The sequence below is a fragment of the Streptomyces kunmingensis genome (assembly GCF_039533535.1).
GTDB lineage: Bacteria > Actinomycetota > Actinomycetes > Streptomycetales > Streptomycetaceae > Streptomyces > Streptomyces kunmingensis.
Window position 1 is genome coordinate 543132 of record NZ_BAAATS010000002.1, and the last position, 53853, is coordinate 596984.

A 53853-nucleotide genomic window follows, 5' to 3' on the forward strand; every position below is an offset into this window, starting at 1 on the left:
CGTGCGGGGCCCCATCTGCGTACGGGAGGGGTGGGCGGGTCAGCCGAGGAGGCCGCCGACCAGCTTGCTGCCGCCGCCTCCGCTGCCGTCCTCGGAGCCGCCGCCGTCGCTGCCGCCGGAGGAGGTGCCGCCCGAGGAGGTCTCGGCGCCTCCGGTGGTGCCGCCGGAGGCCGGTCCGCCGGCGCTGGTGGCCGGCGGGGGCTTCGGTGCGGTCTGCTGGGGCGGGGCCTGGCCGGCCGTGGAGCCCTGCGTCGGTGTCGACGTGGTGCCGCTGACGCTGCCGGTCTCGCGGGCGGCGCCGGGTGAGCTGGCCGCGCCGGAAGGGCTGGCGGTGGTGCCCTGTGTCGGTGAGTTCGAGGCCGACGGGCTCTGCGAGTGGCGCTGCTTGTGGCCGGGGGCGGAGGGCAGCGGGGAGCCGGGCAGTTCGTTGCGCGGGGCGTCGCCGGGGCCGGGCGCGGTGACACGGTCGGCGTCGCGGACGGCGCCGCCGAGCAGCGAGCCGATGAGCAGCGTGGAGCCGATGACGAGGGTGGCGATGACGGTGCCGCGGCGCAGTACGTAGCGGCGCAGGTCCCACAGGGCGGTGCGCGGTCCGAGCCGTCGCCAGGCGCCGCCGGCGAGGCGTCCGTCGATGGAGTAGACGGGGGCGCCCGCGATGATCAGCGGTGACCAGGCGGCCAGGTAGATGATGTCGGGCGCGTCGTAGGCGGGGACGGTCTTCCAGCTGACGGTGAGCAGGAGCGCGGCCGAGAGCAGTGCTCCGAAGACGGCGGCGATCCGCTGCCACAGGCCGAGGACGGTGAGGACACCGACGATGACCTGGAGGAAGGCGATGACGAGTCCGGCGCCGACGGGGTGCTGGAGCGCCCAGTCGCGCATGGGTTCGGCGAGTGCCCAGGGGTGCAGCGAGTTCAGCCACTTGACCATGGAGCCGCGCTCGCCGCCGTCGAAGTAGACGGGGTCGCAGAGCTTGCCCATGCCGGCGTAGATGGAGATGAAGCCGAGGAAGACGCGGAGCGGGAGGAGTACGACGCCGAGGTTCATTCGGCGGCCGGGATAGTAGGCGTGCCGGACGGGTCCGTAGCGCCGGGCCGCGGTGGTCTCTTCCGCCCGCTCGTCGTCGAAGCCGTCGGGGTCGTCGAACTCCCCGTCGCGGTACGTGACTTGGTCGAATTCGCCGGTCTCCTCGAAGGCGCTGCCGGACTGTCGCATCTGCGGCAGGATCCGGGTGCCGGGGCTGTCTCCGCCGTGCCGGGGGCCGATGACGACGGACGTCTCGTCCGTCGGCTCTCCCTCGTACGGCTCGTCGGAGAGGTCCCGGTCGAGGTCGACACGCGGGATGACCTGCGTGACACCGCCGTCACCGCCCTCATCGGGCTGGCCCACGCGGCGCGCGGACTGCAGCAGGCCGCTGGCGGCGAGGTCACCGGCTCCGCTCATGACGACGGGGCGGCGGCGCGCGCCGGGCGTGCCGGCGGCCGTGATGACCGGGACACGGGTGGTCGCCGCGTCGGCTCCGGGCAGGCCCATGGCGCTCAAGTGCCGTGCGATGCGCGGGAGTTGCGTCTGTTGCGCCCTGGGAAGCTGAACGCGAAACGTCGCGTGATTGACGATGACCTGCGCCGGGTCGCACGGAACCTTCACCATGCTCAGCGCGGGAGCGTCGTCGTATCCCGACGAGCGGTCCCCCGAGGGTGTGCGGGGTGTTCTGGTGTCCACACTCATCTAACCGAGTGATGTGTGTTTAGGACACTGCCTTGACCACACCGAAATGTCCGGGCCCCGTCAAGGTCGTGGGGCCCGGACCGAACGGGCTCGTCAGGCGCGGCGGCGCGCCGCCTCGTACAGCACAACTCCCGCCGCCACACCGGCGTTCAGCGACTCGGCGCCGCCCGGCATGGGGATGCGGACGCGGTGGTCGCAGGTCTCGCCGACCAGCCGCGACAGGCCCTTGCCCTCGCTGCCGACGACGATGACGACCGGTCCGGCGAGTGCGGCGAGGTCGCCGATCTCCTTCTCGCCGTCGGCGGCCAGGCCGACGATGGTGACGCCGGCCTTCTTGTACTGCTCGAGGGCGCGCGTCAGGTTCGTCGCGCGGGCGACGGGGGTGCGGGCGGCGGTGCCGGCCGAGGTCTTCCACGCGCCGGCGGTCATGCCGGCGGCGCGGCGCTCGGGCACGACCACGCCGTGGCCGCCGAATGCGGAGACGGAGCGGACGACCGCGCCGAGGTTGCGCGGGTCGGTGACGCCGTCGAGGGCGACGATCAGCGGGTCCTCGCCCTGGTCGAAGGCGGCGGCGACGAGGTCCTCCGGGTGCGCGTACTCGTACGGCGGGACCTGGAGGACGAGGCCCTGGTGGTTGAGGCCGTTGGTCATGCGGTCGAGCTCGGGGCGGGGGGCTTCCATGAGGTGGATGCCGCCGCGCTCACCGGCGAGCTGGAGCGCCTCGCGGACGCGCTCGTCGTTGTCGATGAACTGCTGGACGTAGAGCGTGATGGCGGGGACGCCCTCGCGCAGCGCCTCGACGACGGGGTTGCGGCCGACGACCATCTCGGAGGTGGCCTTGCCGCGCGGGCCGCCGGTGCGGCTGGTGGGGCGGCGGGCGGCCTGCTTGGCCGCGGCGTTGGCGACGCGGTTCTTCTTGTGGCCCTTGCGGTCGGCGGCGGGCGGGGTGGGGCCCTTGCCCTCCAGGCCCTTGCGCCGCTGGCCGCCACTGCCGACCTGCGCGCCCTTCTTGCCGGACATGCGACGGTTGCTATTGGCGGCCATGACTTACCTGTCTCTGTGTCTACGTCTATGTGTGTGCGGGTCTACGTGTGTACGGGTGTACGTCTATGAAGTGTGCCGCCCGACGGCGCGGGCGGCACATTCGGGGGCTCAGCGGGGGCCGAGGCTCCAGCGTGGGCCGCTCGGGCCGTCCTCGATGACGAGCCCGGACTGGCCGAGCTGGTCGCGGATGGCGTCGGCGGTGGCCCAGTCCTTGCGGGCGCGGGCGGATTCGCGCTGGTCGAGCACGAGCCGTACGAGGGTGTCGACGACGCCGTGCAGGTCGTCGCCGCGGTCGCTCTCGCCGGCCCAGTGCGGGTCGAGCGGGTCGAGGCCGAGGACGCCGAGCATGGCGCGGACCTCGGCGAGCCGGGCGACGGCCGCTTCCTTGTCGTCGGCGGCCAGCGCGCTGTTCCCCTGGCGGACGGTGGTGTGCACGATGGCGAGGGCCCCCGGCACGCCCAGGTCGTCGTCCATCGCCTCGGCGAACGCGGGCGGCACCTCGTCGGCGGCTTCCACGACGCCGCCGGCCTTCTCGGCGACGCGCTGGATGAAGCCTTCGATGCGGGCGAACGCGGACTCGGCCTCGCGCAGCGCGTCCTCGCTGTACTCGATGGTGGAGCGGTAGTGCGGGGTGCCCAGGTAGTAGCGCAGGACGATCGGGCGCCAGTGCTTGACCATCTCACTCACGAGGACGCTGTTCCCCAGCGACTTGGACATCTTCTCGCCGGACATGGTGACCCAGAAGTTGTGCACCCAGTACGTGGCGAAGTCGTCGCCGAAGGCCTTGGCCTGCGCGATCTCGTTCTCGTGGTGCGGGAAGATCAGGTCGATGCCGCCGCCGTGGATGTCGAAGGCGGTGCCGAGGTACTTGTGGGCCATGGCCGAGCACTCCAGGTGCCAGCCGGGCCGGCCGCGGCCCCAGGGGGTCTCCCAGCTGGGCTCCCCTTCCTTGGCGGCCTTCCACATGGCGAAGTCGCGCGGGTCGCGCTTGCCGGTCTCGCCCTCGCCGGACGGCTGGCGCAGCTCGTCCAGGTCCTGGTTGGAGAGCTCCAGGTAGCCGGGGAAGGAGCGCACGTCGAAGTAGACGTTCCCGTCCGCCTCGTAGGCGTGGCCGCGCTCGATGAGGCCGCGCATCATCTCGACCATCTCGGTGACGTGGCCGGTGGCGCGCGGCTCGTACGTCGGCGGGAGGCAACCGAGGGCGCTGTAGGCGTCGTTGAACGCCCGCTCGTTCTCGTACCCGATCGACCACCACGGCCGGTTCTGCTCCGCGGACTTCCTGATGATCTTGTCGTCGATGTCCGTCACGTTCCGCACGAACGTCACGTCGTAGCCGCGGTACGTGAACCAGCGGCGCATGATGTCGAAATTGAGCCCCGACCGGATGTGCCCGATGTGCGGGGCCGCCTGGACGGTAGCGCCACAGAGGTAGATCGAGACACAGCCCGGAACGAGCGGGGTGAAGTCACGCGTCTGCCGGGCGCTGGTGTCGTACAGGCGAATAGTCACCCCTCCAGGGTAGTGGGCCCGGAGGGGTGCCATGGGCCGGTGGGCGGCACCCGGAATCTGTCAAGGACGGTCCGGCGTTCGCATCGCGGGGAAATGGACTTCTCGCCCTTCGGGGCGGACATCGCCGATGCCTGATTCTGTTCCGCCGGGAGTGTCCGGTCCCGCTCCTGGCGGAGAGGCGGAGAGCCTGAAAACGAACACCCGCACGCAGCTGCCTCCGACGGAGTGAACGGGTGAGCGAAAGGGGAGCAGGTGTACGTCAGCGACGTTTACGGTCCCGTGTCATGGCGACAGCGGCGGAGCCCGACCAGGGCCGGAAATCCGGGGTGGCGGGGTACGCCCGGTTCACGTTCCGGTTACGTGTGTCGTCCACCGCTCGCGCGGCCCTGCTGACGGAATGGGACCGCTGCCGCTGGGTGTGGAACGAGTGCGTCGCCAAGTCGGTGCAGACCCACGAGGCGAATCGGACCCGGCACGAAGAGGCCGACAGGCAGACGTGCGGCCCTGCGGAGCTGGACCGGATGCTGACCGAAGCGCGGAAGAGGACCGGGTGGCTGCGGGAGGGGGCCTCGGTTCCCCAGCAGCGGGTGATCCGGGACTTCGGTCGATCCAGAGCCAAGGCCCACAAGGACATCCTGGAGCGGCTGCCGGTGCCGCAGCGGGCCGGGATGCCTCGGTACAAGAAGAAGCACGAGGCGTCGGCGAGTCTGAACTACACCACGCGTGGCTTTCGTCTCAAGGACGGCCGCCTGCACCTGGCAGGCGGCATCGTTGTGCGGCCGGTGTGGTCGCGCGCCCTGCACCGCGTGCGGAGCCGAGTCCCCACGGGACAAGAACTCCGCACGCGTGATGCTCGTCCGGGCTGGTTTCCACCCGGCTGGCGTTGATCGCGTAAGCCCCGGCCGGGCAGTGTGAGCCAGGAATCCCCTTGCTTCAGCTGGGGGAGGACTCAAAGCCTGCCTACGACCTTCCGGGCCCTGATCCGGACCACGACGCGCTCCGCGTCCTCACCCGAGGTGGGGTTGAACTCGGCGTACTTCTTGCCGGTGTACTTGAGGGACAGCTCGTCGATGAGTTCCTGGCCGCCTTCGGTGGTGAGGTCGGCGGTGCCGCGGATCTCGGCGTACGCGTACGGGTTGTCGGCGGGCTGGACCAGCACGGTCACGCGCGGGTCGCGGCGCAGGTTCTTCTCCTTGCGGCGGCCCATGGTCGTGGAGAACAGGACGTCGTCGCCGTCGCGCTTCACCCAGACCGGGGAGACCTGGGGGCTGCCGTCGGGCTGGATGGTGGCGACGTTGATGAAGACCTTGCTGTCGAGCAGTGCCTTGAGCTCGTCGGACAGGTGGGCGGTCATGGCCTCACTCCTTCTCGGAGGGTGTACGAGGGATCGGTCGACGCGTACCCGATCCTGCGGGAACACCGGGGTGCCCCGCGGCATTTCCCGGCTGCTCGTGCCCGGGTGTCACGCAGCGGGCCAGTCCCGCGGCGGCCAGCGGCACGGCGGCGAGCGCCGTCCACAGGGCGGGGGCGGGCAGCGTGAGCAGCGCGCCCGTGGCGGCGCTGCCGGCGAGGACGGCGAGTCCGGAGACGGAGGAGAGCGCGCCGGTGGCGAGGCCGAGGTGCCGGTCGTCGACGAGGTCGGGGACGAGGCCGCGGGCCGCGGGGACCAGGAGCATCTGCCCGAGGGTGAGGAGGAGGACGAGGGCGCCGAGGGGGACGTATACGTACGGGCCGTGGTGCGGAAGGCAGGCCGCGCCCACCGCGACCGCGGCGAATCCGGTGGCGACCAGGACGAGCCCGGCGGTCAGCGCGGTGCGCGGGGCGAGTCTGGTCGCGGACCAGCGGGTGACGGGCAGCTGGGCGCCGACGACGAGGAGGGAGGAGAGCGCGAACAGCGGGCCGACGGCGTCCTGGGAGCCGGTGGCGCGGGTGAGCTCGGCGGGCAGGGCCAGGTAGAGCTGGTTGTACGCGATCAGGTAGCCGCTGTAGGCGAGGCAGAGCGCGAGGAAGCGGGGGCGGGTGAAGACCGCGCGGAGGGCGCCGCCGCTCGGCACGGCCGCCGGCCGGGTCCGGGCGGGTTCGCGGCGGGGCATGAGGCGGGCGTGTCCGGCGAGGACGGCGACGAAGACCAGGGCGCCCGCCAGGCAGGCGGCGCGGAACCCGGCGAAGAGCAGGGCGGTGCCGAGCAGCGGGCCGAGGAAGGCGCCCGCCTGTCCGGCGGCGGAGAACAGGCCGAGGACCTGGGCGCGCGGGGTGCCGGTGGCGCGTTCGTGGCGGACGGCTTCGCGGGCCGTCTCGGATTCGACGGCCGGGGAGAACAGGGCGGCGGCGAACCCGACGAGGACGACGGCCGCGACGACGGTGGCCGTGCTGTCGGCGAAGGCGAGCCAGCAGAATCCGGCGATGCGCAGGACGCACCCGGCGAGGACGACGGGCCGCGGCCCGTACCGGTCGGTGAGCGCACCGCCGACCACGAACAGCCCCTGCTGACTGAAGGTACGCACCCCCAGAACCAGCCCGACGGCCCACCCGGCGAGGGCGAGGCTGTCGGTGAGGTGGCTGGCGAGATAGGGCAGGACGGCGTAGAAGCCGATATTGAAGGCGAGCTGGGTGACGGTGAGCATCCGCAGGTAGGGCGGGAGGTCGCGGAGCCGGAGTCGGCGCGGCTGAGCCGGGTTCATGGAGGGCTTCACTCTCGGGTGCGGCGCCGTCGTGGCCGGGCGCGCAGTTCCCCGCGCCCCTGCGGGGTCGATGCGAGGGCCAGGAATGCGCCTACGCAGGCCAGCGCTGCCGCGGGCGCCAAGACGGACCACGGCGCCCGCTCCGCGTACGGAAGGTTCTCCATGAGAAGCCGCCCCCACTCAGGAGAGGGCGGCTGCGTACCGAGCCCGAGAAAACTGAGGGACGCGAGCGCCAGCGTCGTAGGCGCAAGGCGGAGAAGGGCATGCCGGCCGACAGAGGGCAGCACCCCGCCCAGAACATGCCGCCGCAAAATGTGCCACCGCCCGGCCCCGTGCACGACGGCGGCCTCCACATGCCCCGAGGCCCGCTCCGCCTCCGCGAGCGCAGCGGTATGCGCGGCGAGCGGCGCCCAGCCGACCGCGGCGACGGCGACCGCGGCCCCGGCCAGGCCCGCGCCGAACAGGCCGGTGACGAGGAGCCCGGCGAGGATCGCGGGCAGGGCGTTGGCGACCTCGGTGAGTCCGGTGGTCCAGCGGGCCAGGCCGAGGGCGACGCCGACGACGAAGCAGGCGGCGCAGACGGCCGCCGCGACGGCCAGGGTGCGCAGGGCGCCGTGGCCGAGCCGGGCGAGCACGTCGCGGCCGAGCGCGTCCGTGCCGAAGGGGTGGGCGGCGGAGGGCGGGGCGAGGCGGGCGGCGAGGTCGACGTGGAGGGCGTCGCGGGTGAGGCCCCAGATGATCACGGCGAGGAGTGCGGCGGCCAAGGCCCCGGCCGCGTAGAACCGGGCGGGTCCGGCGCCAGGGGTGCGGGCCAGGCCCGGGAGCGCGCCCGCTTCGAGAGCCGGGCCGAGCAGCCGTCGTCGTAGGAGTCCGACAGAGACGGCGGCCGCGACGCCGAGGGCGAGCAGCACTAGGAGGCAGCCTTGGAGGAGCGGCAGGTCCAGGTCGAGGGCGGCGGCGACGGCGGTGCCGCCGAGTCCGGGGATCGCGAAGACGGCTTCGACGGCGGCCGCGGCTCCGGTCAGGCCGACGACGGTGAGCCCGGCCTGTGGCAGTACGGCGGGCAGGGCGCGCCGGGCGGCGTGCCGGGCGATGCGGGCGCGGGTCAGGCCGCTCGCGCGCCAGGTCCGGACCCAGGGTTCGGCGAAGGCGGCGGGCAGTGCGTCCTGGCCGAGCCGGCCGAGGACGGCTCCGGCGGGGATGCCGAGGGCGAGGGCGGGCAGTACGGCGGAGGCGGGTGACTGCCAGCCCTGGGCGGGGAACCAGCCGAGCCGGACGGCGAACAGTGTCGCGAGGACGGAGGCGAGCAGGAACTCGGGGAGCGCGGCGAGGGTCCCGGCGCCGACCCCGCCCGGCGGTCGGGTGGTGCCGCGCCGCAGCGCCGGCAGGCACAGCGCGACGGCCACGACGACGGCGACGGCGACGGCCATCGCGTACGCCATCAGCGACAGGGACACCCCGAAGGCGGCGGAGACGTCCGCGCCGACGTCGGCGCCGGTCACCCAGGAGGCGCCCAGGTCGCCGTGGAACAGGCCGCGCACCCACTGCCCCACGAACGTGAACGGGCCTTCGCTCAGGCCGAGTTGCTCGCGTACGTCGGCGAGCTGGTCCGGGGTCGTGGGGGCGTCGCCGTAGCGGGCGTGCAGGACGGTCAGGGCCGGGTCGGTGCGGGTCAGCCAGGGCAGCAGGGCGGTGAGCGCGAGCAGCCCGCCGGCGGCTGCCACCCGGCCGGCGACGACCTTCGCGTTCTTCATCGGGCGCGGGTCTCCAGTCCGACGAACTGTCGCTCGTAGGGGTCGAGGACGACCCCGCGCACTCCGGCGCCGACGCCCTGCAAGTGTTCCTCGTGGACGATCGGTACGGCCGCGTCGGTGCGCAGGATCGCGGCTTCGGCGGCGAGTACGGCGTGCTGCCGTTCGGTGTGGTCGAGTCCGGCGGCCTTGCGCACGGCGGCGTCGACGGTCTTGTCGCGCAGCTGGGAGATGTTGAAGCTGCCGCCGCTGGTGAAGTCGGAGGCGAGGTAGGAGACGGGGTCGCCGGTGTCGAGCGCGGTGGAGCGTGACATCAGGAACGCGTCGTACTCGCCGTCGAGTGCCCCGGTCTCCAGACGTGCGTAGTCCTTGACGACGAGCTTGACCTTGAATCCGGCCCGCTCGAGCTGCTGTTGCAGGGCGGCGGCGACTTCGGGCAGTTCGGCCCGGTTGGTGTACGTGGCGAGGGTGAGGCGCTGTCCGTGCGGTGTGGCGGCCTTCGTGCGGCCGGTGACCGGGAGCTGCTGTCCGTCGGCCCAGGCGAATCCGGGGCCGAGGAGGCCTGTGGCGTGCTCGGCGTATCCCTCGTAGACGCTCTTGGCGAGCGCGGACGTGTCGGTGTTCTCGCGTACGGCGGCCCGCAGTGCGGGGTCGGCGAGCGGCCCGGTCCGTGTGTTCAGGTACAGGGTGGTGGTGCGTACGGTGGCGACCTTGCGGGCCCGGTCGCCGAGGACGAGTGCCTGGGCGGCGGGGACGAACTCGGCGAGTTCGATCTGGCCCGAACGCAGCGCGTTGGCGCGGGCGTTGTTGTCGGCGACGAACGTCACGTCGACGCCGCGGGCCGCCGCCTTTCCGGCCCAGTGTCCGTCGAACCGGTCGAGCGTCGCGGACACCGCACCGTTCAGCTTCGTCAGGGCGAAGGGCCCGGTGGCGGTCCCGACGGGATCGACCGCGCCGCCCTTCTTCCCGTACGCGGCCGGGGAGAAGATCGCGAGGGAGGGGTTGGCGAGGCGGGCGGGCAGCAGCGGGTCGGCGGTCCCGGTCGTGATCCGCACGGTCCGCTCCCCCGCCGCCCGGACGGTGAGCCGCACGTCGCTGAGGACCCGCGGCGTGACCTCGGCCCGCCCGGCGGCGCGCAGCGCGCCCACGACGGCGTCCGCGGTGACGGCGCCACCGTCCTGGAACCGCGCGTCCCGCAGCGTGAACTCCCAGGTGGTGTCGTTCGTACGGGTCCACTCGGCGGCCAGCGCCGGATGGACGACGCCGTCGGTGTCCATCCGGGTGAGCCCGTCGACGACGGCGAGCCGGCTGAGCAGCAGTCCGTCGTCGCCGTACGGGGACAGGCCCTGGGTCGGTGCGAAGGCGAGGTCGACGGCGATCCGGCCGCCGCCCGCGGTGCCGGTGAAGGAGCCGCAGGCGCTGGTGAGCCCGATCCCGGCCGCCGCCAGCAGAAAGCCGCGGCGGCGCATCACCGGGCGGGTACGGCGACGGGCACGGCCGGAGGGACCGGCACGGGAACCGGTGCGGGCAGCGGCAGTTCGAAGTGGATGATGCCCTGTCCGCCGCCGGGCAGCGTGCGCTCGTCGCAGACCTCGTGGGCGAGCGAGCGCCAGAACGGTTCGGCGCCGGGCACGGCCGGGTCGGTGTGCAGGTAGAGCCGCTCGTAGCCGCCGGCCGCCGCGGCGAAGCCGGTCAGTTCGCGTACGAGGGTGCGGGCGAGGCCGTGCCGGCGGTGCTCGGGGCGGACGTAGATCCGGCAGAGCTGGGCGGTGGTGCCGGAGGGGAAGCGGTCGGCGACCCACTGCGGGTTGGGCGGCGCGGCGGGCCCGCGGTCGCGGACCGCGCCGGTGGCGACGATCTCCCCGCTCGGCACGTGTTCGGCGACGAGCAGGGTGCAGCGCTCGGGGTGCAGGTAGGCGGCGGCCGGGTCGATGATGTCGGCGTGCCAGCGCGGCACGTACCCGGACCTCAGATCGCGGTACACGGTGTCCAGCATGACGGCACGGGCTCCGTCCACGTCGCCGTGACCGGCCTCGCGGATTGCGTACTCACCCATTGCCTGACACTGCCTTCACCGACCACGACCGGACACTTGCCAGCCCACTCTAACTGCAACCGATGTGCAGTAAGCCGCCGGTGCCGTCATCGCCGCCGGTCAGAAGCCGCGCCGGGTCCTTGAGGCCCTCTAGGTACGCACCACCAGGGCGGTCGCGATCGCCATCAGGCCCTCGTCGCGCCCGGGGAAGCCGAGCCCGTCGGTGGTGGCCCCGGATACGGACACCGGCGCCCCGGCGGCCTCGGAGAGCACCTTCTGTGCCTCGTCGCGCCGCTTGCCGATCTTGGGGCGGGGGCCGACGACCTGCACGGCGACGTTCCCGATGGCGAAACCCGCCTCGCGCACGATGCGGGCGGCCTCGGCGAGCAGCGTCAGACCACTGGCGCCGGACCACTCGGGGCGACCGGTGCCGAAGTGCTGCCCGAGGTCACCGAGCCCGGCGGCCGAGAACAGGGCGTTGCAGGCGGCGTGGGCGACGACATCGGCGTCCGAGTGCCCGGCGAGTCCGGGGCCCTCGTAGTCGGGCGCCTCCCATTTCAGTCCGGCGCACCACATCTCCCGCCCCTCTTCGAAGGCGTGGATGTCGGTCCCGATGCCGACCTGCGGAAGCACGGGCAGAGGGGGCGCTTGCGGCTCAGTACCCATCGTTGGCCCTCCTGCGGGCGAGGACGGCCTCGGCGAGCACGAGGTCCAGCGGCCGGGTCACCTTGAAGGCCTCTTCGTGCCCGGGCACGAGCACGACCTGGAGGCCGAGCTTCTCGACCATCCCGGCGCAGTCGGTCACCTCGTCGGTGACGGTCCCGTGGGCGCGTACGAGCGTCTCGCGCTCGAAGCCCTGCGGGGTCTGGACGGCGCGCAGCCGGGCCCGCGGGGGTGTCGCGACGACGGGCTCCGGCGATCCGTCGGACGTCGGCACGACCTCCTTCACCGTGTCGGCGAGCGGCAGCGCCGGCACGACGGCCGGTGCTCCGTCGCGTACGGCCTCGATGACCGCGTCGACGGTGTCCACGGGGACGAGCGGCCGGGCCGCGTCGTGCACGAGCACGATGTCGATGCCGGGCGGCAGCGCGTCGAGCCCGAGCTTCACGGACTCCTGGCGTGATTCGCCGCCGGGCACGACGACGAAGTCGGTCCGCTCGGGGAGCGCGTGATCGGCGAGCAGCGACTTGACCTCGGGGGCGCCGTCCGGCGGTGCGACGACCACGACGAGGGAGACGGAGCGGGACGCCGCCATGGCGCGGACGGCGTGGATCAGCATCGGGGTGCCGCCCAGCGCACGGAGCGCTTTGGGGGCGCCGGGACCGAGGCGTACGCCCCGTCCGGCGGCCGGAATCACGGCCGCGGTGCGGGCGCCACCAGCAACGGGACGCGTTTCGTCAGACATCGGTTCCGTTCAGGTTTGTGCGCTCGGGGGTGGTGGGTATGGCCACATCGTGCCGGGCGCGACTTCTTGACCGGACCCTTCCGTGACACTGGTCGAGCCAGCTCTCCGGGCCCGGCACACCCGGTTCGGGCGTGTTTTCCGGCAGGAAATGCGTAGGGGTACGAACATGCCGCAGCGCCCGGCGACACCATAAGGGTCAGCGGGCGCCACGGCATTTGTTTCTACGCGGCAGCAGCGCGTATCAGGACGCGAGAACCTCGTCGAGCAGGGCCTCGGCCTTGTCCTCGTTCGTGTTCTCCGCGAGAGCAAGCTCGCTCACCAGGATCTGGCGAGCCTTGGCGAGCATGCGCTTCTCACCCGCGGACAGTCCGCGCTCGCGCTCCCGACGCCACAGGTCACGGACAACTTCCGCGACCTTGATGACATCGCCGGAGGCCAGCTTCTCCAGGTTTGCCTTGTACCGGCGCGACCAGTTCGTGGGCTCTTCGGCGTACGGCGCGCGCAGTACCTCGAAGACCCGGTCGAGCCCGTCCTGACCGACCACATCACGCACGCCGACGAACTCCGCATTGTCCGCTGGCACACGTACCGTCAGATCGCCCTGGGCGACCTTCAGCACCAAGTAGGTCTTGTCCACGCCTTTGATCTGGCGAGTTTCGATAGCCTCGATCAGCGCGGCCCCGTGATGGGGATAGACCACGGTGTCGCCAACCTTGAACGTCATGTGACAGGTACCCCTTCCGTGGCTATCCAGGGTAACACGGAAACTGCGGGTTCTGAATGGCGTTTTCGCAGGTCAGGGCATATCTCGGGGCTTGACAACAACAACAGGAACGTGCTGCGGAGGGGTAGCGGAGCACGGTATTCGCAGGTCGGAGCCGCTGTCCGGCAGGCCCGAAACACCTGCGTCACAGACGCCCGAAGGGGCCTTCGAGGGGATGAACGTCCTGGTTTGCGTAGTTCGGAGCGCCGAACTTCCGGTACTCCGTTCGAGAGCACCGATGCCCGTTCGAGACGAATCCATAATTGATCACCGCGATTCCCGGCACCGGGCGATGCGCCACATGATCGACCGGCGATCGGTCGGATGATCGTTTTTCTGGACCGCCATGCATTCCTTACCGGAAATCCCCACACGCCGGTGGACCGCGGTTATGTGAATGGTGAACGGCGGTCCATTGGTGACAGTGGGGAGCGTGGGGCGCACGGGGTGTACGGCCCGCGGGAAGCAGGAGTCCGGGAGCTGTGACAGGCCCTAGAGGCGGGTCGGGTGCGATGACGTGGGAACGGCTCGGTAGCCTAAGGCCGCTGACAGTCCCTTAGGACGGCTTTACAACCTGTCGGCACGAGTGTCGGCATCACCTGTCGGCGCGACCTGCCGATGCCGTCCGCTCCGCCCACGTTCAAGGAGATGCCGCCGCCGTGAGCAGCAGCCTTCGACGCGGCGCCCTCGCCGCCGCCGCCATCGCGTTCTCGATCGCCTCGCTCGCCGCGTGCGGTGCCGGCAACAACGCCCAGACACTCGAGGTCAAGCCGGACAACGCCGCGACCTCGGTCGGCGACCTCAAGGTCCAGAACGCCACCGTCATCACGCAGCCGGACCGCAAGTCCGACGGCCCGGCCGTGGTCACGGCGACGATCTTCAACAACGGCAGCACCGCCCAGACCCTCGACTCGATCACGGTCGAGGGCGTCGGCGAGGAAGCGAAGCTGACGGGCGCCAAGGGCGGCTCGAAGGTCACGGTCCCGGCCGGCGGGTCGATCGTCCTCGGCGGCAAGGGCAACGCCACCGCTGAGCTCCCCAACGGCCGCACCGCGGTCCTCGACGGGAACGCGCAGCCGATCACCTTCGGCTTCAGCAAGACCGGTGACGTGAAGATGCGGGCGTTCGTGGTCCCGGCCGAGAGCTACTTCGAGAAGTGGGGACCGAGCGAGGTCCCGTCGACGCCGAACGAGGGCGCCGAGCCTTCCACGTCCGCGTCCGCGAACACGGACACGACGCCGGAGGCGGGCAGCTCCGCGGAGACCGGTACGTCGGAGACCGGCACGTCCATGGAGACCGGCACGTCGGACACGACGTCCCCGTCGCACTCGGCGTCGGGCGACACCGCGGGTCACTGAGCCGCACGCAGACAGACGCCTGAGGGCGGACCCCGCGGTCATGGGGTCCGCCCTCAGGCGTTTCACGGCTGCCGGGCGGCGGCCTACGGCTCGAACTTGTAGCCCAGGCCGCGGACCGTCACCAGGTAGCGCGGCGCCCCCGGGTCCGGCTCGATCTTGGCGCGCAGGCGCTTCACGTGGACGTCCAGGGTCTTGGTGTCGCCGACGTAGTCCGCGCCCCAGACCCGGTCGATGAGCTGCATACGGGTCAGCACGCGGCCCGCGTTGCGCAGCAGCATCTCCAGGAGGTCGAACTCCTTGAGCGGCAGGTCGACCTTGGAGCCGGAGACCGTGACGACGTGACGGTCCACGTCCATGCGGACCGGGCCCGCCTCCAGTGCCTGCGGGGCGACCTCCTCGGGCTCGCCGCGGCGGCGCAGGACGGCCCGGATGCGGGCGACCAGTTCGCGGGAGGAGAAGGGCTTGGTGACGTAGTCGTCGGCCCCTATCTCCAGGCCGACGACCTTGTCGATCTCGCTGTCCTTGGCGGTCACCATGATGACCGGGACGTTCGAACGGCCGCGCAGCTGACGGCAGACCTCGGTGCCGGGCAGGCCCGGCAGCATCAGGTCGAGGAGCACGAGGTCGGCGCCGTTGCGCTCGAACTCGTCCAGGCCGTCGGGCCCGGTTGCCGCGATGGCGACCTCGAAGCCCTCCTTGCGGAGCATGTAGGACAGGGCATCGGAGAAGGACTCCTCGTCCTCTACGACAAGCACTCGGGTCACGGAAGGACCTCCGGGGCGGCAGGAATGGATTCGTATGCGGTGGAGCGGTCGGGCCCGTGTGCGTCGTCTTCGTCGCGTACGTCTCCGGGGCCAGAGGCTTGGGGGGTCTTGGGGACACGGTTCGCGGCGGCCTCGGGCAGCCGCAGCGTGAACGTGGAGCCCTGTCCCTCGGAGCTCCACACGGTGACCTCCCCGCCGTGCGAGGCGGCCACGTGCTTGACGATGGCGAGGCCGAGGCCGGTGCCGCCGGTGGCCCGGGAGCGGGCCGGGTCGACGCGGTAGAAGCGCTCGAAGATGCGCTCCTTGTCCTTGTCGGAGATGCCGATGCCCTGGTCGGTGACGGCCACCTCTATGAGGTCGCCGCCCGGCGCGTTCACCCGGCGGGCGGCGATGCCGACGCGGGTGCGGGCGGGTGAGTAGTTGACCGCGTTCTCCACCAGGTTGCCCAGGGCGGCGGCGAGCTGGCCGCGGTTGCCCCAGATCTGCAGGTCGGCGGTGCCGCCGGCGGCCATGGTGATCTGCTTGGTGGCGGCGGGCTGACGGCAGCGGTCGATGGCCTCGGCGACGAGTTCGTCGACGCGGACCGGTTCGGCGTCCTCCAGCGGGTCGTCGTTCTGCACCCGGGAGAGGTCGATGAGTTCCTGTACGAGGCTGGTCAGGCGGGTCGCCTCGATCTGCATGCGGCCCGCGAACCGCTCGACGGCCTCGGGGTCGTCGGAGGCGTCCATGACAGCCTCCGACAGCAGCGACAGCGCACCCACCGGGGTCTTCAGTTCATGGCTCACATTGGCGACGAAGTCGCGTCGTACGGCCTCGATGCGCCGGGCCTCGGTCAGGTCCTCGACCAGGAGCAGCACCAGGCGGGAGCCGAGCGGGGCGACGCGGGCGGAGACCGCGAGGGCGTCGCCGCGGCCGGTGCCGCGCCGGGGCAGGTCCAGCTCGACCTGGCGTATCTCGCCGTCGCGCCGGGTGTCGCGGGCCATCTGCAGCATCGGTTCGACGGCGAGTTTCCCGCCGCGTACGAGACCGAGGGCGTACGCCGCCGAGCTGGCCTTGACCACGCTGTCGCCCTCGTCGAGGACGACGGCGGAGGAGCGCAGGACCGAAAGGACCGTGTCGACGCCGGGCGGAAGGACCGGGTCCGTGTGCAGGGAGGTGCGGGTGGGGCGTTTCTGGTCGCGTTCGCTCCAGCGAAACGCCAGCATGGCGATGACACCGGTACACACTCCGGCGATCGCTGCCGCTGCGGCGACCGCCGCGTTCACGTCCATGTCTTCAACGATATGCGGCTCGGCCGGGTCCTCCACAGCCGTCCGGGTGGTAGCTCGAACACTCGTCGCCCAGAGTTCACCTTGGATACGGGGTCGGTTCACTTGAGGTGCCGGATCCGGACGCGTACAGGGCCGAACGTGGGACCGTGAGGCTGACCCGGGCTCACGACAGAGAGAGGGAACGTTCGTATGCGTGACGCGTACCACGAGGAACTTGACTCGATCGGCGAGGGCCTGGTCGAGATGGCCCGCCTTGTCGGGTCGGCGATCGGGCGCGCCACCACGGCCATGCTCGATGCCGACCTGAAGCTCGCCGAGAGCGTGATCGCCGCCGATCAGAAGGTCGACGATCTGCAGCACGACCTGGAGGCGCGGGCCATCGCCCTGCTGGCCCGGCAGCAGCCGGTGGCGACCGATCTGCGGATCGTGGTCACCTCGCTGCGGATGAGCGCTGACCTGGAGCGCAGCGGCGACCTCGCCCAGCACGTCGCCAAGCTGGCCCGGCTGCGCTTCCCCGAGCGCGCGGTGCCGCACGATCTGCACGCGACCATCCTGGAGATGGGGCAGCTGGCGCAGCGGCTGATGGCGAAGGCCGCCGAGGTCATCATCACCAAGGACGTCGATCTGGCGATGCAGCTGGAGCAGGACGACGACGAGATGGACCAGCTGCACCGCACGCTCTTCCAGCACCTGATGGACGAGAAGTGGAAGCACGGCATCGAGACGGCCGTGGACGTGACGCTGCTGGGCCGCTACTACGAGCGGTTCGCCGACCATGCCGTGTCGGTCGCGAAGCGGGTGGTGTACCTGGTGACGGGTGAGCACGCGGACGATGTCCAGGCCGCGTCGGCGCAGTCGGTTCCGGCGGTCGAGACGGCCTGAGGGCCTGAGGGCCTGAGGGCCTGAGGGCCTGAGGGTTGTCGCCCCGGCTCTGTGGATCCAGCGGGCCCCGCACTCGTGACTGGTGCGGGGCCCGCTGTGTCCTTCGCCGGCAGGTCAGCCGCTAGCCGCTAGCCGCTGCAGCCACCGCACTGGCAGGGCGCGCCGGACTGGCAGCCACAGCCGCAGCCCGCGCCGCAGCCGCAGGCGCCGAGCAGCACCAGCTCCGGGACGGGACGGCTCACTTCAACGGGAGATTCAGGCGTCTGGTCGGGCCTGGTGGACTCGGCAGCCATGGGTTCCCTCCTCGGTGGGCCTCCGCGGCGGAGTGCCTCCTCCATTGCATGCCCGGTGGGGTGGGCGCATCAACGGCGCATACGCGCGCGGCGACGCGCGGTGACGCGCAGTAATCCGCTGGCTCGTGCGCCGACTTCGCTCTACGGTGCGACGGTGACCCAGGTGATCGTGCTCAACGGCGGCTCCAGCTCCGGCAAGTCGGGTATCGCCCGCTGCCTCCAGTCCCTGCTCCCCGAGCCCTGGCTGACGCTCGGCACGGACACGCTCGTCGCGGCCATGCCGGCGTCCGGGGCGGGGATCGACTTCGGGGCGGACGGTTCGGTGACGGTCGGCCCCGCGTTCCGGGCGCTGGAGGAGGCGTGGATCGCGGGCGTCGCGGCGATGGCGGCGGCCGGGGCCCGGGTCGTCGTGGACGAGGTGTTCCTGGGCGGCGCCCGGTCGCAGGACCGCTGGCGTACGGCGCTACGTGACCTGGACGTGCTGTGGGTGGGGGTGCGCTGCGACGCCGACGTCGCGGCGGGCCGCGAGCTGGCGCGGGGCGACCGGGTCGCCGGGATGGCGGCGTCGCAGGCGGAGTTGGTGCACGAGGGCGTGACGTACGACGTGGTCGTGGACTCGGCGCGGGCCGAAGCGATCGAGTGCGCGCGGCAGATCGCGGCGCACGTCGACTGACGGCGTCCTCTTCGGTCTCCTGGCAGCCGGGGTCAGTCCTGGTGGACGACGTTCGTGCCGGGGCCGCCGGAGAGGGTGTCCCGGCCGGGGCCGCCGTACAGCGCGTCGTTGCCGCTGTTCCCGTACAGGGTGTCGTCGCCGCTGTTCCCGTAGAGGATGTCGTCGCCCTTGCCGCCGTACAGCCAGTCGTTGCCGGTCCCGCCGTGGATACGGTCGTTGCCGTCGTCGCCGGAGAGGTTCTGGTCGTCGGCGCCGCCGTGGATCACGTCGTTGCCCGGGCCGCCCGACACGGAACTCCCGTCTCCGTCGGCGTCGATCGTGTCGTTGCCGATCCCGCCCTGCACGACGGCTCCACCGCCGGTGGCGCGCACCGTGTCGGCGCCGTCGTCGCCCAGGACCACGGCGGCGGCCCCCACGCTGATGGTGTCGTCACCGGTGCCGCCGCGCACGGAGTTGCCGTCGACGTCGCCGCTGTCGGTCAGCTCGTCGACGCCGTCGCCCAGGTCGATCGAGGCGAAGTTGTAGGTCTGCCCGGTGGCGTTGTCGTACCGAACGACATCGTCGCCGTCCCCAAGGCCCAACTTCAGTGTGGCGTACGGGTCCTGGGTCTCCAGGGTGGTGACGGTGCAGGTGACCTTGGTGCGGTCAGCGGTGTCGGGGTACGTGCATCCGTCCCCGGCGTCGACCGGGACGACGTCGTCGATGACGTAGGTGATGTCGGCGGACCCCTCGGCCTTCGACGCGACGACGGCCACCTCGTTCACCTGGCCGGGGGCGGCCGTGTACAGGGCGAAGTGTCCGCTGGAGTCGAGCGCGGCGGTGGCGGCGGGTGTCGCGGCGGTGGCGGTCCCGGCCAGCGCGATCGGTGCGGCGGCGAGCGCGAGCGTCAGGGCCGAGGCGGTTACTAATACCCGGCGATTGATGAGGTGAGAGCGCATTACTGAACCTCCGTGGGGAGTATGTGATTCTCGCTTCCGATCACAAGTGACTCCGCGCGAATGCCATTGGTTGCACCCCGCATATACGTCTCCGTTGCCTCCCCCCATGCCACCCTGCCTGCATAGATGAGGGCCTGGACGGCAGTAGTACAGGTACCCGTCAGACACGCTTCGACGAAAGTTCACGCATTGCCGTGCAGGCCGGTCGATGGGGTTGCCGCACTTCCCTGCCGTACAGCAACCTGGCACCTGGCTGCACGAGTTGCACGAGTTGGTTGAGCCTTGGGGGATGTATGGGGCTGCGCATCAACAGGTCGTTCGGGGTCGCGCCCGGGGTTCGAAGACGAGCCGCTGATTCACCGGCGGCCATCCGCGCGGAGGCTTCCCTCGGCCCACTCATCGCACCCCGCCGGAACATCGCCGACGGATGGATAGCAGCCGACGAACACGGCCTCGTCCTGCACCGAGACCAGTGGGACGCCGTCCGGATCCCCCTGCCCCATCTCCTCACCGTGGAACTGAACGGCAAGGAACTGACCCTGAAGACGTCGGCCCCGCACACCTACCGCCTGAGGCTCACGACGCTTTCCGCCGCGCGGGATCTCCGTTTCGTGGAAATCCTGGCTCGTGCTGCGCGGCTGCCCAGGGTTGAGGTCGAGTGAATCCGCTGGCCACTGAGGCTCACGCCTCGAAGTCGTACTCCAGGATGTAGGAGGCGGCGTCCAGCGTCATTTCGTTGATCTCGACGGGGCGGCCACCTTCCGTGTACGCGGTCCGGCAGATGAGAAAAACCGGGGTCCCTGTGGACATGCTCAACTGTGTCGCCTCGTCCTTCGAAGGCATTCGTGAGCGGATCTCCTCGCGGAAGTGCACCGGCGGGTAGCCGAGTTCGGCGAGTCTGGCGTACGCCCCGCCCGGCCCGGTGTCCTCCTGGGTGATCGCGGTTCCGGTCACCAGGGACATGGGGAGATAGCTCGTCGCGAGCAGGACGGACTTCCCGTCCAGTACGAAGCGCCGGCGCCTCACGCACACCGTCTCCTCGGCGGCCAGGTCCAGGACGGCCCCGACGCGGTCGGGCGCGCTCTCCTCCACCACGGTGACTTGGTCGACCACCAGATTGCGGTCCTCGATGTCCGCCGACCAGATGGAGCGGCCGTTGCCCCACTGCTCTTGGGCAAGGCGCTGGATGCCTCGGCGCCGAAGCGGGCGGTACTCCCGAACAAACACTCCGGCACCCTTGCGCGCCTCGGCAACGCCTTCGTCCCGAAGGACGCCCAGGGCCTGACGTGCCGTCATGCGGGCCACGCCATATGTGGCCATGAGGTCGTTCTCCCCTGGAAGCCGATCACCAGGACCGTACTCGCCCGCCTGAATCGCCTCGCGCAGAGAGTCCGCGATCCGCTGGTACTTGGGCCGACGGTCGTTGTCGGTGTTGGCCATCCCGTAGGCCTCCTCTCATCTCTAGACACCTTAGGCCACGGGTTGACCGGTTGCTGGCTGCCCGTAGCCACGCTGACTGATGCCACAGATCCACTTGACCTCTCTAGAGACGTACACCACAGTGAGACGTGTCTAGAGAGGCTGCGCTGTGGCCTCCGAGTGAGGGACAGGTGCTTTGCATGACGTCGTTCGGGATCGATCCTCTCTCTGCGGAATCACCGGAGTCGCCGTGCCTCGGCGCGATGGCCTTGCACCCCGTCGCGGAGTCCGTGCCTCGGGCCCGGCGCTGGTTCCGTAAGTTCATCGCCCCCTACGACCAGGGGTGCCCGGTCGAGGATTGCGTTCTTCTGATCTCGGAACTGGTGACCAACGCCATCGTCCACGGCAAGTCGGACGAGCCCTGGATCGTCCGTGTGCGGTGGTTCCGCGTGGGCGCTTCCCTCCGCGTCGAGGTGCACAACCCGGGACTGCCGGAGAACGTGCGGCTCCGATGCCCCGAGGCCGACGACTCGCACGGGCGCGGGCTACTCCTGGTCGACTTCATCGCCGACTCATGGCACACCGGAGCCAGCCGCTTCGGCGGAACGGTGGTTTCCTCCGAGATCGCAGGCGTTTGGCAGTGAACCCAGCTGCGTACCTCCCCCGGGTTCTCGAAGGAGTACCGTTTTTCGTGGGTTGATCCGTGCCACGCCACACAGGAGACGCCTTCCACCCGTCGCCGAAGGAAGAGCCCTTATGACGACTGCTCCCAGCGGCTCCAGGGACGTTGTCCCCATGCCCGACAGGACACCAAAAGCACTCCGCGTTGCGATCGCCCAGCACGCGCCTCAGCTCCTGGTCGACTTCGACCGGCACTGGCGCCGTGACATCGCCGACGCCTACGACCTTGCGCCGGTGCCTGCCTTCATGGCGCGCTGGTGGGGGGAGTTCGCGCTTGCGCGCGACCCTCAGCTCGAAGCCAGGGTGCACGGCCTGGAGGATGCGGCCGACCAAGAACCTGATTACGCCCGCGCCAAAGCCTTGATCGAGGAAGCCGGCCGACTACGCCGCCAGGCTGCGAAGAGTGAGCCAGGCCAGTGACCGACGGATTCATGGGTCCCCCTTGGCAGGCTGACTGGACCAAGCAGGCGGAGGAGGATCGGGACGCTCTCCCTGACGCGGCGAGGTCCCTGGTCCTCGCCGCCCGCGCCGAACTCGTCACCACCGATGATCCCTATTTCCGGGGTGTCGACGCCGATCGTGACCTTCCGACCGGGATGAGCGTCGAGCCTGCCCAGTCCACCCGGCCCGGTGGCCAGCATGTTCTGTACTTCGACCACGGTAGGGGCTGGCTGCGCTACCAGTTCAGCAGGCGGAGTGCTGATCCGCAGATCGTGATCGAGGAGTGCTTCTGGCAGTGAGCCAGGGCCCATCTGGTTCGACGCGGCGTCGTCTTCGGCATTCAAGTCCGCCGCTATAGCCGCCGCATCTGACGCCCCGGAGCCGGCCCAACGGCAACGAGAAGCCCCCCACCAACGGAAAGTCGTAGGCAGGGGGCCCAAAAACGTGCGGGCTACTTCTTCTTGCCCTGGTTTTTGACCGCCTCGATCGCCGCCGCGGCCGCGTCCGGGTCCAGGTACGTGCCGCCCGGCTTCACCGGGGTGAAGTCCGCGTCGAGCTCGTAGGCGAGCGGGATGCCCGTGGGGATGTTCAGGCCCGCGATGTCGGCGTCGGAAATGCCGTCGAGGTGCTTGACGAGGGCGCGCAGCGAGTTGCCGTGGGCCGCGACCAGGACCGTCTTGCCCGTCAGGAGGTCGGGGACGATGCCGTCGAACCAGTACGGGAGCATGCGGACGACGACGTCCTTCAGGCACTCCGTCTGCGGGCGCAGCTCCGGCGGGAGCGTCGCGTAGCGCGGGTCGGAGAACTGGGAGTACTCGGCGTCGCGGTCGAGCGCCGGCGGCGGGGTGTCGTAGGAGCGGCGCCACAGCATGAACTGCTCCTCGCCGAACTCGGCGAGGGTCTGGGCCTTGTCCTTGCCCTGGAGGGCGCCGTAGTGGCGCTCGTTCAGGCGCCACGAGCGGTGGACGGGGATCCAGTGCCGGTCGGCGGACTCGAGGGCGAGCTGCGCGGTGCGGATCGCGCGCTTCTGGAGCGAGGTGTGGACCACGTCCGGGAGCAGGCCGGCGTCCTTCAGCAGCTCACCGCCGCGGACCGCCTCCTTCTCGCCCTTCTCGTTGAGGTTGACGTCCACCCAACCGGTGAACAGGTTCTTCGCGTTCCATTCGCTCTCGCCGTGGCGGAGGAGGATCAGCTTGTACGGTGCGTCGGCCATGGGCCAAGACTAATCGGCCCGCTCCGGGCATGCCGATCGAGTGCCCATCGAGTGCCGATCGAGATCCGATTGACGGTCGGCGTCAATTGAATGGCACGCGCGCGTACCCGGGTCGTAAGTTACGAAAACCTGCCGCGCCGCTTACATCACCCCCGGGGGACGCACCCATGTCAGTCACCGCGCTCAGACGTGCCGCCAGGGAGTCCGTCGCCGGGCTCCCCCGCGAGTTCTGGTGGTTGTGGACCAGCACTCTGGTGAACCGGCTCGGGGGCTTCGTCCTTACCTTCCTCGCGCTCTACCTGACCGCCCAGCGCGGGTTCTCGGCCGCGTACGCCGGTCTCGTCGCCTCGCTGATCGGGCTCGGCGGGGTCATCGCGTCGGTGCTCGGCGGGGTGCTCGCCGACCGGCTCGGGCGCCGGCCGACGCTGCTCGGCGCGCAGCTCGCGACGGCCGCGACCGTCGCGGTCCTCGCCTTCGTGCGCGACCCCGTCGGCATCGCCGTCACGGGCATCGCGCTCGGCCTCGCCTCGAACGCGTCGCGGCCCGCGATCCAGGCGATGATGGCCGACATCGTGCGCCCGGAGGACCGGGTGCGGGCCTTCTCGTTGAACTACTGGGCGATCAACCTCGGGTTCGCGGTCTCGTCCGTGTACGCCGGGTTCCTCGTCGCACAGAGCTATACGCTCGGCTTCCTCGTCGAGGCCGGGATGACGCTCGCCTGCGCCTGCGTCGTCTTCGTGAAGGTGAAGGAGTCGCGGCCCGAGCGGGCCGTGACCGCCACCGGAGCCGACGCGGCGCTGCCGAAGCCGGTCACCATGGGGACCGTGTGGCGCGACCGGCGGTTCATGCTCATGGTCGGTCTGTCCTTCCTGGTCGCGGTCGTGTTCACGCAGAGTTCGGTCGGTCTGCCGATCGTGATGGGTGCGGAAGGGCTGTCCAGCTCGGACGTGGGGCTCGTCGCCGCGGTGAACGGTGTCATCATCGTCGCCCTGCAGATCCCGCTGACCCGGTTCATCGAACGCCGGGATCCGGGACGGCTGTTGACCGTCTCCTCGCTCCTGATAGGCGGCGGCTTCGGACTCACCGCGTTCGCCGGGTCCCTCGGCACGTACGCGCTGACCGTGGCGGTGTGGACGCTGGGCGAGATGGTCAACGCGCCCACCCAGTCGGGGCTCGTCGCCCGCCTCGCCCCCGCGGAGGGGCGTGGCCGCTGCCAGGGCGTCTACACGATGTCGTGGTCCGCGGCCGCTCTCGTCGCGCCGCTGGCCGGTGGCTGGGTGCTCGACTCCGCGGGTGCGCGCTGGCTGTGGGCGGGATGCGCGGCGCTCGGCACGGTGACGGCGGTCGGGTACTGGCTGCTGATGCGCGGGCTGCCGGGGCAGGAGCCGGCCGGACCGGTGGCCGCCGCCCCCAGGACCGTGGACCCCGAGACCATGAACCCCGGGGTCGTGGACCCCAAGGACGTGCGCCCCGGGGCCCTGAACCCCAGGCCCCTGGCCCCCGGGCCCGTAAGCGCCGCCCCCGCGGAGAACGCCCCCGCTTGACCGGACCGCGCGATGGGTACGGGAGGGTACATGGCCGACGTCTACCGGACCGACGAGCCGCCCAGAACGCTCGTGGGCGGTGTCGAGGTCTCCGTGCCCAACAGCATTCCCGCGATCCGTGCGGCGCTTCCGCTGCGGCGCCGCACGGAGTTCGACCAGGACATCAACGCGGCGGGCGTCGGCGAGATCCACGCCGTCATGCGGCACTGGATGCTGGAGGCCGTGCCCGACCCCGAGGCCGACGCGATCCTCGCCCGCCTCGCCCGGGACGAGGCGGAGAGGCGGGGCCCGGCTTGAGCCGTCGCCGCAGGCGCAGCGCCTGCCGAATCGCGTACGCCCCGCCCGCCGACGACACCCTGGCCAAGATGGCGAACCCGGACGGGTTCCGCGCCGAGATGGCCCGCACCCTCTCCGCCGACCCGTACGGGCACGGCTCCAGCTCGGTCGCCGGTGAGCGCGACCGCCGCGAAGCGACGATCGGCGGGGCGATCCTCCTCTACTACGTCTCCGGGTCCGTGCTCACCGTCACCGTCGTGCGGATGGTCGCCCTCGGGTAGGGCTCAGCTCAGCTCAACGCGCGTTGGGCCTCGTACAGGTTGGCCGGGCGGACCGTGTGCGTCGTCCCGTACAGCTCCAGGCGGGAGTTGAGGCTGCCCGTGAAGTCCGGTATGTCGGTCTGGCCGAACTCGCGGACCGTGTTGACACCGACCGTCGCGCTCCACGGCGCGAGCCCGTCGATCTTCATCAGGCCCGCCCGCTCGTTGGTGACCCTGATGTTCCAGTGGGTGAAGCGTGCGCCGAACAGCGGGCCCGCGGAGGCGTCGCCGCCGTGCTGACCGTCGTTGACGACCGTGATGTCCGTGCGGACGTTGGCGAACGGCATGCCGCGGTGGGAGTCGAAGGTGCCCATCTCCATCCGGCCGCGCGACCAGACGTTGTACGAGGAGAGGCCCTCCACGTTGATGCCGTGCAGCTGCGTGCCCGTGGGCGCCTCGACGGTGCGGCGCTCGATCGCGAAGTCCTCGACCAGGTTGTCGTGCGAGCCCTCGCGGCAGAAGTACGGGTGGTGGACGCCGCGCCCGCCGACCCTGGTGCGGCGCAGGGTCGAGGCCGAGGCGGCGACGAACCCGAAGCCGTTGTCGACGTTCCACACCGTGACGTCGTCGACCCAGCAGTCGTACGCGCACTGCAACGCGACGCCGTTGTAGCCCTTGTCGAGCAGGTGCTGCGCCTGCGGGGTCGCCACCGCTTCGAGGGTCAGTCCCTCGACTCCCGCGCCGGTCAGGGCGGTGACGTGGGTGGTGATCCGCGGGTCCCACTCCGGGCGTACGTCGAGGGGCAGCGGGCGCTCGAAGGTGACCCGGTTCCGCTTCACCGAGGCGATGCGTACGGGCCACTCGTAGGGGACGTACGAGGTCAGCTTGGTCTTGTCGTCCCAGTAGTAGGCCTCGGGGCCCGGGCCGCCGCCCGCCATGTGCTCCAGGAGCGTGTGGTCCGCGTCGTCGGCGAGGCGGAGCAGGACCAGGTCGCCGCCGCGCAGCCGTGAGGTGTCCGCGACGGTGACCGACCAGGCGCCCCGCCGCGCGGGCTCGACCGTCGTCAGGGTCTCCCACTCGTCGCGCTTGTTCCCGGTCCAGCCCTCGAACGGCCAGGCCTTCGCCCTGATCGCGTCCGTCAGCGTCCGGAACCGGGCTTCGGGGCAGAGCCAGATCAGGCCGCCGGCCCAGGACCAGGACGATTTGGTCCCGCCGTAGCGGGAGCCGTAGGCGCCGATGAGCTCGGTGAGGTTCCTGGTGGCGTACAGCTTGGTGCGGCCGCTGCCCGCGCCCCTGAGCACCACGTCGTCGTGGCCGATGTGGATCAGGTCGTCGATGCGGTACGTGCCTGGCCGCAGCTGCACCGTGCCCCCGCCGGCCCTTCCGGCAGCGGCGAGGGCACGGTTGATCGCGGGGGCGCTGTCGGTCACGCCGTCGGCAGCCGCGCCGTAGGACTCGGGCCGCAGGACGCGGCCCGGGCGGTGGGATGGGCGGCGGCCCGTGCGGTGGCCGGCGCGGCCGACGTACGGGATGTGGGGGTGGGTGTAGGGGGCTCGGGTGAACTCCCGCCAGATGGGCGGGACTTGGCCCTGTGCGCCACGGGTTTCGGCGCCGCCGAGGCTACGGGTCTCGGCGCCGCCGACTTGTGCGCTCGCCGCGGCGGTTGCGGTTCCGGTCGAGATTCCGGTCGAGATTCCGGTCGAGATTCCGGTCACCGCGGTGGCCGCCACCGCTGTCGCCCCGCCCAACACGCTGCGTCTGCTGACATCCCGCACCGCTGCCACCCTTCGCCGACGTCCGCATATATGAACTTCGTTCACGTAAGCGCCGGGCGTGAGCATGCCACGGAGACCTCGGGCGCGGAAGAGGTCGCGCAACGGTCAACCAGGAGAGGAGGACCAGAGGGAGAGGTCGCCTACTTGGACTTGGAGGAGGACTTGGAAGGGCGCTCGATCAGATGCGTGAACGCGTCCAGGTTGCGCGTGGATTCGCCGCGCGCGACCCGCCACTCGTACTCCTTGCGGATCGCACTCGCGAATCCGAGCTCCAGGAGGGTGTTGAACGCGCCGTCGGCCGCTTCCAGGACCGAGCCGAGCAGCCGGTCGAGTTCGTCGGGCGTGACGGCGCCGAGCGGCAGCTTGCCGGTGACGTAGATGTCGCCGAGCTGATCGACCGCGTAACTCACGCCGTACAGGCGCAGGTTGCGCTCCAGGAGCCAGCGGTGGACCCCGCCCTCGTTCTCGTCCGGGTGGCGGATCACGAAGGCGTTCAGGGACAGGCTGTGCTGTCCGAGGCGCAGCGAGAGCGTCGTGGAGAGCTTGCGGGTGCCGGGCAGCTTGACCACGTAGGAGCCCGGCTGCGGGCACTCCCACTCCAGCTCGGCGTCCTTGAGCGTCGCCTCGACGATCTCCGCGGGCTGGGGGCGGTCGGCCTCGGGAAGGTCGGCCGCGGGGCGGTCGGCCTTGGGGTGGTCAGCCATGGTGCGAGGGTACGTGACGGCGGTGTTCCTGCATGGCGGCGGTGTAGACGTCGGCCGTCGCCGAGGCCGCTGTGTCCCAGCCGAAGTCCTTGGCGTGCCGGGCCGCCGCGGCGCCCATGGTGTCCACGAGGTGGGGATGGTCGGCGAAGTCGCGCAGCACGCGCGCGTAGTGGGCAGGTTCGTGGCCGTCGACCAGGAAGCCGGTCTCGTCGTGCCGTACGGCTACGGGGAGGCCGCCCACGGACGCGGCGAGGACGGGCGTCCCGGCGGCCTGCGCCTCTATGGCGACGAGCCCGAACGACTCGTTGTAGGACGGCATCACCAGCAGGGACGCGGCACGGAACCAGTCCGCGAGCTGGTCCTGGCCGACCGGCGGATGGAAGCGGACGACGTCCGCGATGCCGAGCCGGGCGGCGAGCTTCTGCAGGGCCGCGGGCTTGGCGAGGCCGCTCCCGCTGGGCCCGCCGACCACCGGCACGAGGATCCGCGAACGCAGCTCGGGCCGCTCGTCGAGCAGCACGGCGACGGCCCTGAGCAGGATGTCGGGGGCCTTGAGGGGCTGGATGCGGCCGGCGAAGAGGGGAATCAGGGCGTCCTGCGGCAGGCCGAGCCGGGCGCGGGCCGCGGCGCGTCCGTCGGCGGGGCGGAAACGCTCCAGGTTCACGCCGGGGTGGACGACGGCGACCTTGCCGGGCTCCGCCTCGTAGTGCCGGATCAGCTCGCCGGCCTCTTCGGAGGTGTTCGCGATGAGCCGGTCGGCGGCGCGCACGATCTGGGTCTCGCCGATGACGCGGGCGGGGGGCTCGGGGGTGTCGCCCTCGGCGAGCGCCGCGTTCTTGACCTTGGCCATGGTGTGCATGGCGTGTACGAGGGGCACGCCCCAGCGCTCGGCGGCCAGCCAGCCGACATGCCCGGACAGCCAGTAGTGCGAGTGCACGAGGTCGTAGTAGCCGGGCCGGTGGCCGGCCCAGGCCTGCATGACGCCGTGGGTGAAGGCGCACAGCTGGGCCGGCAGCTCTTCCTTGGCGAGGCCTTCGTAGGGGCCCGCGTCGACATGGCGGACCAGGACGCCGGGGGCCAGCTCCACCTCGGGCGGCAGACCGCCGGTGGTGGCGCGGGTGAAGATCTCGACCTCGATGTTGATCGCGGCCAGGCGCTTGGCCAGCTCCACGATGTAGACGTTCATGCCGCCCGCGTCGCCCGTGCCCGGCTGGTGCAGCGGGGAGGTGTGCACGCTGAGCATGGCGATCCGGCGCGGGCGCCGGGGGCCGCCGGGGAACCTCAGCCGGGCGGGAGGAGCCCCGGAACGGCGGAACCTGGTCACGTACTGGCTCACGTGGCGGGCCCTCCTCAATGGGGCGTTCAAGCGGTACAGCGGGCACGGCTCGGAGAGGGCAGAGGCCCTCGTCCAAGGGCGGCAACGCCGGAGCAGTCCGCTCCATTTCCAGTTTGCCGAATCATTACCGTCCGGGCCTCAACCAAAATCACTTCCCGCGCAACGCATACCCTCGTAGCCATGAGCCCGCGTACCCCTTCCCGCCCTGTGGGAACAGTGACGCGAGGGACCACCAACCCGAACCGCCTGCGCCGCATGGACCGCTGGATCGCGGCCACGCACGGGGCCGCGCTGCGCCGCGCCGACGACCCGCTGGCGGTCGACCTCGGGTACGGGGCGGCGCCCTGGACGGCCGTGGAGCTGCTCGCCCGGTTGCGTGAGACCGCGCCCCACGCGCGCGTGGTCGGCATCGAGATCGAACCGGCGCGGGTCGCGGCCGCGAAGCCGTACGAGAGGGACGGGCTCACCTTCCGGCACGGCGGCTTCGAGCTGCCCCTCGCGACGCCGCCGGTACTGATCCGCGCCGCGAACGTGCTGCGCCAGTACGACGAGGAGCAGGTCGCCGGGGTCTGGGAGCGGCTGTGCGGGCGGCTCGCGCCGGACGGCCTCCTGGTGGAGGGCACCTGCGACGAGATCGGGCGCCGGCACGTGTGGGTGGCGCTGGGTCCGGCGGGCCCGCGCACGGTGACTTTCGCGACCCGGCTCGGCTCCCTGCACGCCCCCTCCGACCTGGCCGAGCGGCTGCCCAAGGCGCTGATCCACCGCAATGTGCCGGGCGAACCGGTGCACGCCTTCCTGCGGGACTTCGACCGGGCGTGGGCGGCGGCCGCGCCCTACGCCTCCTACGGGGCACGGCAGCGCTGGATCCGTACGGCGCGGGCCCTTGCGGAGGACTGGCCCGTGGTGGACGGGCCTGCGCGGTGGCGGCAGGGCGAACTGACCGTGACCTGGGACGCTTTGGCGCCGCGGACGTAGTTCGCCGCCTGGACGGCCACTTCTCACCCCACGCTCACCCCGTGCTCACCCCACGATCGCTGCGCGCGGGGAACGATCATCGCGCGCCGTTCGTCACACCGTGCGGGGTCTGTCGTATTGGGCGCTCACGTGGCACGATCCCCGGAGCACGCGGATGTTACTGACGGTAAATCAGGTTTGTTTCGGCTGTGGGGGCGGAGCGGAATGAGCAAGCGGAGCACGACGACGATGGCGGCCGTGGCGCTGGTGTGTGCCGTGACCGTACTGACGGCGCCGGGCGTGGCCCACGCGGCACCGACCCCCGATCCGACCCCCTCGGGCTCACCTTCGGGCTCCCCCTCCGGCGCTGCCGCCGGCACCCCCTCAACTGCTCTGACCAGCAGTGACCTTGAGGCCGTACGCAAGAAGATCGAGAAGCTCTACCACGACGCGGCGGTCGCCACCGACGAGTACAACGCGGCGGAGGAGAAGGCCGACAAGCAGTCCGTCCAGATCGTGAAGCTGGCCCAGAAGATCGCGGCGGGCCAGACGAAGCTGGACCGCCTCAAGGGCGGCGCGGGCGCGGCGGCCCGCGAGCAGTACCGCTCGGGCGGGATCCCGCCCGAGGCCCGGTTCATGCTCTCCGGCGACCCGCAGCAGTTCCTCGACAACGCGGGCCGGATGTACCAGGGCCAGAAGGCCACCAAGAATCTGCTGACCGAGCTGACCCGCACACAGAAGGACCTCGCCGGATACGCCGAGGAAGCCTCCGCCAAGTGGAAGGACCTGGAGGAGGGCCGCAAGAAGAAGGCCGCGGCGAAGAAGAAGGTCGAGAAGCAGATCAAGCAGGCGCAGACGCTGGAGAGCAAGCTCGAGACGAAGGAGCGCGAGCGGCTCAAGAAGCTGGAGGAGGAGGCCGAGCAGAAGGCGCAGACGGCCTGGCTCTCCTCGGGCGTCCTGAAGGAGATCGACGGCAAGGCGACGAAGGCCGGCAAGGAAGCCGTGCAGTTCGCCACCGCCCAGCTGGGCAAGCCGTACGTGTGGGGCGCCGAGGGCCCGAAGTCGTACGACTGTTCGGGGCTGACCTCGCAGGCGTGGGCGGCGGCCGGTAAGCCCATCCCGCGCACGTCGCAGGAGCAGTGGAAGCAGCTCAAGCACATCGCCGTGGAGAACATGCGCCCCGGCGACCTGATCATTTACCACGACGACGCCAGCCATGTCGGGATGTACATAGGCGACGGCGCGATCATCCACGCGCCGCGTCCCGGGCGGACCGTGACGGTCGCGGGGGCGGGGTCGATGGTGATACTCGGGGTCGTACGACCCGACGCGTGACGCCTGGCCGGCGGGGGGCGGGCCTTTTTGACGCCGGGTCGGTGAGGGGGCTCCCGTCTGCTGGGCGGGGGTGGTCACGCCGGTGCGGGTGGGGTGTGGCTGGTCGCGCAGTTCCCCGCGCCCCTTACCAGGGTCGTCTCGCCCGTGCCGGTGGGATGTGGCTGGTCGCGCAGTTCCCCGCGCCCCTGACGGGGCAGTGCGTCGGGCTCCTGGACGGGGCAGGGCGTCACGGTGCCCCGACGGGCAGGGCGTCACGGTCCCCCGGCGGGGCTGGCGCCGCGGTGACCTGGGGCACGTGACCCACCGCACTCGGGCCGTCGCGGTTCCGGGGCGCCGGCGTGATGTTCGTCATCCCCCGGCCGGGCAGCCCTACCCGGAACCTGCCCAAATCCGGTACCGCTTGCGGCATATGACGCTGGCTGTTTGCGGTTCACCATTCCGTTGAAGCGCCGGGTACCGCTAAGGTCCCCGTCTGGTGGACGAGGACCTTCGTCCCACCGCGCCCTCGGGGGAGGGAAGGAACCGAGCGATGCCCGTACCCGTACCGCGGCAGAGAGCCATCCCCGCCGTGGAAGGTGGTCAGGCTCACGCTGCGCCGACTACTCCGACCACTTCGACACCGTCAGCAACATCAGTAACGTCAGCAAAGTCAGCAGCTGCAACCTCAGCGACCACGCAGTCCGCGGAGTCGCCCCGGCAGAAGACCGACCACGACCGTCCGGCCTCCGGCCAGTCCGCCCTGACGCTCCTGGTCATCGAGGACGACCCGGCCGGGTCCCTCAGCATCCCGGAGATGCCCGACGCCGCCGGCCGGCCGATCCGCGTGCGCACCGCCCGCAACCTCACCGAGGCCGAGCGGCTGCTCACCCATGACGTCAACTGCGTGCTGCTCGACCTCGCCCTGCCCGCGCCCGGTTCGAAAACCACCGCCGCCGCCGCCGACCCCGAGGCTGGCACCGACGAGCTGGAGACCCTGCGGCACGTGCTGCGCCTCGCGCCCCGGCACGCCGTACTCGCGCTGACCACGTCCGGCGACGCCGAGCGCGCCGCCGAGGCGGTCCGCGTCGGCGCCCAGGACTACCTGTTCCGCGACGAGCTGGACGCACGCCTGCTCGGCCGAGCCGTCCGCTACGCCGTCGAGCGCAAACGCGCCGACATCGCCCAGCGCAAGCTCACCGAGTCCCGCATCCGCGCACAGGAGAACGCCCGCCTGGAGCGCGGCCTGCTGCCGACCCCGCTGCTCGAAGGCTCGCCCCTGCGCTTCGCGGCCCGCTACCGGCCCGGCCGCTCCCGCGCGCTGCTCGGCGGCGACTTCTACGACACGGTCCGCACCCCGGACGGCACGGTCCACGCGATGATCGGCGACGTCTGCGGGCACGGCCCCGACGAGGCGGCGCTCGGCGTCGAACTGCGCATCGCCTGGCGGGCGTTGACATTCGCGGGCCTGTGCGGCGACGAGCTGCTCTCCACGCTCCAGCAGGTCCTGGAGCACGAGCGGGAGAGCGACGAGATCTTCGCGACGCTGTGCACGGTGGACATATCGCCGGACGGCCGCCGCGCGGGCCTGTGCCTCGCGGGCCACCCGTCGCCGCTGATCGCGAGCCCGGGACGACCGGCGGCGCTGCTCCCGTACGAGAACAGCGGCCCGGCCCTCGGGCTGCTGCCGAAGGCCCGCTGGCCGCGTATGCAGGTGGAGTTGGGGGCGTCCTGGAGCCTGATGCTCTACACGGACGGCCTGATCGAGGGCCGGATCGGCGAGGGCAACCAGCGGCTCGGCCAGGAAGGCATGCTGGAGCTGATCCGTCGCCGCCGGGCCGACGGCCTGGGCGGCGAAGAGCTCCTGGAAGCGGCCATGAACGAGGTCCGCGACCTCAACGGCGGCGACCTGACCGACGACGTGGCAGTACTGCTCCTGGACCGCTGACCTGGGACTTCCGCGGATTCAGCGTCCGCCGTTGTACGGGCCGTACGGTCCGTCGCTGCTGGAGCCGCGCCCCTTGCGGCCCCCGCCGCCGGAGATCTGCCGGACGGCGGGCCGTACGTCCACCATGTACACGATGGTCGCGATGAGCCCGATGATCGGCAGGAACGACAGGATCGGGAACAGCAGGTTCACGACGAACGCGAGCCCGAGGATGACCAGCCAGAACGGCTTGGTCTTCTTGTCCGCCGCGCGGTAGGCGTCCTCACGGCGGATGGCGGCGTCGAAGAGCGCGAAGCCGCTGAAGACGATCAGCGCAAGGCTCAGCAGCCACATCACATTGGCGAACCCCTGCATCAGCACTACGCCACCACCAAAATCGTCTTCATGAACGGTCCCACGGGCACGGTCCCACGGGCCTGCGGCCACCGTACCCGGACAACGAGCCGGACACGCGCTGCGTGCCCGGCTCGTGACACCCGCCTTATTCCGTGTCCTTCTTGACGGTGGTCGCCTTCTTGGCCGGAGCCTTCTTGGCGGTGGCGGCCTTCTTCGCCGGCGCGGCCTTCTCCCCGGTGGAGGCCCCGGCCTCCGCCTTGGGCTCGGGGTCCGGCTCGACGGCCACGGCGATCTCGTTGATCTCCTCGGCGGCCTCGCCGCGCCACGCCTTCACGGCCTCCTCGCCGTGCTCGGCGACCTTCTCGTAGGTCTCGCGTGCCTTGACGGCGGCCTCGGCGGCGAGACCGACCCCGCGCAGGGCGAAGTCCTGGGCACTCTCGCCGAACTTCTTCAGGTCGGTGTCGATGGCGGCGACGAACTCGGTCACCTTCGCGGTGACGGTGGCCTGCGCCTCCTTGGCCCGCGCGGCCGCCTTGTCCTGCACGTCCTTGGGATCGGTGTTGCGCACCGCCTCGAAGCGCGCGGGCGCCTCGGCCCGCAACTGCTCGACCAGGCCCGGAACCTTCTTGGCCTGCTGGTACGCCAACTCGGCGGTACCCGCGGCGAAGTAGAGCGGGGTCGGGTCGGAGAAGGTCTTGCGCAGGTCGTCCTTGATGGCCATGCGTGGTCCTCCCGGATCACATCTACTGCTTGCTCGAGGGCTCGGCATCGCCGCCGGCACCTTCGCCGGCGCTGTACCCGTTCTCATGCCTGAATGACTCGTAGATCTGCAACAGGACTTGCTTCTGGCGTTCGTTGAGGGAGGGGTCGGCGAGAATCACCGCACGTGTCTCCACCTCGTCCCGCTCCCGCTCCGCGTCGAGGATGCCGGCGCGCACGTACAGCGTCTCCGCGGAGATCCGCAGTGCCTTGGCGACCTGCTGGAGCACTTCCGCGCTCGGCTTGCGCAGTCCGCGCTCGATCTGGCTCAGATACGGGTTGGACACACCGGCCGCTTCAGCGAGTTGACGGAGCGACAGCTGTGCGGTGCGACGCTGTTCGCGCAGATACTCGCCGAGACTTCCGACGTTGAGCGATGCCATGCGTCGATACTGCCGCACCCGCGCTAACTATTGCAAGCGACTGCTTGCAAAAGTGTTCCAGGCCACTGATCGCCGGGGCGGGCCACGCGTACCGGTATAGTAATGCCGGTATTGTTATTGGCTACGCAAGATGGCTGCGTGAGATGGCTACGTGAGAAGGGCGCCACATGATCGAGATCCTCAACCCCACCCTGCTGGCCCGGGCGAAAACCACCGGCGCCCTGGTCGGGGACATCCTTCAGACGCTGAAGAGCCGCGCCACGGTCGGCACGAACCTGCTGGACATCGACCGGTGGGCCGAGAAGATGATCGTCGAGGCGGGGGCGACGTCCTGCTACGTCGACTACGCGCCGTCCTTCGGCCGCGGCCCGTTCGGCCACTACATCTGCACGGCCGTCAACGACGCCGTGCTCCACGGCCTGCCCCACGACTACACGCTCGCCGACGGCGACCTGCTCACCCTCGATCTCGCCGTCTCCAAGGGCGGAGTCGCCGCGGACGCCGCCATCAGCTTCATCGTGGGCGTCACGAAGCCCCCGGAGAGCGTCGCGATGATCGATACGACCGAGCGCGCGCTGGCCGCGGGGATCGCCGCTGCCGGCCCCGGCGCGCGTATCGGCGACCTCGCCCATGCCATCGGTACGGTCCTCAGCGAGGCGGGGTACCCGATCAACACCGAGTTCGGCGGCCACGGCATCGGCTCGACGATGCACCAGGACCCGCACGTCCCGAACACCGGAGTGCCCGGCCGCGGCTACAAACTGCGCCCCGGACTGCTGCTGGCGCTGGAGCCGTGGGTCATGGCGGACACCGCTCAGCTCGTCACCGACGACGACGGTTGGACGCTGCGAAGCGCGACCGGCTGCCGGACCGCGCACAGCGAGCACACGATCGCCATCACCGACGACGGAGCCGAGATCCTCACCCTGCCGAAGGCGTGACCGGGACGAGGGTCAAGTACGTGATGCCGAGGACACCGCGGTAGCCGTCGGCCCAGGACGACCGCTGGCGGTCGACGCGTTCGCGGGTCCCGGCGGCGAGCGGGTGGTCCGGGTTCGCGGCGAGCCAGAGTTCGGTGTCGTGGCGGTAGCCGGACTCGAACTCCTCCCACTCCTCGCGGCTCGCCGACTCGATCCAGGCCGGCCGGAAGCCCGACTCGACGGCGAGGTCGACGAGCGGGCCGAGCCGCAGATGATCGCTCGCCTGCGCCCCGGGCCACATGGCCGCGAGTTCGTCGTCCGTCGGGGCGCGGTCCCAGAAGCCCTCGCCGAGGACGACCCGCCCGCCCGGGCGCACCAGTCGGCGCAGCTCACGCAGGACGACGGCCGGATCGTACGGCTGCCCGGGGTCGCACAGCGCCTGGCCGGCGCCCAGGCAGAGCACCGCGTCCACGGGCCCGTGCGCCGTGCCCAGAGCCGACTCCTCCAGGAACTCGACCCGTCCGGCCAGTCCGCGCCCCTTCGCCAGGTCCCGGCCCCTGGCCAGGTCCTCGGCGTTGATGTCGAGGCCCACGCCCGTCGATCCCGGGACGGACTCCAGGACGCGGAGCAGCAGTTCGCCCCAGCCGCAGCCGATGTCGAGGACGGTGGCGGGCGAGGCGGCGGCGAGCCGCGCGACGATGCGTTCGGCGCGGGCCTCGGAGAGCGGCCCGTGGAAGCTCAGGCTGCCGAGACGCGGAGGAAGGTCGGAAGTGGCCATGGCGGCACAGTAGTTCGCCCCGATGAGCGTGCCGAGCGAATTGATTCCGCCCCGGCCGGACCGGGCCGCCCGCCCCGAGCCTGGTACCGCGGCCCCGCGGCTTTACCCCGATCGGCCGCACACCTCGTCTCACTCACACGATCGGGTAGCCCGTCCGCCGCTCCGCACCGCCTCACGTCCCCCACCGGCGCAGCATGAGAGCGCGAGCACCACGTACGCACCGAGTCGGCGCCCGAGGAGACACACGTCCATGAGCACGAACCCCGCAGTTCCGCCGGAGTCGTCAGGCCCGGCAGCCGCACCAGTTCCGTCGGAGTCGTCAGGCCCGGCAGCCGCACCAGATCCGTCGGATCCATCGCAGTCGTCGTATTCGTCGGCGTATCCGTCGGCGTCGTCGGAGTCGTCAGATCCGTCGGAGTCGTCAGATCCGTCGGAGTCGTCAGATCCGTCGCCGTCTTCCGGTACCTGGACGGACGCCGAACTCGGCGCGATCGGCGCCGCCGAGGAACTGGAGATCGCCTCGTTGCGGCACGACGGCATCACCCTGGGCGGCAGCCGCACCGTCTGGGTGGTCCGGGTGGGCGACGACCTCTACGTCCGCTCCGTCAACGGCCCCGGCTCCGACTGGTACCACGCGAGCCGCGCCCGCGAGGCCGGCCGTATCTCGGCGGGCGGCGTGACCCGGGAGGCCACCTTCCAGACCGTCGCCGACCCGGCTCTCAACGACGCCGTCGACCAGGCCTACCGCCACAAGTACAGCGCGTACGCCGCCCGCGTCCTCGCCCACATCACCAGCGACTCGGCCGCCTCCACCACGATGCGGCTGCTGCCGCACTGACCGGGGCCCGCTCCGCCGACCGGCCAGAAGGCGGCTACCCCACCCGCTCGTCGTCCGCTACGTGTACCTCCCGCTCGGTCCGCGGCACTTCCCGGGCCCGCCCCGACGCCGCCCAGGCCCACACGACCGGCAGCAGCAACAGTACGAACGCGGCCGCGAACGCCGGGAGCCGGCCGGTCGAGAGGGCCGTGGCCGCGCTGAACAGGGCCGAGGCAAGTGCCAGTACGAGGGTCTGGCCGAGGTTCTGCGAGGTCTGCATCGCGCTGCTCGCGTAGCCCTGCCGGTCGGCCGGGGCATGGGTCAGGGAGAGCAGGGTCAGGGAGGGCGCCGCCAGGCCCATCCCGACGGCCGCCAGGACCATGGAGGACACCGCTGAGGCCGCGGGTACGGCCGGCAGCGTGCAGAGCGCGGCCAGGACCACCGCCACCGCCATCACCCCGGCAAGGACGGCGACGCCGAGTGCCATGCCGATCTGCCGGGTGGTGTTGAAGAGGCCGGAGGCGAGCCCCGCGTCCTCCTCGAACGCGGCGGACATGCCGAGCCCCGCCGGCGCGGGCAGCACGGGCCCGCCACCGGAGACCGGCAGCATCACGGGGAGAGGGCGCCCGCGAGCAGCACCTGCCGCTCCCCGAACCGGGCGGCGAGGCGTGCCGAAAGGCCGAGCGAGACCACCCCGATCATGAGTGCGGCGGGCAGCATCGCGAGTGAAGAGGGTGCCGATGATGCCGAGTCCGACGGCGGCGGCCATGGCGCTGTCGGCGCCTTGCAGGAACCGGGCGGCGAGCAGCACGCCGGGGCCGGTGGCGAACCCCGCGAGGAGCGAGGCGGCGGTGAACACGGCGGTGCCCGCGAGGAACATCCGCTTGCGCCCGATGAGGTCACCGAGCCGTCCGGCGAGCAGCAGCAGGCTGCCGAAGGCGATGAGGTAGGCGTTCACCACCCGACTCAGGCCGGTGGGTGTGAAGCCGGGGTCGCTCTGGATGGCGGGCGTCGCGACGGTGACGATGGAGCCGTCGAGAATGATGATCAGAGTCCCGGCGGCGATGACACCGAGGGCGAGCCGGCGGGAGCGGCCGCGTGAAGCCGCGGGTATGGGCGCCGACTCGGGCGCGGGGAACCGCGCGACCAGCCAGGCACAACCCCGCGCGGGGAACTGCGCGACCAGCCCCGCACAACCCGCCCCCGCAAACCACCCTCTCCCCCGCCCACGAGAGGGCGCAATCCCCACCCCGGGCAACAGAACTGCGGCCTAGAGCCCACCCGCAGGGAACGGCAGCGGCCGCCCATGCACCACGTCCAGCCGGGAGACCGCCCGGGTCAGCACCACATACAGCCGCTCCATCCCCCGCGCCTCCGCCTCCACGACGGCGGCCGGTTCGACGGCGACGACGTGGTCGTACTCCAGCCCCTTGGCGAGGCCCGCGCCCAACACGGTGACCCGCGCCCCGAGTTCCTCGGGCCCCGCCGTCGCCACACCCGCGGCGGCCAGCGCCTCCCGTACCCGGTCCACGTCCCGTTCCGCGGCGATCACCCCCACCGACCCCTCGTACGCGAGCGCCCGCCGCACGGCCCCGACCACGCCGGCCGTCACGTCGTCGGCCCGCGAGATGCGCAACTCCCCGTCCCCGCGCAGGGACCGCGCGGCAGGCACGTCGACGTCGATGCGTTCCAGGACCCGGTTGGCCAGTGCGACGACGGCGGCCGGTACCCGGAACCCGGTCGTCAGCGGCACCACCTCCGCGTCCGGCTTGCCCAGGTGCCCCAGCAGCTCGCCCCAGCTCCGCGCCGCCCAGGGCGTCGTCCCCTGCGCCAGATCACCGAGCACCGTCAGCGAACCGAAGGCGGCACGCCGCGCGACGGCCCGCGCCTGCATCGGCGACAGGTCCTGTGCCTCGTCGACGACGATGTGCCCGTACCCCTCGGGGTGTTCGAGCAGCCCGGCGATCTCGTCGAGCAGGACGAGGTCGGCGGCGGACCACTTGGCGGACTTGTACGAGCGCGGGGGCCGGGCCCAGAGCAACGCCTTCTGCTCGTCCCCGTCCAGCACACCGTCCGCGGATCGCGCCAACTCCCGCTCATTGGAAAGCAGTTGACTGAGCACCTCCTCCGCCCGGACCCGGGGCCAGACCGCATCCACGTACGCGCTCATCGCACGCGAACGGCCGATCTTCTGCACCCAGAGGCTCGTCGCCGTCACGCCCCGCCGCTCGGCCCGCTCCTGGATGTACCGCACGGCCCGGCTGCGCACGCGCTCGCGCCCCACGGCGTACGGGGGCTCCTCCGCGCGTACGCCGTCGACGATCTGCCGCAGTTCGGCGAGCGGGACCCGCCACCGGTACGACCCGTCCGGCACGGCCAGCGCGTCGTCGAGGCCGTCCGCCGAGACCCGGCGTACAGCGCGCGCCGCACCACGACCGCCATCCGCACATCGTGTTTGACGACGGCGGCGGCCTCGTCGTCGTGCCCGCGCACCTCGCCGTGCGCGACGAGTTCCTCGACGGTCGACTGGCGCACGCCGCTCTCGCCGAGCGCGGGCAGCACGGCGGAGATGTAGGAGAGGAAGGTGCGGTTGGGCCCGAGGACCAGGAGGCCGCCGCGCTGGATGCGTCCCGGGAACGTATAGAGCAGGTACGCGGCCCGGTGCAGGCCCACGGCGGTCTTGCCGGTGCCGGGCGCGCCCTGCACGCACAGCGAGGTGGCGAGCCCTGCGCGTACCAGGTCGTCCTGGTCGGGCTGGATGGTGGCGGCGATGTCCCGCATCGGGCCGACCCGGGGCCGTTCGATCTCCCCGGCGAGGATCCGGCTGCCGGCGCCCGCTTCCCCGACGACCCCCGCACCCCCGGTGATCCCCGCATCCCCGGCGGCGAGCCGCTCGTCCTCCATGCCGGTCAGGTCCGCCGACTCCCCGCGGCTGCCCGGCGCCCAGCCGAACCGGCGGCGTACGTCCACACCCTGTGGATCGTTGGCGCCCGCCTGGTAGAACGCCCGCGACACCGGCGCCCGCCAGTCGACCACGAGGGGCGGGGCCGCCGGATGCTCGGTGATGCGCAGCCGCCCGACGTGATAGCTCTGCCCGGCGTGCTCGCCGGAGGCCCCGAAGTCGAGCCGGCCGAAGAACAGGGGCCCTTGCGGAAGCTCGTGAAGTTCCTTGGCCTGACTGCGGAGTTGGTATCCGAGAACCTCGGCGTCGGCGCCGGACGCCGAGGCGTGCTCGCCGATGACGACCTGTTCGTCGGCGCCCTCGATCATGGCGGTGAGGGCGGCTCGGCAGGTGTCGTGGAATCGGCGTTCGGCATCGAGGGAGGGCTGGCTCATGCAACCACGGTAACGAAAAAACGTAACCGAGTCACATTATTTACCCAGTCACTTCTGACGCCGGTGCCACCTACTACCGGTCATCCCTACTACCGGTCACCCCTACTACCAGTCACCCCTGTTACCGGTAACCCCTGCGACCGGTAACCCCTGCTACCGGTGCCCGGCGTCGATCAGCGACGCGCCCCGCGCCCACCGAGCCGCTGCGGCAACCCGCCCGCCAGCTGCCCGAACCCCAGCTCCGCGGCGCGCACCGCATCCGCCTCGATCGCGTCGGCCGCCTCCCCGTCCCTGATCCGCCGTACGTTCTCCTCGGCCAGGATCCGCTGCACCGCCACGATCTGCCCGGCGGCGAGCCGCGCCTCGGCGTCCGGTCCCCCGAGCGCCTCGGCCAGTGCCCGCTCCGACGCCTCCTGGTACCCGTACAACCGCGCCACCAGGGACGGCGTCCCGTACAGCAGCCGCTGGTAGGCGAGGATCGCCGGGTGGTCGCACAGCCCCGTCACCGGGTCCCGCCGTTCGAGACCCGCCAGGAAGTGCCGCCGCAACGCCTCCAGTGGCGCCTCCCCCGCCGGCCGGCCCGCCACGACCCGGGCCGCCTCGTCCTCGTGATCGGCGAACCGGTGCAGGACGAGGTCCTCCTTGGCCGCGAAGTACCGGAACAGCGTCGGCTTGGACACCTCCGCCGCGGCGGCGACCTCCGCCACGGACACCTTGTCGTACCCCTTCTCCAGGAAGAGCCGCACAGCGGTGTCGGAGAGAGTCTGCCGAGTCCGCCGCTTCTTGCGCTCCCGCAGACCGGGCTCGGGGTCGGGCTCGGGGTCGGGCCTGGGGGCGGGGTCGGGGGTGGGGTCGGGGGTGGGGGTGGTCATGGAGAGGAGGGTACGCAGATCGGGCCCGGCCGGTTCACACCTGCCCGGGCAACGGCGTCCTGCGCCAACTCGGTGGGGCGGAGACCCCCCACCTGCTGTCGAAGAACACGCGCCACTCCTTGACCAGACCTGCGGCGGAACCGCCGCTGTCCGCTACGGACACCCTGGTCAGGGACGTGTCGGCGCCCGACGGGTCACGGAACTCCGCGCCGTCCAGGAACCTGACCGTGGCCGCGTCATAGAAGCCGTACAGCACCGTCTCCTCGTTCAGGATGACCAGCTTCACGTCGGGGATACCGTCGTACACCTGGTACTCGCACGTGATCCGGCGAGCGGACCGCACGGACGGGTGCAACCCGTCGACCATGCTCTGCACATCGGTGGCGACGGACCTGCACTTGGCCTCGATCGTGCCCCGGAAGCCTCTGTCGTCGACGGCCCTCCCGTTCACCAGCTTGGAAGGCACAAGTCTCGGCTTGCTGAAGTCCGGCACGAGGATCCGGATCCGGACCCCGTTGTCCTGGCCCGCGCCGCCCGCCAGAGTGCGCAGCCCCTGTCCGATCTCGTGCAACAACGTCTCACCGGTGTAGCCCAGGACGCAGATGTCGGTCTTCCCGGTCCCGAACGCCGCCACGACCTCGTCGCCGAAGCCGCGCATGGTCGCCGCCGTCACCGTCCGACTGTCCCGCGCTTCCAGCGCGGCGGTGAGCTTCTTGATGGCTTCGTACAGTACGAAGGCGACGAGGCTGAGCAGTGCACCGCCGACGGGCGTCTTGTCCGCGATCGCGTCCCCGACCGGATCCACGAAGCCCGCGACCAGACCCGTGACGACAAGGCCGAGCAGCAGCGCCCGCATGGCCCACAGCTCGTACCGCTCCTGGAACGTGGTCCACCAGCCTCTGTCGCCGACGCCTCTGCCGCCCCCGTTGCGAGTCATGACGTCATGGTCACCGAACCGGGTCCGACGTGACAAGGACCCCTACTTCACGAGGAGTTCACTGCATGGACCGGTCCTTGCGCAGCCAGCTGTCCAGGGCCGCCGCGATGGTCCGGGCCGACGGAACGGAGTGGATACCCAGAGGCGCGGCACCCCGCAGGAGAACGCCGCGCAGCTTGCGCGCCGCCTCCGGCAGCCGGGCCGCGCGGGCCCTGGCGTCCGCCACTTCCACCAGCGTCAGCGCCGCCCTGATGACGTCGGTGAACACCGACTGCGCCCGCTTGTAGTCGAGCAGCATGGGCAGATCCTCGTCCAACCCCCGCGCGCCCTCCTCCCTCAGCACGTCACGCCACAGCTCGGTGACCCGGCGCCGCTGGGGCTCCGGGTAGCGCATCAGATGAAGGTGAGTCGCCAGGTCGTACAACGGGTCGCCGAAGATGGCCAACTCCCAGTCGATGACCCAGAGTTGTCCCGCTCCGTCGAGAATCAGGTTCTCGCGGTGCAGGTCGGCGTGGAGGAGGGTGAACGGCCGGCCGTGCAGGTCGGCGGCCCGCTCCCGCAGGTACTTGAAGGCAACCTCATGCACCCCCAGTGCGGCGAAGAGAGCGCCGTACTCGTCCTGGTGTTTCTGGAAGACGTGCACTTCCGTGAAATGGATGAGCCGTGTCAGGAAGCCCGCGGAGTCCCCGTCCGTCGCCCTGTCCTCCGGCTCGCACACACACCTCACGGTCACGGAGGCGGGCCGGATCCCCGCCAACTGGCGTACGACCTCCAGGATCTGCCGGACGAGCGGCTCCGGCACAGCCGTCCCCGCTCTGTAGCGGGATCCCAGCGTCACCCCCTCGACGAACCGCTGCAGCCGAACGCCCTTGGTCTCGATGAGTTCAGGAACCCGCTCGACCCGGCCGTTCAGAGCCTCGACGACGACCTCTTCCGAGGCGAAGCAACGCCGGTCGAACCAGAGGAGACCCTGCCTCGGCTCCCGGCACTTCCAGCGGACGGCTTCCGTGCCCGCACCGGGGGCGGCGAGGGTGATGACGTAGGTCTCGTGATGGTGGCCCTTGAGCGGCCCCTCGATCTTCGGCCCGCCCCTGTTCAGGGCGGTCGCCGTGCGCCTGGCTGCCGAGGTCGCTTCCCATGCCATCGTTGTTTCTTCCACCTGATCCGGCACCCGTGTCACACCAATGCTGGTGCACGCTACTCCGTATCAGGAACACCACGTGGCAGAAGCCCCGCACCTGTGGCGGCGATGGCCCCCAAGGGGGTAGGCACGGCCGTGCGTGCGACTCCCGCGGACGCCTGGGGCGCACAAGTCATGGCTCACACTTGCGGAATGAAGGTTGCGAACGCAGTGCCCGACCGGGGACTCCTGCAAGGCCTCATGGCGAGGGTCACCGGGATCGTCCTCGACTTCGACGGGCCGATGTGCCTGCTCTTCCCCTCGGGGACCGCGCCCCAGGCCGAAGCGATCAAGCAGGCCGTCCGAGCGGACCAGGGAAGGATCCCGCTCACGATGCAGGGTCTGCGCGACTCGCACGCCATCCTTCAGGAGTTGCGCCAGGACACGTCCGGGGCTGCCGGAATGGTGGCCGACCTGGTGACCGAGGCGGAGTTCCGGGCGGTACGCACCGCCCAGCCGACCGAGTATCTCCACCCCCTGGTGGCGCGGCTCGCCGGACAGGGAACGGGACTGGCGATCGCGAGCAACAACGACGCCGGCGCCATCGAGGACTTCCTGCGCCGCAACGACCTCATCGCGCCCTTCCGCAACCGCGTGTTCGGACGCGTCTCCCACGCGCTGCAGAAAATGAAGCCCGACCCGTACTGCGTAGCCCTCGCCTGCGACAGCATGGGGCTCGCTCCTCGGGAATGCCTGATGGTGGGAGACAAGATCTCCGACCTGGAAGCCGCTCAAGCCGCGGGCACGTACTTCCTCGGCTGCACCGACGACGCGTCCGAGTACGACCAGATGGAGAAACTCGGCGCGGACGCGGTGGTCACTTCCCTGGCCCCCGTCCTGAACGCCGTACACGACCTCTGACGCGGTACTCGCTACCGCTGCTCCACAGACGGCTCAATACGCCAGACGCGTCCACACCGAGTCGAACCACGCCTGCCACGCCTCGATGAGGACCGATCCACGCGAGTCCGGGTCGCCGTCCTTGACGTAGTGCGTGAGCGTCGCGCCGAGGCCCAGCACGTCCAGGACCATGACCGTCTCCTTGTCGCTTCGGCCTGAAGCTGTTGCAACAGTGTCCGCATCCGCTGTGCCGGTGGGTGATCCCCAGCAGCCTCTCCTGCAAGCGGGCGGTCAGCCGGACGCCCTGATCGTCGAGGGACTCGGAGGTGAGAGTGAAGACGTCGAGCCGCACCTCCTCCCGGGTGAACGCCTCGTCGAAGAACTCCCGCAGCGTCATCCGGCCCTCTCTGTCCGTCGGCCCGGCTCAGGCCTGACTTCGGGCCACGTGGTCCCAGACCGCGTCGAACATCGTCTGCTCAGCCCGCACGAACGCCCCCTGCTCCCCCTCCCCCTCGGCGTCGAAGACGAACATCGGGGTGTCGAAGCCCTCCACGTCGCACAGGGGGACCGGGTTCGTGCCCTCGTAGTCCTCGATCTCGCGCAGGAAGCGGCCCGGGATGTAGTGGCCGACCAGGGCCACGCGCCGGTTGAGCAGGTACGCCTTGCGGGTCGGGGTGCCCAGGGTGTAGCCGAAGTCGACCCGCGCGTCGATGCCGCTGCGGCGCAGGCCCGCGACGGTGTTCGTCAGTACGGTCTGCTGGGCCGCCCGCTGCGAGCGGCTGCGTTCCTTGACGGCGGCGTCCAGCTGCTCGTCGTGGCCCCAGCCCTTGTCGGGCGAGGGATAGTCGAAGTCCTGGTCGAGGAGGGGCAGCAGGACCCTCAGATGCACCGACTCCGGCCGGTCGGCGCCCTCGTACACCCGGCGCAGCGGCTCGCCGAGCGCCGTCATCAGCGTCTCCGCCGTCAGGCAGGCCACATCGACCCGCACCTGCGGCTCCCCGAACGCCGCGACGAGACGCGGCCCCAGGATGCTCCGTGCCGCGCGCGAGCCCCCCGCACCCCGCGTGTCCGGCGCCGGCGCGACCTGGGGCGGGCTGCCCTTGCTCACGTTGGTCAGGAGGCCGTCCGCCTGGAGCCGCTGCAACGCGTGCCGGACCGTGCCGCGCTCCACACCGAACTGCTCGGCGAGCGCGGCCTGCGTGGGCAGCCGGTCCCCCGTACGGAGCGCGCCCTCTTTGATGCGGTCCCGCAGGATGCCGGCGATCTCGTCGGGGGTGGCCCTGGGGGTGAGGCTGCTTTTGTCGTTCACGCGACGTACTCCCGTCCCGCCTTGCCAAGTTCCGTCAACTCTACGTCAGTTGGCTGCCAACTCCCCCCGACGTGCGCCCAGGAACTGGAACGCGTAGTTCAGGAGCGGGCCGGGGTCCGGAGAATGGCCAGGATCGGCTCCAGGGAACCGACCACGTGGTGCGCCCCGGCGTCGCGCAGCAGCCCCGCCTTGCGTTCGTTGCGCGCGTAGCCGAGGAAGGGGACGTTCGCGGCGCGGGCCGCGAGGTAGTCCGTAGGGGCGTCCCCGATCATGAGGGCGGTGGCCGGGGCCGCGCCCATGGCCTGCAGTGCGCGGTTGAGGCAGTACGGGTCCGGCTTGAGGAGCCCGAGGTTCTGGGTGCGGCCGTAGATGTGCGGCTCGAAGCAGGAGGCCAGGCCGCGGCCCTCGATGTAGCGGCGGGCCGCCTCGGCCGAGTTGTTGGTGGTGATGGCGAGGCGGGCGCCGACCGCGGTCCAGGTGCGGATCAGCGGATCGGCGTGCGCGGTGGGCCAGGCCGAACCGACGGCCCGCAGCTCCTGGCCGGTGAGACGTTTCTCCATCTCGATGACCAGGTCGCTGTCCGGGCGCTGCCGCCCCAGGCTGCGCAGCGCGCTGTGCGGGTCCTCGTCCACGCGCTCGGCCGGTGTCAGCGCCCCGCCCAGGCCCTGCCCGTCCAGCCAGTGGACCTGCTCCCGCGCGATCACCGGCGCCGGCCGCCCGGCGAACAGCCGGCAGATCGGCCCGTCGAAGTCGAAGAGCACATGGCGTGCGCCCCTGACCAGTTCGGTCAGTTGCTCCGCCGTACTCAACTCCCTTTCAGCGTCTGCGTTTTGGGCCGTGGGGACCGTCTGCTTCGTCGCGTCTGAAGTCACTAGGAGAGTGTCAGGTCGGAGGTGATGGTTTCCCAGAGGGCGGTGAACCACTTCTGCGACTCCTCCACGAACGAGCGGTCCCTGTGCCCCGCATGCTTCTCGAAGGAGAACAGCAGAGCCTGGGAGCTGGTGGCGGCGTACATCTCCAGCTTGGTGCCGCTGTCGATCTCCTCCTCGCGGCGCGTGACCATGTAGTACGAGAGGAGCGCCTCCGCGTCGTTGAGCAGATACAGCTTGACGGGGGGCGTGAACGGCAGCGCGCGGAACGTGACCTGCACGTCGATGCCGTGGGAGGAGCGCAGGGAGCGCAGGTTGTGGCGCAGGACCTGGCCCTGCGCGTTGCGGGTGGAGAGCCAGCGCTGGTGCACCGCCTCGTCGTCGGCCCGGTCGGTGCCGTCCGTGCCGTCGGGGACCGGGACCGGGAAGGCGAGGTCGATGTCGCGGCTGGGCAGCAGGATGCGTACGTCGATGGACTCGGGGCGCATCCGGCCCTCGTGGATGAGGCGCAGCGGCTCACCGAGGGCCAGCATCAGGGTTTCCGAGGTCATGCAGACGGCGTCGATCCGCACCTTGGGCGTGTCGAACGCCTGCACGAGGCGTGGGGCCAGCGCGACCATGGTGGGCTGCGGCTCGTCACGGCTCGGGGTCACGGTGGCGATCCGCGGCGGACTGCCCTTGCTGATGTTGCTCAGGAGGCCGTCGGTCTGCAGAAGATGGAGGGCCTGACGCACCGTGCCGCGCTCCACGCCGAACTCGTCGGCGAGCGTGGCCTGCGTGGGCAGCCGGTCGCCGGGCTTGAGCCGGCCCGCCCTGATCCGCTCCCGCAGGTCGTCCGCGATCGCCTGGGGCGAGAGTCTTCCGCTGCCGTTCAGTGTCGCGTCTGCCATGTCAGCCATGTCTGCCACGCTCCTGGGTCACAACCAAACGGTACAACTTCCTGTCATTTGGCGGGAGTTGTTGCAGACTTGTTTAGGCCTGGCCGCCAAGTGGGGACAACAATAGTGGAGTTGGTGACCAACTTCGACCAACAAGGAGGAAACATCATGGCCTTCCTCAGCCTCCTCTCCGCGGTCTGCGTCATCACCCTGGAGCAGCTCGTCCAGTGGCACTACGGACCGGCCGGCATCGTCGGTCTGCTCCTGCTGGCCATCGGTGCCAAGGCAAGAAACGCCACGTGCGCCTCCATCGGCGGCGTACTGCTCGCGATCATGGTGGCCGGCCCCGCGCTCCACTGAAGCCTTGAGAACCGGAGCTCCAGGAACCAAAGCTCTGGGAACCAAAGCCCCAGGACCCAAAACTCTAGGAACCGAGCGTCAGATCCGTGCTGATCGTGTTCCACAAGCCGTTGAACCACAGGTGGGACTGCTCGACGAACGTCGTGTCACGCAGCCCCGCACCCTGTTCGAACGCGAACAGCATCTGCCGCACCCCCTGCGCGTCGTAGACGTCCACCCTCTCGTGGTCGAGCTGCTCCCCGCGCCGGGTCAGCGTGTAGTACGCGAACAGCGCCTCCGTGTTGTTGAGCAGATAGAGCTTGACCGGGGGCGTGAACGGCAGCGCGCGGAACGACACCTCCACGTCGATCCCGTGCGTGGCGCGCAGGGCCAGCAGATTGTGCCGCAGCACCTGGCCCTGCGCGTTGCGCTGCGCGAGCCAGTTGCGCCGCAGCCGCCCGTTCGTGACCCCGTCCGCCTCCACCGCGGCGTCCGCCGGCGCGGGGAAGGCGAGGTCGATGTCCCGGCTGGGCAGCATCACCCGCACCCGTACTTTGGCCGGTTTTATTCGGCCCGCGTGGATCAGACGCAGCGGTTCTCCCATCGCGAGGGTCAGCGAGACCGAGGTCATGCACAGGGCGTCGATCTCCACGTCCGGCCGCCGGAAGGCCGCCGAGACCGCCTGGGACAGCGCGACCATCGTCGGCTGCGGGAGCGCTCCCGGGCCCCCGCGCGCGGCCTGCGTGTTCTCCGCGACGGTGGCCGGGCTGCCCTTCGAGACGTTGGCCAGCAGGTGCTCGGACTGCAGAATGCGCAGCGCCTGACGTACGGCGGAGCGCTCCACACCGAAGTCGTCCGCCAACTGCGCCTGCGTGGGCATGCGTTGGCCAGGACGGAGAAGCCCGGAACGGATCCGGGCGCGCAACTCATCAGCCACTTCGCGGTACGTCCACTGCTCCCGCTGCGGCTGGGACCGTCCATTGACGGCGGCAGGCTCCCCACTCACACCAAAACACTACAACTTCCCGCCATCTTTGGGCAGTTGAGAGAAAGGTGGTTATGAGTCGTGCTTCAGCGGAGATAAGACCAGTGAGTTGGTGACCAACTTGAGCGACATGGTCGGACAACCTCGGGGGTTGGCGTCGGTCACACAGGTTGGTCTACGTCACCGCTATGCCGCACAAGTTGGTCACCACTCAGAACCGAAGGAGGTAGGTCCATGCCGGTCTTCGCCATCCTCATCGCCGCTGTCGCCATCGGATTCGAGCAGCTCATCCAGTGGCGGTACGGCCCGATGGGCATCATCGCTTTCATCGTGCTGTCCATCGGCATCAAAGCCAAGAACACCATGATCAGCGGCATCGGGGCGGCGATCCTCGTCCTGCTGCTGGCCCAGAGCGGCTGACCGGGCTCCCTTCCGGAGGGGAGCCGGGAGCCCGGTCGGTCTTCGACCACGACCTTCGACCACGGCTGTCGGTCGCGACCGTCGACCGCGACCTCCGACCGCGACCTCCGACCGCGATCAGAACATGTCGGGGCACCACGGTCGCCGCGGCGTACGCAACAGGGCGTCGGCGACAGCGACGGCGCCTGCCTTCTCCTCCACCAGACGCCCCAGAGCGGCCAGCCGCACCGCGGACGCGTCACCCAGCCACAGCGCCCCCAACTCGCTGATGTCGAGCGTGAGTTGGGGCGCGGCGGCGCTCGGCTCGCACACCACCTCGTCGGGCGTCACCGCCAGCCTGAACCGTCCCCCGGCGAGCCCGGCCCGGTCGTGCACCTCGAGGACCAGCTCCCCGGAGGCCTCGTACGACCGCGCCTTCAGAGCCCGTACGACATCCAGGATCCGCACCCACAGGAAGTCGGCCTGCGTCACGATGCGGGCGGCGCGCGGATCGGGCAGCAGATGCGGCACCAGATCGTCGGGCGCGCGGCCGTCGGTCCTGACCGTGGTGACCCAGTCGATCGAGCAGAGGTAGTGCCACAGGGCCCGCTCGGCGGCCGGGGTGACACCGATCAGCTTCTGTACGGTCGCCGTGTTCGCCGGCATCTTGGCGGTGCCCCAGTGCCCGTCGGACCGGTACACGACGAGCCCCTCCACCTCGCCGCGCGCGGAGCGGTACACGGCGTAGAAGGGCTCGTTCCAGGTGTCCTCGGGCGTCGGCCACAGGCCCGTCTCGTACTGCCACCAGAAGGCGTCGCGGTCGGTGGCGCCGGCGGCCCGGGCCCGCAGCCGCTCGTACAGTCCCGGCCCGATCCTGCGTACCTCCTCGGCGTCGGCGAGGTCGATCCGGCCGCCGTCGTCCGGGCCCGACCGACGCGGGTCGAGGCCGGTCCGCGGTACGTCGATCTCCCACTGCGTAGCGGTGGCGGCGGGCCCGAACCCGTACCGTCCGTAGATCCGGTACTCGGCGGAGATCAGCGTCGCCGCGACGTCGCCGCGCTCCTTGGCCTCGGCGAGGTCGGCGGCCATCATGCGGCTGAGCAGGCCGCGGCGGCGGTGGGTGGGGCTGACGGTGACGTTCGTGACGGCGTCGGTCGGGACCGTGGCCCCGCCGGGGACGCTCAGGTCCTGCGCGAAGGAACGGAACGTGGCGACCTGCCGTGTGCCCCGGCCGTCGCCCGCCGGGGCGAAGGCGGCGCGGGTGCGGGCGAGGTCGAAGTGGGCGAGGCGCTTGGCCACCGTCTCCGGTGACGTGGCCGGGGAGCGCATGAACCCCGTGTTCAGGGCACGGCACCAGTCGGGCAGCTCGTCCTTGGTGACGGTCCGTACGTCGATGTCGTCGGTGGCGGCGGTGTCGGTGTCAGTGTCGGTGTCGGTGTCGGCGGCGCGGCGGATCATACGGCCACGCTAGGCCGGACGGGGCACGGTGTCGCGCGGATAACCGGCGCCCGCTCCGACGCCCGGCCTCGATCGCACCGGCCGCCTCTTCGGCCGCTTCAGCCGCCCACCAGCAGATCGTCGACCTGGGCCTCGCCCTCCCGGTAACGGCGGGCGATCTCCGCGCTGCAGTCGTCCGCCGTGCGCTGCAGCAGCTGACGGCGCCGCGAGACCTGCTGCTCGTAACGCACGAGGCGGCCCATCGCCGCGTGCAGCTCGTCGTCCGTGCGGGCCGCCAGGTCGGAGAGCTCGACCTCGGAGAGCATCTCGGCGGCCAGGCGCCGGAACTCCTCGCTGTGCGGTGTGCCGAGCGTGACGTGCCGGGCCGAGGAGCGCTGCCGCGTCGGCTGGTCACGCAGGATCTCCGAGAGCCGGTCCACGACGGGCGACTCCGGGTCACGGCGCCGGCCCAGCTCGGCACGGAGGATGTCGATACGGCCCTGAAGCAGCCTGCGTACGTAACTGAGATCCGCCTCGTCCTGCTGCGAATCCCGGCGCACCCGGCGCAGCTCGGGCAGGCGCAGCTCCGCCAGATCGTGCTCGGGGACGGCCGGCAGCTCGGGGCTGTCGACGCGCTGCACCGGCGGCCGTGACATCGGAGCGACCCGGCCGCCGTGCGTCAGGGAGACGGGCTCCCCGGGCGGGCTCGTGCTCGATGTGTGGCTCATGGCATGAGCGTCCATGGTGTGCTTACCGTCCCCTCGACCGGACCGACGCCGCGCGCCACCGGCGCACCACGTGTGAACATGGTGCCACTCCCGGTGCCCGCTCTGTGCGCGAGTACCCCGAATCCGCCCCGGATGGGGGGTTCGGGAGCACGGCATGATGGCCGTATGCGAGCAGTAGTACAGCGAGTGGACGGCGCGAGCGTCGTGGTCGACGAAGAAGTGGTCGGCGAGATCAAGGGCGAGGGCCTGTGCGTCCTCGTCGGGGTCACGCACGAGGACACCAAGGAGAAGGCGGCCCAACTGGCGCGCAAACTATGGTCGGTTCGCATGCTCGCCGACGAGAGATCGTGCAGCGACATCGACGCGCCGCTCCTCGTGATCAGCCAGTTCACGCTCTACGGTGACGCCCGCAAGGGCCGCCGCCCCACCTGGAACGCGGCGGCGCCCGGTGACGTCGCCGAGCCGCTGGTCGACGAGGTCGTGGCGCAGCTGAGGGCGCTCGGCGCGACCGTGGCGACGGGCCGGTTCGGGGCGCAGATGCGGGTGTCCCTGACGAACGACGGCCCGTTCACGGTGCTGCTCGAAATGTAGGAACCGGTCGAGCGGCAGGGATCTACGGCTCGACCACGACTTCCTGCGCCGCCGCCGTCGTCTCCGCCGTCAGCTCGGCGTCGACCGGCACGTTCCGCTTGACCAGCGCGAGCGCGATCGGGCCGAGCTCGTGGTGACGTACGGACGTCGTCACGAAGCCGATCTTCCGTCCGTCCGGACCGTCCGCGGCGAGCCGCACGTCGGCGCCGTGCGGCGGCAGGTGCACCTCGCTGCCGTCCAGGTGCAGGAAGACGAGGCGGCGCGGCGGCTTGCCCAGGTTCTGCACGCGGGCGACGGTCTCCTGGCCGCGGTAGCAGCCCTTCTGCAGGTGGACGGCCGTATCGAGCCAGCCCAGCTCGTGCGGGATGGTGCGGTGGTCGGTCTCGAAGCCGAGCCGTGGCAGGTGCCGCTCGACCCGCAGCGCCTCGTGGGCGAGCAGCCCGACCGCCGGACCGTTCTCCTTCGCGTACGACTCCAGGTCGCCGCGCGGCAGGAAGAGATCACGGCCGTACGGGGTCTCGCGTACGGCCACCCCGTCGGGCACCGGGGCGATGGACCCGGCGGGCAGGTGCACGACGGCGTACTCGCCGGTGCTGTCGGCCACCTCGACCCGGTAGAAGAACTTCATCGACTCCAGGTAGGCGACGAGGGCGTCCTGGGTGCCGGGCTCCACGTGCGCCCACGTCGTCGTGCCGTCGTCGACGAGGTACAGGGCGTGCTCGATGTGGCCGTTGGCGGAGAGGATCAGCGCCTCGGTCGCCTGCCCCGGCGGCAGGTCGGTGACGTGCTGGGTCAGCAGCAGATGCAGCCAGCTCAGGCGGTCGTCGCCGGTGACGGTGACCACGCCGCGGTGCGACAGGTCGACGACGCCCGCCCCGTCGGCGAGGGAGCGCTGCTCGCGGAACAGGTCGCCGTAGTGCGCGGCGACGCCTTCGTCCACGCCCTCACCGGGGACGGCGCCGGGCAGGGTCAGCAGGGGGCTGCTCGTTGACTGTCGCTGCATGTTCACTCTCACTACGACGAGCGGACGGACGGGCTTATTCCTTCTCGGCTGCCTCGGCCGCGCGGTCCTTGGCGCAGTTCTCGCAGCGGCCGAAGATCGCGAAGTGCTTCAGGTCCGTGTCGAAGCCGAACTGCTCGCGCAGCTTGGCGGTGAACTCCGCCGCCACGTCGACGTCGGCCTCGATCACGTGCGTACAGTCCCGGCAGACCATGTGGATGTGGTGGTGGCGGTCGGCCAGGTGGTACGTGGGCGCGCCGTGACCCAGGTGCGCGTGCGAGACGAGGCCGAGCTCCTCGAGGAGCTCGAGGGTCCGGTACACCGTGGAAATGTTGACCCCCGACGCCGTTCTGCGCACTTCGCACAGGATGTCGTCGGGGGTCGCGTGCTCCAGGGTGTCCACGGCTTCGAGGACAAGCTGGCGCTGCGGCGTCAGCCGGTAGCCGCGCTGCCGCAGATCGCTCTTCCAGTCGGTGCTCACCACACCGCCGAGTGTATGACTACTTGAAGAAAGCGATGCCGTCGTCCGGCAGCTCCGGGAGGTTGCGCGCCATCTCGGCGACCTCCTCCGGGGAGACGACCTTCTTGAGCTGGGCCGACATGTAGGGGCGCAGCGGAACCTCGGGGGTCTGCTTCTCGCCGACCCACATGAGGTCGCTCTTCACGTAGCCGTAGAGCCGCTTGCCGCCGGTGTACGGGCCGGAGGCCGCGGTGCGGGCGACGGCGTCGGTGGCCAGGTCGATCTGCGGCTTCTTGTCGGCCAGCTCGCCGTACCAGACCTCGACGACGCCGTCGTCGCGGACCATGACGACCTCGACCTTGCGGTCCTTGTCGATCCGCCAGAAACCGGCCTCGGACTCCAGGGCCCTGCCCTTGTTGCCCTCGCTGTCGAGGATCCAGCTGTGCGAGTGGTACTCCAGGAAGTCCCGCCCGTCGTGGGTGAAGGAGACCTCCTGACCGAAGTTGGCCTTCTCGGCGCCCGGGAAGTCGGTGACGCCGGCGCCCGCCCAGTCCCCCAGGAGGAACGCGAGCGGGAGAAGGTCGGGGTGCAGGTCGGACGGGATCTGGATCATGAGCGGTTCAGACGTCTCTCGGTGGACTGTCGTACGGACTGTCGTACGGGGGTCAGCGCTGGCCCTGGTACAGCTTCTTCACGGTCAGACCGGCGAAGGCGAGAACGCCGACGCAGACCAGGACAAGGAGAGC

The 53853-nt window shown here is 70.9% G+C and carries 55 protein-coding genes and 3 pseudogenes; 20 read left to right on the top strand and 38 right to left on the bottom strand.

Annotated elements, in window-relative coordinates; all coding sequences use genetic code 11:
* Positions 1–39 precede the first annotated feature (39 nt).
* From ABD366_RS04600 to cysS, 3 genes are all read right to left on the bottom strand, one after another.
* Entirely contained in the window at positions 40–1719 is a 1680-nt protein-coding gene (locus ABD366_RS04600) for a DoxX family membrane protein (RefSeq protein WP_344441161.1), read from the bottom strand.
* A gap of 99 nt (positions 1720–1818) precedes the next feature.
* On the bottom strand, positions 1819–2769 hold the full coding sequence (gene rlmB, locus ABD366_RS04605; protein ID WP_324767119.1) for a 23S rRNA (guanosine(2251)-2'-O)-methyltransferase RlmB: 951 nt from the start codon (positions 2767–2769) through the stop codon (positions 1819–1821).
* A gap of 108 nt (positions 2770–2877) precedes the next feature.
* A complete protein-coding gene (gene cysS / locus ABD366_RS04610) occupies positions 2878–4278 on the bottom strand; it encodes a cysteine--tRNA ligase (RefSeq protein WP_324767118.1) in 1401 nt (466 codons plus the stop codon).
* Positions 4279–4562: 284 nt separating this feature from the next.
* On the opposite strand from cysS, the pseudogene ABD366_RS04615 reads away from it, so the two are divergent.
* Positions 4563–5114: pseudogene (locus tag ABD366_RS04615) on the top strand (nuclease/transposase family protein); the annotation flags it as partial.
* A 113-nt stretch (positions 5115–5227) separates the two neighbouring features.
* Here ABD366_RS04615 and ABD366_RS04620 read toward each other — a convergent pair.
* The 8 genes from ABD366_RS04620 to ABD366_RS04655 all read right to left on the bottom strand — a co-directional run bounded on the left by ABD366_RS04620 (position 5228) and on the right by ABD366_RS04655 (position 12874).
* A complete protein-coding gene (locus tag ABD366_RS04620; RefSeq protein ID WP_324767116.1) occupies positions 5228–5632 on the bottom strand; it encodes a PPOX class F420-dependent oxidoreductase in 405 nt (134 codons plus the stop codon).
* A 4-nt stretch (positions 5633–5636) separates the two neighbouring features.
* Positions 5637–6959: an MFS transporter gene (locus tag ABD366_RS04625; RefSeq protein ID WP_324767115.1), complete on the bottom strand. Its 1323-nt coding sequence runs from the start codon at positions 6957–6959 to the stop codon at positions 5637–5639.
* An 8-nt stretch (positions 6960–6967) separates the two neighbouring features.
* Positions 6968–8713 carry an ABC transporter permease subunit gene (locus ABD366_RS04630; protein WP_324767114.1) on the bottom strand — a complete coding sequence of 582 codons (1746 nt, stop codon included), beginning with the start codon at positions 8711–8713 and terminating at the stop codon, positions 6968–6970.
* Positions 8710–10179 carry an ABC transporter substrate-binding protein gene (locus ABD366_RS04635; protein ID WP_324767113.1) on the bottom strand — a complete coding sequence of 490 codons (1470 nt, stop codon included), beginning with the start codon at positions 10177–10179 and terminating at the stop codon, positions 8710–8712. The genes ABD366_RS04630 and ABD366_RS04635 overlap by 4 nt, the downstream gene beginning before the upstream one ends.
* Entirely contained in the window at positions 10179–10766 is a 588-nt protein-coding gene (locus ABD366_RS04640; RefSeq protein ID WP_324767112.1) for a GNAT family N-acetyltransferase, read from the bottom strand. The genes ABD366_RS04635 and ABD366_RS04640 overlap by 1 nt, the downstream gene beginning before the upstream one ends.
* A 129-nt stretch (positions 10767–10895) precedes the next feature.
* Positions 10896–11411: a 2-C-methyl-D-erythritol 2,4-cyclodiphosphate synthase gene (gene ispF / locus ABD366_RS04645; RefSeq protein ID WP_324767111.1), complete on the bottom strand. Its 516-nt coding sequence runs from the start codon at positions 11409–11411 to the stop codon at positions 10896–10898.
* Positions 11401–12150: a 2-C-methyl-D-erythritol 4-phosphate cytidylyltransferase gene (gene ispD, locus ABD366_RS04650; protein ID WP_324767110.1), complete on the bottom strand. Its 750-nt coding sequence runs from the start codon at positions 12148–12150 to the stop codon at positions 11401–11403. Before ispD ends, ispF begins: the two co-directional genes overlap by 11 nt.
* Positions 12151–12391: 241 nt before the next feature.
* Complete coding sequence (locus tag ABD366_RS04655) at positions 12392–12874, bottom strand: CarD family transcriptional regulator (RefSeq protein WP_003953493.1); 483 nt, start codon at positions 12872–12874, stop codon at positions 12392–12394.
* Between the two features lie 698 nt (positions 12875–13572).
* Between ABD366_RS04655 and ABD366_RS04660 the strand changes: the two genes are divergently transcribed.
* A complete protein-coding gene (locus ABD366_RS04660) occupies positions 13573–14271 on the top strand; it encodes a copper chaperone PCu(A)C domain-containing protein (RefSeq protein WP_324767108.1) in 699 nt (232 codons plus the stop codon).
* 83 nt (positions 14272–14354) lie between these two features.
* Here the strand turns inward: ABD366_RS04660 and phoP are convergent, their stop codons facing one another.
* Together phoP and phoR are read right to left on the bottom strand one after the other, a co-directional pair.
* Complete coding sequence (phoP, locus tag ABD366_RS04665) at positions 14355–15026, bottom strand: two-component system response regulator PhoP (RefSeq protein ID WP_467539963.1); 672 nt, start codon at positions 15024–15026, stop codon at positions 14355–14357.
* Between the two features lie 5 nt (positions 15027–15031).
* Positions 15032–16306 (bottom strand): two-component system sensor histidine kinase PhoR, encoded by a 1275-nt coding sequence (gene phoR, locus ABD366_RS04670; RefSeq protein ID WP_324767107.1) that lies wholly within the window; start codon positions 16304–16306, stop codon positions 15032–15034.
* Positions 16307–16495: 189 nt separating this feature from the next.
* Here phoR and phoU point away from each other — a divergent pair, with 189 nt between their 5' ends.
* Both phoU and cpt read left to right on the top strand, forming a co-directional pair.
* Positions 16496–17188 (top strand): phosphate signaling complex protein PhoU, encoded by a 693-nt coding sequence (gene phoU, locus ABD366_RS04675; RefSeq protein ID WP_324767106.1) that lies wholly within the window; start codon positions 16496–16498, stop codon positions 17186–17188.
* A gap of 456 nt (positions 17189–17644) precedes the next feature.
* The gene (gene cpt, locus ABD366_RS04680) at positions 17645–18154 is read left to right on the top strand and encodes a chloramphenicol phosphotransferase CPT (RefSeq protein WP_324767136.1); all 510 of its coding nucleotides are present in this window, start codon (positions 17645–17647) and stop codon (positions 18152–18154) included.
* A 32-nt stretch (positions 18155–18186) separates the two neighbouring features.
* Here the strand turns inward: cpt and ABD366_RS04685 are convergent, their stop codons facing one another.
* A complete protein-coding gene (locus ABD366_RS04685) occupies positions 18187–19092 on the bottom strand; it encodes a calcium-binding protein (RefSeq protein WP_324767105.1) in 906 nt (301 codons plus the stop codon).
* Positions 19093–19385: 293 nt separating this feature from the next.
* Between ABD366_RS04685 and ABD366_RS04690 the strand changes: the two genes are divergently transcribed.
* Positions 19386–19754, top strand: a complete 369-nt coding sequence (locus ABD366_RS04690) for a hypothetical protein (protein ID WP_324767104.1) — start codon at positions 19386–19388, stop codon at positions 19752–19754.
* A 19-nt stretch (positions 19755–19773) separates the two neighbouring features.
* Here the strand turns inward: ABD366_RS04690 and ABD366_RS04695 are convergent, their stop codons facing one another.
* Positions 19774–20532 carry a GntR family transcriptional regulator gene (locus ABD366_RS04695; protein WP_324767103.1) on the bottom strand — a complete coding sequence of 253 codons (759 nt, stop codon included), beginning with the start codon at positions 20530–20532 and terminating at the stop codon, positions 19774–19776.
* 179 nt (positions 20533–20711) lie between these two features.
* On the opposite strand from ABD366_RS04695, the gene ABD366_RS04700 reads away from it, so the two are divergent.
* The 3 genes from ABD366_RS04700 (at position 20712) to ABD366_RS04710 (ending at position 21932) form a co-directional block, all read left to right on the top strand.
* Positions 20712–21155, top strand: coding sequence for an ATP-binding protein (locus ABD366_RS04700; RefSeq protein ID WP_344441126.1), 444 nt, complete (start codon positions 20712–20714; stop codon positions 21153–21155).
* Between the two features lie 151 nt (positions 21156–21306).
* On the top strand, positions 21307–21612 hold the full coding sequence (locus tag ABD366_RS04705; protein WP_324767100.1) for a hypothetical protein: 306 nt from the start codon (positions 21307–21309) through the stop codon (positions 21610–21612).
* On the top strand, positions 21609–21932 hold the full coding sequence (locus ABD366_RS04710; RefSeq protein ID WP_324767099.1) for a hypothetical protein: 324 nt from the start codon (positions 21609–21611) through the stop codon (positions 21930–21932). Before ABD366_RS04705 ends, ABD366_RS04710 begins: the two co-directional genes overlap by 4 nt.
* Positions 21933–22084: 152 nt before the next feature.
* Here ABD366_RS04710 and ABD366_RS04715 read toward each other — a convergent pair whose 3' ends face one another.
* Entirely contained in the window at positions 22085–22846 is a 762-nt protein-coding gene (locus tag ABD366_RS04715; RefSeq protein WP_324767098.1) for a phosphoglyceromutase, read from the bottom strand.
* A 167-nt stretch (positions 22847–23013) separates the two neighbouring features.
* On the opposite strand from ABD366_RS04715, the gene ABD366_RS04720 reads away from it, so the two are divergent.
* The 3 genes from ABD366_RS04720 (at position 23014) to ABD366_RS04730 (ending at position 24947) form a co-directional block, all read left to right on the top strand.
* Positions 23014–24390, top strand: a complete 1377-nt coding sequence (locus ABD366_RS04720) for an MDR family MFS transporter (RefSeq protein ID WP_324767097.1) — start codon at positions 23014–23016, stop codon at positions 24388–24390.
* 30 nt (positions 24391–24420) lie between these two features.
* Positions 24421–24687 (top strand): hypothetical protein, encoded by a 267-nt coding sequence (locus ABD366_RS04725; RefSeq protein ID WP_324767096.1) that lies wholly within the window; start codon positions 24421–24423, stop codon positions 24685–24687.
* A gap of 68 nt (positions 24688–24755) precedes the next feature.
* Positions 24756–24947, top strand: coding sequence for a hypothetical protein (locus tag ABD366_RS04730; protein WP_324767135.1), 192 nt, complete (start codon positions 24756–24758; stop codon positions 24945–24947).
* A gap of 8 nt (positions 24948–24955) precedes the next feature.
* Here ABD366_RS04730 and ABD366_RS04735 read toward each other — a convergent pair whose 3' ends face one another.
* The 3 genes from ABD366_RS04735 to mshA all read right to left on the bottom strand — a co-directional run bounded on the left by ABD366_RS04735 (position 24956) and on the right by mshA (position 28741).
* Positions 24956–26767: a glycosyl hydrolase family 28-related protein gene (locus ABD366_RS04735; RefSeq protein ID WP_324767094.1), complete on the bottom strand. Its 1812-nt coding sequence runs from the start codon at positions 26765–26767 to the stop codon at positions 24956–24958.
* Between the two features lie 74 nt (positions 26768–26841).
* Positions 26842–27405: a type III secretion system chaperone family protein gene (locus ABD366_RS04740; protein ID WP_324767093.1), complete on the bottom strand. Its 564-nt coding sequence runs from the start codon at positions 27403–27405 to the stop codon at positions 26842–26844.
* Complete coding sequence (gene mshA, locus ABD366_RS04745) at positions 27398–28741, bottom strand: D-inositol-3-phosphate glycosyltransferase (RefSeq protein ID WP_324767092.1); 1344 nt, start codon at positions 28739–28741, stop codon at positions 27398–27400. The genes ABD366_RS04740 and mshA overlap by 8 nt, the downstream gene beginning before the upstream one ends.
* A gap of 180 nt (positions 28742–28921) precedes the next feature.
* On the opposite strand from mshA, the gene ABD366_RS04750 reads away from it, so the two are divergent.
* The 3 genes from ABD366_RS04750 to ABD366_RS04760 all read left to right on the top strand — a co-directional run bounded on the left by ABD366_RS04750 (position 28922) and on the right by ABD366_RS04760 (position 32954).
* A complete protein-coding gene (locus ABD366_RS04750; RefSeq protein WP_324767091.1) occupies positions 28922–29716 on the top strand; it encodes a class I SAM-dependent methyltransferase in 795 nt (264 codons plus the stop codon).
* A 204-nt stretch (positions 29717–29920) separates the two neighbouring features.
* On the top strand, positions 29921–31030 hold the full coding sequence (locus ABD366_RS04755) for a C40 family peptidase (RefSeq protein WP_324767089.1): 1110 nt from the start codon (positions 29921–29923) through the stop codon (positions 31028–31030).
* Between the two features lie 529 nt (positions 31031–31559).
* Positions 31560–32954 (top strand): PP2C family protein-serine/threonine phosphatase, encoded by a 1395-nt coding sequence (locus tag ABD366_RS04760; RefSeq protein WP_324767088.1) that lies wholly within the window; start codon positions 31560–31562, stop codon positions 32952–32954.
* Positions 32955–32972: 18 nt separating this feature from the next.
* Here ABD366_RS04760 and ABD366_RS04765 read toward each other — a convergent pair whose 3' ends face one another.
* From ABD366_RS04765 to ABD366_RS04775, 3 genes are all read right to left on the bottom strand, one after another.
* Positions 32973–33308, bottom strand: coding sequence for a DUF2516 family protein (locus ABD366_RS04765; protein WP_324767134.1), 336 nt, complete (start codon positions 33306–33308; stop codon positions 32973–32975).
* 127 nt (positions 33309–33435) lie between these two features.
* Positions 33436–34011 (bottom strand): hypothetical protein, encoded by a 576-nt coding sequence (locus ABD366_RS04770; RefSeq protein WP_324767087.1) that lies wholly within the window; start codon positions 34009–34011, stop codon positions 33436–33438.
* Positions 34012–34033: 22 nt separating this feature from the next.
* A complete protein-coding gene (locus ABD366_RS04775) occupies positions 34034–34432 on the bottom strand; it encodes a helix-turn-helix domain-containing protein (RefSeq protein WP_324767086.1) in 399 nt (132 codons plus the stop codon).
* 167 nt (positions 34433–34599) lie between these two features.
* On the opposite strand from ABD366_RS04775, the gene map reads away from it, so the two are divergent.
* Positions 34600–35373, top strand: coding sequence for a type I methionyl aminopeptidase (map, locus tag ABD366_RS04780; protein ID WP_324767084.1), 774 nt, complete (start codon positions 34600–34602; stop codon positions 35371–35373).
* Here map and ABD366_RS04785 read toward each other — a convergent pair.
* Positions 35354–36130 (bottom strand): SAM-dependent methyltransferase, encoded by a 777-nt coding sequence (locus ABD366_RS04785; RefSeq protein ID WP_324767083.1) that lies wholly within the window; start codon positions 36128–36130, stop codon positions 35354–35356. The two genes, map and ABD366_RS04785, sit on opposite strands and share 20 nt — an antisense overlap.
* A 250-nt stretch (positions 36131–36380) precedes the next feature.
* On the opposite strand from ABD366_RS04785, the gene ABD366_RS04790 reads away from it, so the two are divergent.
* Positions 36381–36968, top strand: coding sequence for a DUF2255 family protein (locus ABD366_RS04790; RefSeq protein ID WP_324767081.1), 588 nt, complete (start codon positions 36381–36383; stop codon positions 36966–36968).
* Positions 36969–37656: 688 nt separating this feature from the next.
* On the opposite strand, the pseudogene ABD366_RS43430 reads toward ABD366_RS04790, so the two are convergent.
* From ABD366_RS43430 to ABD366_RS04815, 5 genes and pseudogenes are all read right to left on the bottom strand, one after another.
* Positions 37657–38061 (bottom strand): annotated as a pseudogene (locus ABD366_RS43430) (MFS transporter); the annotation flags it as partial.
* 156 nt (positions 38062–38217) lie between these two features.
* Positions 38218–40283 (bottom strand): annotated as a pseudogene (locus tag ABD366_RS04800) (HelD family protein).
* Between the two features lie 173 nt (positions 40284–40456).
* On the bottom strand, positions 40457–41155 hold the full coding sequence (locus tag ABD366_RS04805; protein ID WP_324767080.1) for a TetR/AcrR family transcriptional regulator: 699 nt from the start codon (positions 41153–41155) through the stop codon (positions 40457–40459).
* 34 nt (positions 41156–41189) lie between these two features.
* Positions 41190–42092: a hypothetical protein gene (locus ABD366_RS04810; RefSeq protein WP_324767079.1), complete on the bottom strand. Its 903-nt coding sequence runs from the start codon at positions 42090–42092 to the stop codon at positions 41190–41192.
* A 58-nt stretch (positions 42093–42150) separates the two neighbouring features.
* The gene (locus ABD366_RS04815) at positions 42151–43236 is read right to left on the bottom strand and encodes a phosphotransferase (protein ID WP_324767078.1); all 1086 of its coding nucleotides are present in this window, start codon (positions 43234–43236) and stop codon (positions 42151–42153) included.
* Positions 43237–43425: 189 nt separating this feature from the next.
* Here ABD366_RS04815 and ABD366_RS04820 point away from each other — a divergent pair, with 189 nt between their 5' ends.
* A complete protein-coding gene (locus ABD366_RS04820) occupies positions 43426–44133 on the top strand; it encodes an HAD family hydrolase (protein WP_324767077.1) in 708 nt (235 codons plus the stop codon).
* A gap of 33 nt (positions 44134–44166) precedes the next feature.
* Here ABD366_RS04820 and ABD366_RS04825 read toward each other — a convergent pair whose 3' ends face one another.
* The 4 genes from ABD366_RS04825 to ABD366_RS04840 form a co-directional block, all read right to left on the bottom strand.
* Entirely contained in the window at positions 44167–44304 is a 138-nt protein-coding gene (locus ABD366_RS04825; RefSeq protein ID WP_324767076.1) for a hypothetical protein, read from the bottom strand.
* A gap of 232 nt (positions 44305–44536) precedes the next feature.
* Complete coding sequence (locus tag ABD366_RS04830) at positions 44537–45421, bottom strand: GntR family transcriptional regulator (RefSeq protein ID WP_324767075.1); 885 nt, start codon at positions 45419–45421, stop codon at positions 44537–44539.
* 98 nt (positions 45422–45519) lie between these two features.
* Positions 45520–46230: an HAD family hydrolase gene (locus ABD366_RS04835; protein WP_324767074.1), complete on the bottom strand. Its 711-nt coding sequence runs from the start codon at positions 46228–46230 to the stop codon at positions 45520–45522.
* A 62-nt stretch (positions 46231–46292) separates the two neighbouring features.
* Complete coding sequence (locus ABD366_RS04840) at positions 46293–47189, bottom strand: winged helix-turn-helix domain-containing protein (RefSeq protein ID WP_324767073.1); 897 nt, start codon at positions 47187–47189, stop codon at positions 46293–46295.
* 147 nt (positions 47190–47336) lie between these two features.
* Here ABD366_RS04840 and ABD366_RS04845 point away from each other — a divergent pair, with 147 nt between their 5' ends.
* Positions 47337–47528 (top strand): hypothetical protein, encoded by a 192-nt coding sequence (locus ABD366_RS04845; protein WP_324767072.1) that lies wholly within the window; start codon positions 47337–47339, stop codon positions 47526–47528.
* Positions 47529–47592: 64 nt separating this feature from the next.
* On the opposite strand, the gene ABD366_RS04850 is transcribed toward ABD366_RS04845, so the two are convergent.
* Complete coding sequence (locus tag ABD366_RS04850) at positions 47593–48513, bottom strand: winged helix-turn-helix domain-containing protein (RefSeq protein WP_324767071.1); 921 nt, start codon at positions 48511–48513, stop codon at positions 47593–47595.
* 213 nt (positions 48514–48726) lie between these two features.
* On the opposite strand from ABD366_RS04850, the gene ABD366_RS04855 reads away from it, so the two are divergent.
* Complete coding sequence (locus tag ABD366_RS04855; protein WP_324767069.1) at positions 48727–48912, top strand: hypothetical protein; 186 nt, start codon at positions 48727–48729, stop codon at positions 48910–48912.
* A 117-nt stretch (positions 48913–49029) separates the two neighbouring features.
* On the opposite strand, the gene ABD366_RS04860 is transcribed toward ABD366_RS04855, so the two are convergent.
* Both ABD366_RS04860 and ABD366_RS04865 read right to left on the bottom strand, forming a co-directional pair.
* Positions 49030–50349 (bottom strand): GNAT family N-acetyltransferase, encoded by a 1320-nt coding sequence (locus ABD366_RS04860; protein ID WP_324767068.1) that lies wholly within the window; start codon positions 50347–50349, stop codon positions 49030–49032.
* Positions 50350–50447: 98 nt separating this feature from the next.
* Positions 50448–51056 (bottom strand): RsiG family protein, encoded by a 609-nt coding sequence (locus tag ABD366_RS04865; RefSeq protein WP_458860707.1) that lies wholly within the window; start codon positions 51054–51056, stop codon positions 50448–50450.
* A gap of 165 nt (positions 51057–51221) precedes the next feature.
* Here ABD366_RS04865 and dtd point away from each other — a divergent pair, with 165 nt between their 5' ends.
* Complete coding sequence (dtd, locus tag ABD366_RS04870; RefSeq protein WP_324767067.1) at positions 51222–51647, top strand: D-aminoacyl-tRNA deacylase; 426 nt, start codon at positions 51222–51224, stop codon at positions 51645–51647.
* Between the two features lie 22 nt (positions 51648–51669).
* On the opposite strand, the gene ygfZ is transcribed toward dtd, so the two are convergent.
* The 3 genes from ygfZ to ABD366_RS04885 are packed head-to-tail and all read right to left on the bottom strand — an operon-like array spanning position 51670 to position 53720.
* On the bottom strand, positions 51670–52650 hold the full coding sequence (gene ygfZ, locus ABD366_RS04875) for a CAF17-like 4Fe-4S cluster assembly/insertion protein YgfZ (protein WP_324767066.1): 981 nt from the start codon (positions 52648–52650) through the stop codon (positions 51670–51672).
* Positions 52651–52684: 34 nt separating this feature from the next.
* Positions 52685–53131, bottom strand: a complete 447-nt coding sequence (locus ABD366_RS04880) for a Fur family transcriptional regulator (protein WP_324767065.1) — start codon at positions 53129–53131, stop codon at positions 52685–52687.
* 16 nt (positions 53132–53147) lie between these two features.
* The gene (locus tag ABD366_RS04885; protein ID WP_324767063.1) at positions 53148–53720 is read right to left on the bottom strand and encodes a heme-binding beta-barrel domain-containing protein; all 573 of its coding nucleotides are present in this window, start codon (positions 53718–53720) and stop codon (positions 53148–53150) included.
* Positions 53721–53853: the final 133 nt, after the last annotated feature.

Excerpts from the sequence above, each read along its gene's own strand:
- ABD366_RS04700 (WP_344441126.1), top strand. The coding sequence starts at position 20,712 with ATGACGTCGTTCGGGATCGATCCTCTCTCTGCGGAATCACCGGAGTCG.
- phoU (WP_324767106.1), top strand. The coding sequence starts at position 16,496 with ATGCGTGACGCGTACCACGAGGAACTTGACTCGATCGGCGAGGGCCTG.
- ABD366_RS04775 (WP_324767086.1), bottom strand. The coding sequence starts at position 34,432 with ATGGCATCGCTCAACGTCGGAAGTCTCGGCGAGTATCTGCGCGAACAG.
- ABD366_RS04630 (WP_324767114.1), bottom strand. The coding sequence starts at position 8,713 with ATGAAGAACGCGAAGGTCGTCGCCGGCCGGGTGGCAGCCGCCGGCGGG.
- ABD366_RS04815 (WP_324767078.1), bottom strand. The coding sequence starts at position 43,236 with ATGGCATGGGAAGCGACCTCGGCAGCCAGGCGCACGGCGACCGCCCTG.
- ABD366_RS04855 (WP_324767069.1), top strand. The coding sequence starts at position 48,727 with ATGCCGGTCTTCGCCATCCTCATCGCCGCTGTCGCCATCGGATTCGAG.
- ABD366_RS04685 (WP_324767105.1), bottom strand. The coding sequence starts at position 19,092 with ATGCGCTCTCACCTCATCAATCGCCGGGTATTAGTAACCGCCTCGGCC.
- ABD366_RS04790 (WP_324767081.1), top strand. The coding sequence starts at position 36,381 with ATGAGCACGAACCCCGCAGTTCCGCCGGAGTCGTCAGGCCCGGCAGCC.
- ispD (WP_324767110.1), bottom strand. The coding sequence starts at position 12,150 with ATGTCTGACGAAACGCGTCCCGTTGCTGGTGGCGCCCGCACCGCGGCC.
- ABD366_RS04885 (WP_324767063.1), bottom strand. The coding sequence starts at position 53,720 with ATGATCCAGATCCCGTCCGACCTGCACCCCGACCTTCTCCCGCTCGCG.
- ABD366_RS04625 (WP_324767115.1), bottom strand. The coding sequence starts at position 6,959 with ATGAACCCGGCTCAGCCGCGCCGACTCCGGCTCCGCGACCTCCCGCCC.
- ABD366_RS04785 (WP_324767083.1), bottom strand. The coding sequence starts at position 36,130 with ATGGCCACTTCCGACCTTCCTCCGCGTCTCGGCAGCCTGAGCTTCCAC.
- ABD366_RS04770 (WP_324767087.1), bottom strand. The coding sequence starts at position 34,011 with ATGGCCATCAAGGACGACCTGCGCAAGACCTTCTCCGACCCGACCCCG.
- ispF (WP_324767111.1), bottom strand. The coding sequence starts at position 11,411 with ATGGGTACTGAGCCGCAAGCGCCCCCTCTGCCCGTGCTTCCGCAGGTC.
- ABD366_RS04840 (WP_324767073.1), bottom strand. The coding sequence starts at position 47,189 with ATGGCTGACATGGCAGACGCGACACTGAACGGCAGCGGAAGACTCTCG.
- ABD366_RS04845 (WP_324767072.1), top strand. The coding sequence starts at position 47,337 with ATGGCCTTCCTCAGCCTCCTCTCCGCGGTCTGCGTCATCACCCTGGAG.
- ABD366_RS04750 (WP_324767091.1), top strand. The coding sequence starts at position 28,922 with ATGAGCCCGCGTACCCCTTCCCGCCCTGTGGGAACAGTGACGCGAGGG.
- rlmB (WP_324767119.1), bottom strand. The coding sequence starts at position 2,769 with ATGGCCGCCAATAGCAACCGTCGCATGTCCGGCAAGAAGGGCGCGCAG.
- ABD366_RS04860 (WP_324767068.1), bottom strand. The coding sequence starts at position 50,349 with ATGATCCGCCGCGCCGCCGACACCGACACCGACACTGACACCGACACC.
- ABD366_RS04690 (WP_324767104.1), top strand. The coding sequence starts at position 19,386 with ATGGGGCTGCGCATCAACAGGTCGTTCGGGGTCGCGCCCGGGGTTCGA.
- ABD366_RS04640 (WP_324767112.1), bottom strand. The coding sequence starts at position 10,766 with ATGGGTGAGTACGCAATCCGCGAGGCCGGTCACGGCGACGTGGACGGA.
- ABD366_RS04810 (WP_324767079.1), bottom strand. The coding sequence starts at position 42,092 with ATGACTCGCAACGGGGGCGGCAGAGGCGTCGGCGACAGAGGCTGGTGG.
- dtd (WP_324767067.1), top strand. The coding sequence starts at position 51,222 with ATGCGAGCAGTAGTACAGCGAGTGGACGGCGCGAGCGTCGTGGTCGAC.
- ABD366_RS04755 (WP_324767089.1), top strand. The coding sequence starts at position 29,921 with ATGAGCAAGCGGAGCACGACGACGATGGCGGCCGTGGCGCTGGTGTGT.
- ABD366_RS04735 (WP_324767094.1), bottom strand. The coding sequence starts at position 26,767 with ATGCTCACGCCCGGCGCTTACGTGAACGAAGTTCATATATGCGGACGT.
- ABD366_RS04620 (WP_324767116.1), bottom strand. The coding sequence starts at position 5,632 with ATGACCGCCCACCTGTCCGACGAGCTCAAGGCACTGCTCGACAGCAAG.
- ABD366_RS04635 (WP_324767113.1), bottom strand. The coding sequence starts at position 10,179 with ATGCGCCGCCGCGGCTTTCTGCTGGCGGCGGCCGGGATCGGGCTCACC.
- ABD366_RS04740 (WP_324767093.1), bottom strand. The coding sequence starts at position 27,405 with ATGGCTGACCACCCCAAGGCCGACCGCCCCGCGGCCGACCTTCCCGAG.
- ABD366_RS04805 (WP_324767080.1), bottom strand. The coding sequence starts at position 41,155 with ATGACCACCCCCACCCCCGACCCCACCCCCGACCCCGCCCCCAGGCCC.
- phoR (WP_324767107.1), bottom strand. The coding sequence starts at position 16,306 with ATGGACGTGAACGCGGCGGTCGCCGCAGCGGCAGCGATCGCCGGAGTG.
- ABD366_RS04825 (WP_324767076.1), bottom strand. The coding sequence starts at position 44,304 with ATGGTCCTGGACGTGCTGGGCCTCGGCGCGACGCTCACGCACTACGTC.
- ABD366_RS04865 (WP_458860707.1), bottom strand. The coding sequence starts at position 51,056 with ATGAGCCACACATCGAGCACGAGCCCGCCCGGGGAGCCCGTCTCCCTG.
- ABD366_RS04715 (WP_324767098.1), bottom strand. The coding sequence starts at position 22,846 with ATGGCCGACGCACCGTACAAGCTGATCCTCCTCCGCCACGGCGAGAGC.
- ABD366_RS04820 (WP_324767077.1), top strand. The coding sequence starts at position 43,426 with ATGAAGGTTGCGAACGCAGTGCCCGACCGGGGACTCCTGCAAGGCCTC.
- ABD366_RS04695 (WP_324767103.1), bottom strand. The coding sequence starts at position 20,532 with ATGGCCAACACCGACAACGACCGTCGGCCCAAGTACCAGCGGATCGCG.
- ABD366_RS04720 (WP_324767097.1), top strand. The coding sequence starts at position 23,014 with ATGTCAGTCACCGCGCTCAGACGTGCCGCCAGGGAGTCCGTCGCCGGG.
- ABD366_RS04765 (WP_324767134.1), bottom strand. The coding sequence starts at position 33,308 with ATGCAGGGGTTCGCCAATGTGATGTGGCTGCTGAGCCTTGCGCTGATC.
- ABD366_RS04655 (WP_003953493.1), bottom strand. The coding sequence starts at position 12,874 with ATGACGTTCAAGGTTGGCGACACCGTGGTCTATCCCCATCACGGGGCC.
- ygfZ (WP_324767066.1), bottom strand. The coding sequence starts at position 52,650 with ATGCAGCGACAGTCAACGAGCAGCCCCCTGCTGACCCTGCCCGGCGCC.
- ABD366_RS04705 (WP_324767100.1), top strand. The coding sequence starts at position 21,307 with ATGCCCGACAGGACACCAAAAGCACTCCGCGTTGCGATCGCCCAGCAC.
- ABD366_RS04730 (WP_324767135.1), top strand. The coding sequence starts at position 24,756 with ATGGCGAACCCGGACGGGTTCCGCGCCGAGATGGCCCGCACCCTCTCC.
- ABD366_RS04760 (WP_324767088.1), top strand. The coding sequence starts at position 31,560 with ATGCCCGTACCCGTACCGCGGCAGAGAGCCATCCCCGCCGTGGAAGGT.
- ABD366_RS04725 (WP_324767096.1), top strand. The coding sequence starts at position 24,421 with ATGGCCGACGTCTACCGGACCGACGAGCCGCCCAGAACGCTCGTGGGC.
- map (WP_324767084.1), top strand. The coding sequence starts at position 34,600 with ATGATCGAGATCCTCAACCCCACCCTGCTGGCCCGGGCGAAAACCACC.